At 48.4% G+C, this 50,647-nt stretch carries 29 protein-coding genes; 10 read left to right on the top strand and 19 right to left on the bottom strand.

Features of this window, described 5'->3' with window-relative positions; translation table 11 throughout:
- Positions 1-536: 536 nt before the first annotated feature.
- From Q7V32_RS15755 to Q7V32_RS15725, 7 genes are all read right to left on the bottom strand, one after another.
- Positions 537-1,667 (bottom strand): HD domain-containing phosphohydrolase, encoded by a 1,131-nt coding sequence (locus tag Q7V32_RS15755; protein ID WP_304897932.1) that lies wholly within the window; start codon positions 1,665-1,667, stop codon positions 537-539.
- Positions 1,657-4,476 (bottom strand): PAS domain S-box protein, encoded by a 2,820-nt coding sequence (locus Q7V32_RS15750; RefSeq protein WP_304897931.1) that lies wholly within the window; start codon positions 4,474-4,476, stop codon positions 1,657-1,659. The genes Q7V32_RS15755 and Q7V32_RS15750 overlap by 11 nt, the downstream gene beginning before the upstream one ends.
- Positions 4,440-5,972 (bottom strand): PAS domain S-box protein, encoded by a 1,533-nt coding sequence (locus Q7V32_RS15745; RefSeq protein ID WP_304897930.1) that lies wholly within the window; start codon positions 5,970-5,972, stop codon positions 4,440-4,442. The genes Q7V32_RS15750 and Q7V32_RS15745 overlap by 37 nt, the downstream gene beginning before the upstream one ends.
- Before the next feature lie 19 nt (positions 5,973-5,991).
- On the bottom strand, positions 5,992-11,637 hold the full coding sequence (locus tag Q7V32_RS15740; protein WP_304897929.1) for a PAS domain S-box protein: 5,646 nt from the start codon (positions 11,635-11,637) through the stop codon (positions 5,992-5,994).
- Positions 11,638-11,959: 322 nt separating this feature from the next.
- On the bottom strand, positions 11,960-13,519 hold the full coding sequence (locus Q7V32_RS15735) for an HD domain-containing phosphohydrolase (protein WP_304897928.1): 1,560 nt from the start codon (positions 13,517-13,519) through the stop codon (positions 11,960-11,962).
- Positions 13,491-15,071: a DUF3365 domain-containing protein gene (locus Q7V32_RS15730; RefSeq protein ID WP_304897927.1), complete on the bottom strand. Its 1,581-nt coding sequence runs from the start codon at positions 15,069-15,071 to the stop codon at positions 13,491-13,493. The genes Q7V32_RS15735 and Q7V32_RS15730 overlap by 29 nt, the downstream gene beginning before the upstream one ends.
- Before the next feature lie 50 nt (positions 15,072-15,121).
- Positions 15,122-16,996: a methyl-accepting chemotaxis protein gene (locus Q7V32_RS15725; protein ID WP_304897926.1), complete on the bottom strand. Its 1,875-nt coding sequence runs from the start codon at positions 16,994-16,996 to the stop codon at positions 15,122-15,124.
- 779 nt (positions 16,997-17,775) lie between these two features.
- Between Q7V32_RS15725 and Q7V32_RS15720 the strand changes: the two genes are divergently transcribed.
- The 6 genes from Q7V32_RS15720 to Q7V32_RS15695 all read left to right on the top strand — a co-directional run bounded on the left by Q7V32_RS15720 (position 17,776) and on the right by Q7V32_RS15695 (position 27,717).
- A complete protein-coding gene (locus tag Q7V32_RS15720; protein WP_304897925.1) occupies positions 17,776-19,176 on the top strand; it encodes a CmpA/NrtA family ABC transporter substrate-binding protein in 1,401 nt (466 codons plus the stop codon).
- A gap of 74 nt (positions 19,177-19,250) precedes the next feature.
- Positions 19,251-20,267 carry an ABC transporter permease gene (locus Q7V32_RS15715; RefSeq protein ID WP_304897924.1) on the top strand — a complete coding sequence of 339 codons (1,017 nt, stop codon included), beginning with the start codon at positions 19,251-19,253 and terminating at the stop codon, positions 20,265-20,267.
- Positions 20,268-20,279: 12 nt separating this feature from the next.
- Positions 20,280-22,031 carry an ABC transporter ATP-binding protein gene (locus Q7V32_RS15710; RefSeq protein WP_304897923.1) on the top strand — a complete coding sequence of 584 codons (1,752 nt, stop codon included), beginning with the start codon at positions 20,280-20,282 and terminating at the stop codon, positions 22,029-22,031.
- A gap of 158 nt (positions 22,032-22,189) precedes the next feature.
- Positions 22,190-23,737 carry an alginate export family protein gene (locus Q7V32_RS15705; RefSeq protein ID WP_304897922.1) on the top strand — a complete coding sequence of 516 codons (1,548 nt, stop codon included), beginning with the start codon at positions 22,190-22,192 and terminating at the stop codon, positions 23,735-23,737.
- 56 nt (positions 23,738-23,793) lie between these two features.
- A complete protein-coding gene (locus Q7V32_RS15700; protein WP_304897921.1) occupies positions 23,794-25,017 on the top strand; it encodes an NAD(P)/FAD-dependent oxidoreductase in 1,224 nt (407 codons plus the stop codon).
- A 9-nt stretch (positions 25,018-25,026) separates the two neighbouring features.
- Positions 25,027-27,717, top strand: coding sequence for a nitrate reductase (locus Q7V32_RS15695; protein WP_304897920.1), 2,691 nt, complete (start codon positions 25,027-25,029; stop codon positions 27,715-27,717).
- A 16-nt stretch (positions 27,718-27,733) separates the two neighbouring features.
- On the opposite strand, the gene Q7V32_RS15690 is transcribed toward Q7V32_RS15695, so the two are convergent.
- The 4 genes from Q7V32_RS15690 to Q7V32_RS15675 all read right to left on the bottom strand — a co-directional run bounded on the left by Q7V32_RS15690 (position 27,734) and on the right by Q7V32_RS15675 (position 34,215).
- Positions 27,734-28,273 carry a response regulator gene (locus Q7V32_RS15690; protein WP_304897919.1) on the bottom strand — a complete coding sequence of 180 codons (540 nt, stop codon included), beginning with the start codon at positions 28,271-28,273 and terminating at the stop codon, positions 27,734-27,736.
- 107 nt (positions 28,274-28,380) lie between these two features.
- A complete protein-coding gene (locus Q7V32_RS15685; RefSeq protein WP_304897918.1) occupies positions 28,381-29,376 on the bottom strand; it encodes an ABC transporter substrate-binding protein in 996 nt (331 codons plus the stop codon).
- Between the two features lie 30 nt (positions 29,377-29,406).
- Positions 29,407-31,665 (bottom strand): PhnD/SsuA/transferrin family substrate-binding protein, encoded by a 2,259-nt coding sequence (locus Q7V32_RS15680; RefSeq protein WP_304897917.1) that lies wholly within the window; start codon positions 31,663-31,665, stop codon positions 29,407-29,409.
- Positions 31,666-31,755: 90 nt separating this feature from the next.
- Positions 31,756-34,215 (bottom strand): EAL domain-containing protein, encoded by a 2,460-nt coding sequence (locus tag Q7V32_RS15675; protein WP_304897916.1) that lies wholly within the window; start codon positions 34,213-34,215, stop codon positions 31,756-31,758.
- A gap of 809 nt (positions 34,216-35,024) precedes the next feature.
- Here Q7V32_RS15675 and hemC point away from each other — a divergent pair.
- The 4 genes from hemC to Q7V32_RS15655 are packed head-to-tail and all read left to right on the top strand — an operon-like array spanning position 35,025 to position 39,124.
- Positions 35,025-35,951 (top strand): hydroxymethylbilane synthase, encoded by a 927-nt coding sequence (gene hemC, locus Q7V32_RS15670; protein ID WP_304897915.1) that lies wholly within the window; start codon positions 35,025-35,027, stop codon positions 35,949-35,951.
- The gene (locus Q7V32_RS15665) at positions 35,948-36,727 is read left to right on the top strand and encodes a uroporphyrinogen-III synthase (protein ID WP_304897914.1); all 780 of its coding nucleotides are present in this window, start codon (positions 35,948-35,950) and stop codon (positions 36,725-36,727) included. Before hemC ends, Q7V32_RS15665 begins: the two co-directional genes overlap by 4 nt.
- Positions 36,715-37,884: a uroporphyrinogen-III C-methyltransferase gene (locus tag Q7V32_RS15660; protein ID WP_304897913.1), complete on the top strand. Its 1,170-nt coding sequence runs from the start codon at positions 36,715-36,717 to the stop codon at positions 37,882-37,884. Before Q7V32_RS15665 ends, Q7V32_RS15660 begins: the two co-directional genes overlap by 13 nt.
- Positions 37,885-37,891: 7 nt before the next feature.
- The gene (locus tag Q7V32_RS15655) at positions 37,892-39,124 is read left to right on the top strand and encodes a heme biosynthesis HemY N-terminal domain-containing protein (RefSeq protein WP_304897912.1); all 1,233 of its coding nucleotides are present in this window, start codon (positions 37,892-37,894) and stop codon (positions 39,122-39,124) included.
- 215 nt (positions 39,125-39,339) lie between these two features.
- Here Q7V32_RS15655 and Q7V32_RS15650 read toward each other — a convergent pair whose 3' ends face one another.
- From Q7V32_RS15650 to Q7V32_RS15615, 8 genes are all read right to left on the bottom strand, one after another.
- Positions 39,340-40,251 (bottom strand): diguanylate cyclase, encoded by a 912-nt coding sequence (locus Q7V32_RS15650; protein WP_304897911.1) that lies wholly within the window; start codon positions 40,249-40,251, stop codon positions 39,340-39,342.
- A 187-nt stretch (positions 40,252-40,438) separates the two neighbouring features.
- Positions 40,439-40,828: an Hpt domain-containing protein gene (locus Q7V32_RS15645; RefSeq protein ID WP_304897910.1), complete on the bottom strand. Its 390-nt coding sequence runs from the start codon at positions 40,826-40,828 to the stop codon at positions 40,439-40,441.
- A gap of 82 nt (positions 40,829-40,910) precedes the next feature.
- Complete coding sequence (locus tag Q7V32_RS15640; protein WP_304897909.1) at positions 40,911-41,450, bottom strand: PAS domain-containing protein; 540 nt, start codon at positions 41,448-41,450, stop codon at positions 40,911-40,913.
- Positions 41,437-45,081 (bottom strand): EAL domain-containing protein, encoded by a 3,645-nt coding sequence (locus Q7V32_RS15635; protein ID WP_304897908.1) that lies wholly within the window; start codon positions 45,079-45,081, stop codon positions 41,437-41,439. The genes Q7V32_RS15640 and Q7V32_RS15635 overlap by 14 nt, the downstream gene beginning before the upstream one ends.
- Positions 45,082-45,431: 350 nt before the next feature.
- The gene (gene ubiD / locus Q7V32_RS15630) at positions 45,432-46,892 is read right to left on the bottom strand and encodes a 4-hydroxy-3-polyprenylbenzoate decarboxylase (protein WP_304897907.1); all 1,461 of its coding nucleotides are present in this window, start codon (positions 46,890-46,892) and stop codon (positions 45,432-45,434) included.
- A complete protein-coding gene (gene prlC, locus Q7V32_RS15625; RefSeq protein WP_304897906.1) occupies positions 46,889-48,928 on the bottom strand; it encodes an oligopeptidase A in 2,040 nt (679 codons plus the stop codon). The genes ubiD and prlC overlap by 4 nt, the downstream gene beginning before the upstream one ends.
- A 2-nt stretch (positions 48,929-48,930) precedes the next feature.
- On the bottom strand, positions 48,931-49,260 hold the full coding sequence (locus Q7V32_RS15620; protein WP_304897905.1) for a hypothetical protein: 330 nt from the start codon (positions 49,258-49,260) through the stop codon (positions 48,931-48,933).
- The gene (locus tag Q7V32_RS15615) at positions 49,253-50,485 is read right to left on the bottom strand and encodes a transposase (RefSeq protein WP_304897904.1); all 1,233 of its coding nucleotides are present in this window, start codon (positions 50,483-50,485) and stop codon (positions 49,253-49,255) included. Before Q7V32_RS15615 ends, Q7V32_RS15620 begins: the two co-directional genes overlap by 8 nt.
- Positions 50,486-50,647: the final 162 nt, after the last annotated feature.

Genomic DNA, 50,647 nt, shown 5'->3' with positions numbered 1-50,647 from the left:
TCCAATTTTAGTGGGTGTAGGTGGTTGATTGAAAAGGCTTCTGCAACAGGGATGTTGCAGAGAGCTACAGGGACGTATTGATGCGTCCTTTGAAATCAAGCACCTACACCCTTAATTCAAAGCGGGCGAGTAGTTACATTCCTGGTTTCATTCTTTGTGGGTAACGGTGCATGTCAGTCTGGCAACAGCGCTATTGTTTCTAATGGGCTATCACATCTATATCAGTTATGCCTATCAACAGATAAGATTTAAAATGATCACGATTCAGATATGTAAAAAATGCTGACAAGCTTTAGCTCATCCGATCCGTCCTTGATCCAAAGTGCGAGGAAAAGAAGCTGTAACTGTTCAGGGGATCAACAAAACAAGGGTGATGCATCGTGTGGGTTGCGGTTGATGATGGTCAACCCAACCGACGCCAAAGAATTACAAGAATTTATCATGGGTAATTTATTGACTGCATCCTGTCCGGCGAGTAACCGCAGCCTAAACCAGGTCCTTGCATTTTTCCGGGCCGGTGAGAGTCTTCATGATCGTTAGGTTAGAGTTTTCAGTGTTGCAAATTCATCATGAAATTCTTGGGCAATCTTTTGGAATAAGTCGTCATTTTTCAATAGCGCGTCAACAATATCAGGATCAAAGTGTCTGCCTTGTCCTTCCGAGATAATCGCGATGGCTTGTTCGTGTGAGTAACCCTGTTTATAAACCCGTCTTGAAATTAAAGCATCATAAACATCGGCGACAGCCATAAATCGGGCTGATGCGGGAATTGCATCGCCAGCCAGTCCTTGAGGGTATCCGCTACCGTCCCATTTTTCATGATGGCTGTAAGCGATTTGGCGGGCATAGCGTAGAAAGCTGGCTTCGCTGCCCGAATTCTGTTCCACCTGCGCGATTACATCACGGCCGAATTCCGTATGCTGCTTCATGATGACCCACTCTTCAGCGGTAAGTTTACCCGGTTTGTTGAGGACAGCATCGGGTATCGCCACCTTGCCTACATCGTGCAGAGGAGCTGATTTGTATAATTGCAGGATGACGTCGTCGTTCAGTTCATCGCAAAAACGCGGGTGATTACGCATGAGTTCAGCCAGGATGCGCACATAGTTTTGAGTCCGGCGGATATGGTTGCCGGTTTCATTGTCTCGCGCTTCGGCGAGGGCGCAAAAAGCGATGATGGTGGCATCCTGGGCATTGATGACTTCCTGCTTTTGCCGAATCAGTTCGCGCGTTCTTTCGTTGACAAGGAGTTCCAGATTTTCGTTGCGTAAAGCCAGGTCGCGTCGGGTATTGGCCAGTTGCAGATGCGTATGAATACGGGCCAGCACAACAGGAGCCGAGAACGGTTTATGGATGAAGTCTTCGCCCCCCGCTGAGAAACCCTCGGTCTCGTCGGCAATACTGTCCAGGCTGGTCAGAAAGAGCACGGGGATGTTGCATGTGTGCGGCCATGCCTTGAGCCTGCGGCAGACATCGAAGCCGTTGATGCCGGGCATAATAACGTCGAGCAGGATGATATCGATAGGGGTGCCTGCCGTCACCATGGTGAGTGCCTGTTCGCCGTTCGACGCGGCATGCACGACAAAATCGTCTGTTAGCAAGTCATCAAGGATCAGCTGGTTTTCCGGCTGGTCATCGACCACGAGAATGTTTGGTTTAAGGCCCATCCGGATGTCTCTCGTTTTCAGTCTTAGGTTGATCGATTCTGGCGCGTAGAAGTTTCAGAACTTCATCCAGGTGATCTGCGCATTGCTCCGCAAGTGTTGCGGCATCGCTGGAATTTGCGCGGGCGCTGTCCTGTAGTCGGCGGGCAAGATCATAGAGTAATTTCGCGGCAAAATTACCGGCGGTGCCCTTGAGGCTGTGGCCGATAAAAGCCATGGCTTCCATATCCTGGTTGCTTGCCGCCTTGCGCAACTGCGAAGGAATTTCTTCCTGACTCAACAGTGCAGTCCGCAGCAGTTTTTCGATGAAGTCCTTTCGATTGTTGAAGCGCTTGAAAAGCGAGTCCCAATCTATCAAATCTGCAGCGATAGGGGAGACCACAGGTGTCGGCGCGAAGCGCACTATTATCGCCATCAATTCTTCATGTATCAGCGGTTTCGTGATGGTTTCAACCATTCCTGCGGCACGGTTCATGATCCGTTCTTCGGCCAGCGCATGAGCCGTCTGGCCGATGATCGGCACGTCCGGTGCTATAGCCGTAATTTGGCGTGTAGCTTCGCGTCCGTCCAGTTCCGGCATCTGCACGTCCATCAGAATCACATCGAAGGCTTTGGGAGTCCGCATGACCGCCTTCACTGCAAGCCGGCCGTTACTCACCAAAGTTAGCGCTGCGCCTTCGTTGGTCAGCATGTCCTCCAGCACCAATTGATTCACCTCATTGTCTTCTGCGGCTAGAATTCGCAGTCCTGCCAGACGTTTGCCCTGTGTCGGGAGAGAGCTTCTGGCGGGCATCGAATTTAAGGGTCTATCGGATTCGATATAAGGTAGCCGGAATTCAAATCGGCTGCCTTTTCCGGGCGTACTCTCGACGCAGATTTCGCCCCCCATCAGTTCCGCAAGGTGCTTACTGATCGACAGCCCCAGACCTGTGCCACCATATTGACGCGTTGTGCTTGCGTCAGCCTGTTCGAAGGGAGAAAAAAGCCGTTTATGATCTTCGGGAGCAATGCCGATACCGGTATCGCTCACAGCGAAGCAGAGAGATTTGCCATTCCAGTTAGTTTCCAGAGTAATCTTGCCGTTAATGGTGAATTTTATAGCATTAGATAGGAAATTGAGCAAGATCTGAGAAATTCGAGTTGGATCACCCAGACATACGGCAGGTATGTCAGAGCTGAGATAGGATTCCACCATAAGCCCCTTGGCTTTAGCGCGCTCGGTGGTGACAATGAGAACTTCGTCGGCAATGTGTCCGGGTGAAAAAGGCTGAGCCTCGATAACCAGCTTACCGGCTTCAATCTTGGAGAAATCAAGGATATCGTTGACGATATTGAGCAGTAGATGGCCCGAATCCAGGATGCGGGTAAAGAGCTCCTGCGATTTGCCTCTACCGGCATTTTCGCGATAGCCGGCCTGGGCGAGGCCCAGCACACCGTTTAAGGGCGTTCGAATTTCATGGCTCATGTTGGTCAAAAACTCGCTTTTGATCTTTGCCATCTGCTCTGCAGCCTTTTGTGCTTCTATCAATGCGGCTTCAGTTTTCTTGCGGTCCGTAATGTTCTGAGCCACACCCCGAAGACCGGCAGTAATGCCTTTTCCATCAGTGACGGCCTCTCCGCGCACCCAAATCCAACCCTTGCTACCATCCTTACGAACAGTCTCCAGTTCAAGCTCATAGGGGACTCCCGTTTTTACAGTTTTATCCAGTGCAACGGACAACTTTTCCCAGCTTTCCGGTGTGAATAGCTTGTGGTGTTCGTTATAAGGTGGGGTTGGGTGTGTTGACTCAAAACCAAACATTCTGCTGAGCTCTTCCGACCAAACCACCTGGTTGCTCGTCACGTCCAAATACCAGCAGCCTAAATGAGCAATTCGCTGAGCTTCTTTTAGACTTTCTTCTCTTTCGCGTAAATCTTGTTCGAACTGCTTATGAACCGTGTTGTCCGAGAAGTTGACAACCATGCCCACAATTGCGCCGCCGTGCTGCATCGGATGCGCGGCATAGCTCACCGGTAAGGGCGTTCCGTCGGCTCGCCAGAATACATCGTCGGCAACTCTGATTAGCTCGTTATTGAACAGGCAATTTCGCATCGGACATTCAGTTTTGGAATGCTGGGTTCCATCCGCATGGCTATGGTGAACGGTGTCGTGCATTGAACGGCCCAGCAATTCGCTTGAGGAATAACCGAGCATATGCTCAGCAGCACTGTTGACAAAGGTAATCTCGCCTTTTGTATTGGCACCGAAAATGCCGTCTGCGCTGGATTCAAGAATGAGGTTCAGCTGTTCCTTAGACGCCAGCGCGGCGGAACTTTGTTCGGCCACCTGCTGCTCCAGGTGCTGTTGATGAATTTCCAGGGTTTCACGCGCCTTGATCAACTCGGTAATGTCACGGTCCAGGCCGCGGTATCCCAATAATTCGCCTTCTGAACCGAATATCGGGGTGCCGCTGGTTTCAATATGGCGGAGCGTGCCGTCTTTATGCGTGTTGGTCTTGACAAAATTACGAAAGGGCCGGCGTTGAGCCATTAAGGCGGTTAATTCGGTACTGACGCGGGCGGCCTCATCCGGCAACATGAGATCGAAAGGCCTGCAGCCCAAAATTTCATCCGGCGGGTAACCCAAGATGGCTTCCACGGATTTAGAGATGAAGGTGAAGCGGCATTCGGTATCAACCTCCCAGATCCAGTCGGCTGAAACCTCGACGAAATCCTGGAAGCGTTTTTCACTGGCTCGCAGAGAAGCTTCAGCGGCTTGTCTTTCGGATATATCCCTTACCATTGCGACAAATACCGGTTGCCCGTCTGACACGATTGATCCGAAATGTATTTCGACCGGGAATACACTGGCGTCTTTGCGCCGATGGCGGCCGAGCAGGATATGGGTCTCTCCCGGATTGACATGAATCCATTCAGACTGGGCGCTAGCCAGGTTGAAGTCTTTTTCGAGATCGAGCAGGCCATACCGAGCAGTTCTTCCCTCGTATAACCGACGCTTTCGCATGCCTGCCGGTTGACCTCGACAAAACGCCCCATAAAATCATGGATAAACATCGCGTCAGGCGTTGCCTGGACAATCATGGCCTTATAATTCATTCTGGCTTCCAGGTCTTTGCGCTCTCTGATGTCACCCCAGATGGCGACACTATATCGGCGGCCCCTCAGTTCAATAAATCGCATGCTGACTTGCGCGTCGACCAGCAGACCGTCTTTGCGCCGGTGTTTTGTTTCGAACCGCAGTTCTTTTTCGCTAATTGCATTCCCAGACCGTGTTCGTATCTCTTCCCTGGAAAGTTCAGCCTGGATATCGAAAACCGTAAGCTGGGCGTATTCTTCGCGAGAATAGCCCAGTAATGAGCAGGACGCGTCGTTAAACTCGACGAACCGGAATGTTTCCAGATCAGTCAATTCTATGGCATCGCCTGCTTGGGTAACGATAGCGCTCATGACTTCTTCCCGCTCGCGCAGTGCTATCTCGGCTTGCTTGCGCTCAGTGATGTCCATGACGATACCCAAGTAGCGCAAAGGATGTGCGGGATCAGTTTGAATAGAACGTCCGCTCACATAGAGCCAGCGTTGTTGCCCTGAAACTGTAATGCGGTATTCATCCAGAAAATCCTTACTCTGGTTAACGGCTTCCCGGATCTTTTGGGTAACCCGGAGCCGATCTGCAGTATCGATAATCGCTTCCCATAAGGCAAAACTGGGTGTTTGATTTTCTTTATCCAGCCCAAACAAGTCCCATATTGCCGGCGACCAAAGGTGTTCTTCGGTTTCCGGGAGCCACTCCCAGGTTCCCGAGTGGCTGGTGCTCAGCGCAAGATTGTGCCAGGCCGATTCGCGTCTGAGGGTATCGGCCTCGTGTGCGAAATCAATGGCTTTATTTTCCGCCTGCTTACGGCGGCTGATATCGGCCAGCATGATGAAGATTTCATTCCCGGAAAAACTGGTATGGGCCTCAAACCAGACATAATGGCCATCCTTACAGCACACATGGCCTTCAAAATTGTGGATCTTACCCCCGTGCTCAAGAGCCTTCGCTACATCTGCATTCCATTGCTTACGCCGATTTTCACGATAAACCGGGTCGGGAAAGGCCAGCATCCACCAGGCATCAATATGGGGAATCTCTTTTATGGTGTAGCCAAAGATACGGGTAAAAGAAGGGGTTAATTCTAAAATAGTGCCATCCTTGTCAACAAAAGCGATGGCGGCAGATGACATTTCGAGGAAATCGTTGATTCGTCTGGTCTGATTAAGACAGAGGATTTTAGATTGCCCGGAATTGATAGTTAAAGATGCATTCATTATGGACTTACACGTAAATTTAATGTTTAGTGATGGTATCTTTTGTTGACGTTAACCAGTTTAGCAAAGTCTCATAAAGTGTATCCGGAACCACCGGTTTGCCGATGTGATCGTTCATTCCTGCTTCAAGACATTCGACGCGGTCTTCATTGAAGGCGTTGGCGGTCATTGCCAGGATCGGGGTGTCGGCATAGTCTGGCAGTGTCCGGATCATTCGCGTTGCATCGATGCCGTTCATTTCCGGCATCTGCATGTCCATCAGTATCAAGGCGTAATCACCGTGCTTGGCCATATTCACGGCCATCCTTCCATTTTCGGCCAGATCCACCGTCATGCCCGCTTCTTCCAACAGCCACCGCGAAACCTCCTGATTGACCGGTTCGTCTTCGACTAGAAGAATTCGGCTGCCCAGAAATTGCGTTTTAAGCCGTGCTTCAGCGGTTTCATGTGCAGAGGGAGTCTCGGTTTTCAGGTAGTCAGCCCCCTTGATTAACCTGACGGTGAACCAGAAGGTGCTGCCCTCACCAGGTTTGCTGGTTGCACCTATTTCGCCGCCCATCAATCCTGTCAGACGCTTGCTGATGGCCAAACCCAGGCCGGTGCCGCCGTACTTGCGAGTCATGGATCCGTCTGCCTGTTCGAAGGCGTTAAAGAGCCGTTTCATATCCTCATCGGCGATACCAATGCCGCTATCCTGCACTTCAAAGCGCAGCAATACCGTGTCAGAGTGGTTCTCAGCCAGTCGAACCGAGAGGGTAATGGTTCCAGATTCGGTAAATTTGACCGCATTGCCGGTTATATTTAGCAAAATTTGTCCCAAGCGCAGCGGGTCACCCTTAAACGAAAGTCCGATGATTTCCGGCGCGGTGTCGATTCGCAGCATCAGGCCTTTATCGGCAATTTTTTGTGCGACAAAGCTGGTCACGTTTTTCATAACCTCATCAAGTTGGAAATCGATTTGTTCGAAAGTCATACGCTCGGCCTCTATCTGAGAGATATCTAGAATGTCGTTGATAATAGCCAGCAAGTGCTGTGAAGCCTTATCGATCTTGGTGAGTTGATCCTTCAGTTTCGGATCTTCGGCCTTGCGCAAGGCTAAATGCGTCATGCCCATAATCGCATTCATAGGCGTCCGCAACTCATGACTCATGTTGGCCAGGAAAGTACTCTTTGCCCGGCTGGCCGCCTCGGCAGCTTCCCTGGCTTGGGCCAGCGCTTCGTTGGTGCGGCGCCGCATGACGATGCTCCAAAGGTCGTTGCCTATCAGTTGCAGTTGATTGATGTCTGAGTCATCGTAGTCGCTTGTTTTATTCCCCACCCCCATCAGCATGACCACTTTGTTGTCTTCGATGACGGGTACGCCGAGATGACGAATCAGATAAGCATGGCCTTCCGGGTAGCCTGAACGGCCTTGCATGTCCTGGTAGTTGTTGTGTATCGCCGGCTGTTTAAAACGCACGGTATCAGTCCATATGCCTGCGGCAGAGACTGGATAATGAGAATCATAGGCCGCCGTGCAATAACGCAAGGTATTGGCAGACCAGGTATAAAGCGCAATGGTTTCCTGATCATCGTTGACAAAATGAAGGTAGCCGATGTCACTGCCGGTCAAGCGAACTGCTTCCTCAATCCCCAGTTGTAAGAGCTGGTCTTCATTGAGTTCGTTAATCTTTTGGCTCATGGCGAACATGGCCGATAGGCGTTGATCGCTCATGCTCAATCGGCGGTTGGCATTTTCCAGTTCATTTGTGCGTGCTTGAACCATGTCCTCAAGATGATACCGGTATTGGGCAAGTTCCTGTTCGGCTTGCTTGCGCTTAGTGATGTCCTGGATAGTCCCCGTTAAATAGTCCGGACTGTCATTACCCTTATGTGGGGAGCCACGCAATTCGACCCAAACGTGCTTGCCGTTTTGAGTGAGCAACTCACTTTCTATAGAGAAAGGCTGCTCTGTAATGATGCTGTTTTTGAAGCTTTCAACGACTTTCTCACGCGAATTCGGCTCGAAAAAATCAAGTCCGCTCTTTAGGTCGGGGCGATAATCCGGAGATACTTCAACCAGTCTATAGATGCCCTCGGACCATTCGAGTTCGTTGGCATCGGGGATGGCCCGCCAACCGCCAATTCGTCCTACCCGTTGAGTTTCAGCCAGCATTTTCTGGCTTTTCCTCAGGTCATCATCAATTTTGCGGCGATCATCAATATTGACCAGAAGATTGGCGAACAGGGATAACAGCTGAATTTCATCAGATCCAAAATCACGTTGGCTCTGAACCGCATCAAAGCCAACCCAACCCTGACAGCAATTCTTGATCATCAATGGAATCAACAGCAGGCTTTTTATATCCTGTTGTTCAAGCGAGTCTCTTATGATGCCGGCAGGCATTGCAGAAACGTTCGGAATTAGCGTGATTTCACCCAGACAAATACTGGTCACCCATTCGGAAAAATGTTGCAGCGAAAAATCCTGTAAATTTTCGATTTGGGGGGAAATACCCGGCGCGCACCATTCATAAGTATTCGATGCCGTGTTCTCATCAGCGTTGTAAGAAAAGATAAAGGCGCGGTCAATGCCCACGAACCTCGCCATCTGTTCCAGCGCATCCTGTATGCCCTGATCTATATGATCCAGGGGTAAATTAATGAAAGTGCAAGAGGTTTGATAGAGTAGCTCTTGCATCGCGCTATAACGTTCCATGGCCCATTCGCTTTGCTTGCGAAGACTGATATCGCGCGCAAAGCCAACGGTGCCGATAACGCGTCCGTCCAGGGTAACCGGAGATTTGTAAGTTTCTAACCATCTGGCAAGGATTGGACCTTCGATCAGTTCTTCGAGTGACCTGGGTTGCTTGGAAACCAAAACTTCCCGGTCAACGGAGCGATAGTGTTCAGCCAGTTCTTTAGGCCATAAATCGAAGTCGGTTTTGCCGATAATGTCATCGGGTGATATCCAGCCACAGGCTTCGGTAAAAGGTTGATTAACCGCAAGATAACGGCTTTCCTCGTCTTTAAGCCAGACGAGAAATGGAAAATTATCCAATACTGCCCGCTGGTAGCGATCGCGCTTCTGTAATTCCCGCAGCGCCGAATGCAGCCGGCTCAGGTCTCGCCAGACGACATGCATAATGGGTTTTTTATTAAGCATCACGACTGTCAGCATGACCTCAACCCTAATAGGCCTGCCGTTGGCGGCTATGTGTTCCCATTCAAAAAGATGGTTACCCTGATCAATTGTTTTCGCGATCATCTGAGCGGCTTTTTCGTCTGAGCGCTGTCCATCGGGCTGATATTCGGGAGAAATGTCGCTGGGTCTGACGTTTCTTATCTGATCTCGATTCTCTAATCCAAGCAAATTCTGAGCTGACTTGTTGCAATCGATGAATGTTTCATTCTCCATCAATAGTATTGGATCGGCTGATTCTTCAAAAAGCACGCGCAAACGTTCTTCACTTTCTCGTAATTGAGTCTGAGCACGGATTTGCTCGCTGACATCGTGCATGACGGTCAAAACATGCGATTTGCCGTCGTGAGTGGTAACCGATGAAGTGAAGATCTGAACGGTACGCCTCTCTCCGTTCTTGCGAGTGATGGTCCATTCCTCACCCTTTAGATTTTCACCCTGGCGCATGCGGTTCATGCGCAGTTGAGCAAGCTCCTGTGTTTGCACATCGGCATACATCGTCTGATACCAGCCCAGTCGGTTGATTTCCTCAATACTGTAACCGGTCAATTCTTCCATGGCCTGATTCCAGACTGTGAAACGAATAAAGGGCAATGTTTCGATTTCACAGCAAGCTGAAACGCCATCATTTTGGGCATTGATGAGTGACTCGGTAAAAGTAATTTGGTGGGCCAGAGCTTTTTCAACTCGCTTGCGTTCAGTCAAATCCACATGAGTGCCAACCAGGCGGCGTGGAGTGATGAGCTGACCGTCTCGGTCGCAAGCCCATTTTGCGCGGGACAGAATATCCAGCCAGTGGCCTTGCTTATGTCGCAGCCTAAATTCTATTTCATAGCGCTGTATGCGTCCTTCAATATAATCAGCCACTGTAGCCAGAGACCGGGCTTTATCATCGGGATGCACCAGCAATTCCCATGTCTCAAAGTTTTGCTTCAGTTCACCTTCAGCGTAACCCACCATTTCCAGCCAGCGTGGCGAAAAGTAGACTTCGTTACTTTCCAGATTCCAATCCCAAAGGCCATCATTTGAGCCCTTCAAGGCGAACGACAACCGCTCTTGATTGATCACTAAAGCGTCAATCAGCTTGCACGTTCCGGTAATATCCTGAACTGTGCCGATACCGGTCAAGGGCGTGCCGTCAGCATCGAAGTCTATGCTTGCCCGTTCTCGTATCCAGCGGGTTTCACCTGCGACTAGCACACGGTGTTCTATATCGAAAACACCACCACTGAGGGCCGCATTCCAGGCTGTTAAAAGTTTATTGACATCGTCAGGATGCAGGCAGGCTAGAAATCTTTCGAAAGTGATGATGGTTCCGGGTTCGATTCCGAAAATGCGGTAAACCTCATCCGACCAATCGAGCGTGCCACTGCCAATGTCCAGTGACCAGCTGCCTATATGAGCAACTGCCTGGGCGCGCTTGAAGTTGGCTTCGCTGCGCAACAGCGTTTGCTGGATCTGTTTGCGGTCCGTGATGTCGCGTGATGAATTAAACAATACAGGTTTGCCGTCTATCTGCATTGGAACGGCGCTGACCTCTACGTCAAGTATGCTGCCGTCTTTACGGCGATGCAGGGTTTCGAACTGCGAACGTTCCTGGTTTTCGAACTTTTGTCGAATAAGATCCATCAGTTTGTCGTCTTCGAAATGAGCATCCCAATTTGAAACATTCAAACCTATCATTTCTTCCCGCGAGTATCCCAGCATGGCACAGAAAAAATCACTGGCCTCGATAAGGTTGCCATTCAAATCGAGTATATGAATGCCATCGCTGGCATTGCGAAGAATGGTCTGGTTTTTTTCGCTCTCCAGGCGCAATGTTTTTTCCTGCTCATGGAAGGCTGTGATATCTTGCAATCTTTGTATCGGCCGAACAAACCTCTGCCCCAGCACCAGAGCAACTCCGGCTGTCACGGACATTACGAAGAAAAACAGCGTCAAGACCGTCCAGCCTGTCGACTTTAGCTGCCGGTCAAGTTCGTCGGTTGAAATGCTGGCACCAAAAACATAGGTGCGTCCCTGTTTGTCTTGAAAGGGGACAAGCAGCATGCGCCCTTTTCCCCGTTTATTGTTGAAACTGGCATACGTCGGCACGCCGCTTTGATGAGCCAGACGAATGGTTTCCGGGTCGCTATAGGAATCGAAAAAACCGGCATGATCACCTTTGCCGGTATTCTTGCTGTGTGAGGTTGTTGTGACGACAACACGGCCATCCGGCAGAAACAGATAACTCCACAGAGACTGAAAGCCAGTATTTCCGGCAATTTCGTTATATTTTTCGACGATTGTCCGATAATCAGCAGGTGATACCGAACCGGCATTCGTGATCTGATCGTGAAAGTCCGCGCCAACCAGATGGCGCACCATTTGGACACCGGTTAACAATCTGGCATCGACGACTTCAAGGTAATCGCGTTGTTGACTATCGAACAAGCTATACGAAAAAAATGCAGAGACAAAGGTAACAACCAAACAGGTGGTCATTACAAATCTCCATTTAAGACTAAGTATGAACATAAGTCACTTTGATAAGGCTAGGGGAATGCACAAAAAAACAAGGTAAGCGAAGTGACATAGCAAGATCAGTCCGGTTAGAGACTCAGAATAGTATCAATAAAAGCGTATGGGTTGTGTTCAAATACGGCAATCGTCCGATCTCAATACTGTTTAATTTGTAGGAATGGGCCATGCCCGTGATTGAACCACCTTAAATCGCAGGCATGGCCTGCTCCTACAATTCTGCCTATCGATTGATTGGGATGGCCTTAACTTAACGGTTTGATGAACGTTAGGATGAATGGTCGTCTCACTCGATGGTTTTGACGGCATTCTCAATCGTTTGATCGAATCCTCCATTATCCAATACGTTTAAAAAGGCGGCGACTACATCGGGGTCAAATTGTGTTCCGGCTCCAGTGGCGATACTTTCTCTTGCATCCTGGGTGCTCCAGGGTTGTTTGTAGGGCCGCCAGCTTATCATTGCGTCAAATACATCAGCGACTGAAACAATTCTGGCAGCGAGCGGTAATTCCGAAGACCGCAGGCCTTGCGGGTAACCTCCGCCATCCCAGCGCTCATGGTGAAACAAGGCAATTTGCCGCGCCAGTTCAAAGGCCCGATCGTGACCTAGAATATTGGCCCCCAGTGTAGTATGGGTTTTGATGATTTCAAATTCTTCCGTCGTCAACTTGCCGGGTTTGGACAGAATATAATCAGGAATGCCGATCTTGCCCACATCGTGCAAACGGCTTGCTTTGCCGAAGCAACACGCCTCATTTTTATCAACATTCATGGCTAGCGCGATCGCATGCGTGTAATGATCCAGCCGATTGACATGCCCGCCGGTCGCTTTGTCTTTGTATTCGGCTACTTCAGCGAGCATGTCAATGGCGCTTTCAAATGAATTGATGATAGTGCTGTGTAGTTCGAAATTTTCCAGGGCTTGCGAGCATTGGCGGGCAAAGATAGTGATCAGGCTCCGATCAATTTGGGATAAAGCCTCGATAGGCTCAACATAGATATAGCCGACCGGCTTGTCGGCTATCTTTAACGGCAGGACTTCCGCTTTGTCGCGTAATTGAGAAATCGGTTGATCGTAAAGAATACTGTTGACGCATTGCTGATGAATTTCGTCAAAGCGCGGATTATCGACAAAATGATCGGTGTAGGCTCTGATCTTGATTTCATCATTATTGATGGTGGTGATGACGCCTTCCAATGAACCCATGTAAGTGGTGGGCGAGAGTCGGCACAGTCCGATTACTTGGGTCAACATGCCGTTAAAAAAATTGGATAACCGGCTATGATCCAGATTATAGATGGCCGGTGTAGCTTTTAATACGCACTCTAAACCCAGACGATTGGTGTTGATGGTTTGCAGGTCACGAAAGGCTTTTAGCGCTGAACGAACCGTTGTGTAAAGCCGGGAAGCCGTCAGTTCGGTTTTGTCTTTGTAATCGTCTATGTCGTAATGATCTATGACATAGCGTTCCGGGGCCATTCCGGGCTGGCCGGTACGAATGACGATACGTAACATGTCGTTATTAAGCTGATAACGGATATGATCAACCAGTTTCAGTCCGGCATCATCGGTCTCCATTACTACATCAACCAATGCCACGGCGATATCATTATGTTTTGCCAGTTGGTCCATCGCCTCTTGTGCCGATCCGGCTTCGATAAATTCGAGATAGCGGCTGGCAAACGTAAAGTCACGCAGACTGATACGCGTCAGCGTGCGCACATCCTCTTCGTCATCGACAATTAGAATCTTCCAGAAATACCCCCCCGTTTCGCTGTCGGGAGGCAGGTTATGACCGCTGTTATCTTCGCTTCGGTCAGGGTTTGAGCGACGGATTAGCTTCATAACGGTTTCCTTGATTAGGCGGGTTTTCAATCGGACATTCAATGTGGATATGAGACCCTAGGCCGGGTCTTGCTTTAATATGAATTGCACCGGCCATTTGATGAGTAACGATAGTATAGATGACATAAAGTCCCAAGCCGGACCCCCCGCAGTCCCGTCGGGTCGTGAAAAAAGGTTCGAAAGCCTGACGGCAAACCTCATCGTTCATGCCTGCGCCATCATCCTGGTAGTCAATGACGAGCTTCCCGTCACTGTTTTTAAAGGTTTTGATCAGAATGCGTCCGGTGCGTCGACCTTCATCGAAACCGTGAGTGACACTGTTGGTAATCAGGTTGGTGAGTATCTGCTCCAGTAAACCGGGCGCACCGTATAATTTGAGCAGGGGATCGCAGTCGACAACAACCTTGATGGCGGTTTTTTTCAAGACATTGCGTAGCGTGGTCAATACATCCTGTATCAGTTCAGCCAGCTGAAACTCGCGTTTATGCTCAGAACCCCGGTCGATTGATGTGCGTTTAAAACGCTGAACCAAATCTGCGGCGCGGCGTAAATTGGCCAAAGCCAAATCGTGACTTTCGCTCAGATAATCGATCTGGGTAGAAAACTCTATTTCGCTGACTTCATCTAGGGTCAACAACTGTTTCAGGGTTTTGATGGTCTCGTCGCTGTGACTGATTGCGCCGACGGCCACACCGACCGGTGTGTTCAATTCATGGGCGAAACCAGCGACCAAACGTCCCAGTGATGCCATTTTTTCGGTGGCAATCAATTCAGTACGGGTGGCTTCCAGCGACATAATCGTGTCATCCAGACTGCGCCATCGACGAGCCAGTAATTCGATCAGGACCCAGCTGATTGTGACCAGCAGAACGTAAAAAAAGCCGTGATTGATCACGGTAGCCATAATTTCGTTTTGCGTTGCCTGCTCAATGGCCTGATAAGGCATGCTCACGCTGATGCCACCCCGCACGTCACCTAGTTTATAGCCTTGTTTGGCGTGACATGCCAGGCATGGTTGCTTGACGGCTAAAGGGGCCATATAACGCAGGTAACTTTGATCATTGATGTTTTCGATGCTGAACTTTTCAGATTTACCCTCCTCGAATTCTTTCAGCGCCAAAGCTTCCCAATCGTCCGGTCCGTTTTCAGGTCTGATGGGCTTTAAGCTGGTGATATGCAGATGCAGGTTGAGATGTTCATCGCTCATGGCCAGATCTGCAATTTGCCGGGTCATATAGGCCGGATTGATCATGGTCAACCGGCGTTTGTCAGCCAGTTCCAAATCCCGGTCAGGATGTTCCAGATAGGGATTAGGTTGCGTGTCAGCGCTTACTAAAGCATAGACTCCCTGGTGTTCTGCATTCCATTGCCGGGTCAGGACAATTATCTGAAAAATATTGCGCGCCCCGACGGTCGTTACTTCCAGATTATGATGACGAACCGAGCTGATGCGAAAATATAACGATGCCGCCAGAATCATCGTGATCATCAGTAGCAGCAGAGGGAGGTGCACTCTGCGAAGCTGGGCATCGATGGCTGTTTTTTCTTTCATGAGCAGGGTTTGCGGTATAAATAGAAGAGGGGATTCATGTTTTGGGTAACTTACTGCAGTTTGAAAAATCCAATTTGACCCATCAATAACTGGCTTTGATCATTCAGTTCTTCTGATGTAGCGGCTAATTGTTCGGATGCGGCGGCATTTTGTTGAATGACGTTATCCAGTTGCACGATTGCCTGACTGATTTGCCGGACACCCGTGGCTTGTGTGTCAGATGCAGAGGCTATTTCCTGCACCAAGCTGGCGGTTTTCTGAATGTTAGGCAGCACTTCATTCAATAGATTTCCAGCTTTCTTCGCGATGGCCAAGCCATTTTTGGCGAGCGTGCTGATTTCGTTGGCGGTTTCCTGACTGCGCGTGGACAGTTTACGAACTTCAGTAGCCACCACGCTGAAACTGGCGCCATGTTCACCGGCTTTAGCCGCGACAATCGAGGCATTCAAAGATAGCAAATTGGTTTGATAAGCTATTTCTTCAATTAAACTGATTTTGTAGGCAATTTTTTCCATGGCTGCGACCGTATCATTGACTGCTTGCCCGCCATCGACAGCAGTGGCTGCTGCGGTGATCGCAATCTTTTCGGTGATTTGCGCGTTTTCGTGATTGTTTTCAACCGTGCCGGTCAGTTGCTCAAGCGCGGCGCTGGTTTGTTCGATGCTGGCCGCTTGTTCGCAGGTGCTTTGGCTCAAAGTTTGAGCCGCATTGTTGACTTCCTGGGATGCCTGGGCAATTTGCTCCGAACAAGTACTGATGGTGCCGATGACATCGGCTAAGCGTTTTTGCATGGTCAGCATCGCTGCAAAAATGCCGACATGACGAGACGAGTGAGCCTCTGTGCGTCGGTCCAGTTGGCCGGCAGCGATTTTTGCCGTCATGGCACTGACTACTTGAGGTTCTCCGCCCAGTTGATGGGCAATGTCTTTACTGATAATCCAGAACAGCATGAATGATAATCCGCCGATTATGGCAATGAAAATGCCGTTAAAAATTAATTGGCGGGTGGCTTCCTGCCGGATGCCGGTTGAAGTCGCCATAGCATCATTCGCGATGAAGTTTTCTACCTCTTTCAGTAAATCAATTTTGCCGGTTTGCATCGCAAACCAGTGGCTCGCATCGACGCCAAATCCGCCTTTTTCAGCTTTGTCCAAGGCTTTGCGCCGCATCCTGGCGGTCTCTTCTATCGTTTTGCCGGACAAAGTGTGCTTGAAAAAATCTTTATATTCGGTGGGTGCTACAGTGGTAAACAAGTCTAAATAAGTATCCTGGAAGGCAATCAAGCTGACCAGTTTTTCGTACATGCCGGGGCCAAAAACGTCTCTTGTAAACGTATTGGTTAAAACTGCACGCTCTATGCCGGCTTGTTCCTTGCCTTTAAGAAAATTGGCGTAAGCATCCAGTTTATGGTTAATGTGAACATTGGTGCTGAACTGGGGCAGTTGGGCGATGATATCCAGATAAGCGGCATTCAGGTTGGAATAATAAGCGAGGGTAGTTTCTCCGCTAGCCGTTAACGCGCTGACACCCCGGCGGGTTGAGATGAGCCCGGCCATTTGCCTGTCTGCGCTGTCCATGCTTTCGGCAATTTCGCGACTGAGTTCCTTATCGAATTCGCTGAGAAATTGATTCAACTTTTTGAGACGGGCATCGGTGGTTTCGCGCTGCCGGACCAATTCGGTTTTAAATTTTTGCCCACGGCTGCCCAAATGGCCAGCCGACATCCCTCGTTCCTTCTGTAATTCATGGACCAGATCACTGACATGCACGGATAAATTTGCCAGCGAAATAATTCTCTCGGCCGATTGCATTTCATCCACTTGATGGATAACTATAAAAGACGATATCAACAGCAAACCCGAAAGGGGTAATAAGGCGATTAAGGCAATCTTAAAGTTGAATTTCAACTTATGTAGGCTAAACATCGAGTTCCCTCATTAAGTCTCGTGCAGTAATATTTTCGATTGAAGCAAGGACGTTGAGGTCATACCGGGGGATGAAGGTCTTGTCATTCCTGCTCGGTGGATTTGATCAGGCATCTGTCAATCAGGAAATCGCTGATCTTCGCTACGAAAATGTGGTTTTTAGTATAGAGCATTGACTTGATTTGTTAATGGGAGGCAACGGTTAAACCCTTAGGGTTGGTCAATTTCTTTGTGGTTGTAAAAGTTGAGAATAAGGTCTCTAGGACCCGCTGGATTAAATCCCAATGCCATTAACTTAAATGTATACCCATCGTAGATCGAAATTAGGCACTGCCGAAATTTGAAGTGCGAAAGGTATATTTTGTAGGAGCGGGCCATGCACGCGATTGATCTACCTTTGACTGCGAGCATGGTCAGTTCCTACGATACTGACTATCCAGGCATTACGATTAAACCCCGCGTGCGCAATATTGGTGCTTGTTTTAGCTTTAATGTGCAATTTATGCACTAACTTGAGGCCGTTAAAGCCGTCTTCACTTTTCTGCCGGCTGTTTTTACAATCGTCTTAACTCTATGTTCTATAAAGTTAAAAAATTTTATATCGGTGTTTTAATGAAAATTGGCAATAGTTTTGCATTGTAATTTGTAAATCCCCCAGTGCTGGGGTCTTAATCAAGCTCACTGTCGAGCAAACAAGACAAAGGCGTCTATCGTGCGAGGTTTCCCACCTCTCTCGCATGTAGACGCCTTTTTTTATGCCACATTTTCGGAAATTTCTTATGAAACAGTTTAACAATCACCTTTCAAAGCGATGGCTTACCGTTCTCTCCGCTTCACTGTCTTTTTCGGTATTGACCTTTTCACCGGTAACTCAGGCTGTTGAAGGCATTGAAAAAGAAGACCTCAAATTCGGTTTTATCAAGCTGACCGATATGGCACCACTGGCCATTGCCTATGAAAAAGGCTTTTTTGAAGAAGAAGGGCTTTTTGTTCAGATCGAAGCACAAGCCAACTGGAAAGTACTTTTAGACCGGGTTATCAACGGCGAACTGGATGGTGCTCACATGCTTGCCGGTCAGCCTTTGGGAGCCACCATCGGTTTTGGTACGAAAGCCGAAGTCGTTACGGCTTTTAGTATGGATCTAAATGGCAACGCGGTGACTGTCTCAAACGATGTCTGGCAGCAAATGAAACCCCATGTTCCCATGGCGGATGGCAAACCTGTTCACCCGATTAAAGCCGATGCATTGAAGCCCGTTATCGATAAATATAAAGCTGAAGGCAAGGCTTTTAATATGGGTATGGTCTTTCCGGTATCGACGCATAACTATGAATTAAGGTACTGGTTGGCCGCAGGCGGCATTAAACCGGGCTTCTATGCGCCACCTCAAGATACCAACGGTCAAATTAATGCGGATGCTTTGTTGTCGGTCACACCCCCACCGCAAATGCCCTCGACGCTGGAAGCCGGAACTATTTCCGGTTATTGCGTCGGCGAACCCTGGAATCAGCAAGCTGTATTCAAAGGTATAGGTGTGCCGGTTGTAACTGATTATGAAATCTGGAAAAACAATCCTGAAAAAGTATTCGGCGTCAGTAAAACCTGGGCCGATAAATACCCGAACACCCATTTGGCGGTGGTCAAGGCTTTGATCAGAGCGGCAATGTGGCTTGATGCGGAGAACAATAAAAACCGTCCGGAAGCCGTTAAGATTCTGTCGGACAGTAAGTATGTCGGAGCCGATTACAATGTGATTGCTAATAGCATGACCGGTACTTTCGAGTATGAAAAAGGCGATAAACGCTCCTTGCCGGATTTCAATGTGTTTTTTCGTTATAACGCAACCTATCCGTATTACAGCGATGCAGTTTGGTATCTGACTCAAATGCGCCGCTGGGGTCAAATCAACGAATATAAATCTGACGATTGGTATATGGAAATTGCCAAACAGGTTTATCGCCCTGACATTTACATGGCTGCGGCTAAAGAATTAATCGCTGAAGGAAAGGCCAGTGCCAGCGATTTTCCCTCTGGAAGTGAAACCGGTTTCAAATCGCCACAAACAGAATTTATCGACGGAATTGTTTATGACGGGACCAAACCTAATGAATACCTGACGAAATTCCCGATCGGCTTGAAAGCCAAACAAAAAGTGGTCGATGGAAAAATTATTGAGTAATTACACACAACCCGGGTTAGAGGCAATAACGGTTTTGAACTTGGGTTTAGATGTCGCTTCAAGAGGTAGGAACAATGAGCAATAAGTTAATCAAGTTTTTTACGATAACAGGGCTGACCTGGTTTGTCCCTTTTGTAAAATTATGCTCCGGAGAAAATCCTGCCCATCAATTCAGGCAGATTTTGCAGATGATAGGGGTGCCATTACTTGCTTTCATCTTTTTTCTGGGGCTTTGGAGCGTAACGGCAGCACGCATTCATACCAGCTTGGGCGCCATTCCAGGTCCGAGTGCGGTTTGGCATGAAGCAGGAATACTTTTGCAGGATCATTACACTGAAAGAGAGAAAGCCACCCGTTTTTATGAACGCCAACGTTTAAGCAATGAACAGAAACGGGCCAGTAATCCTGATGCCGAAACCAGAGTGCGCAATTACACGGGAAAACCGACTTACCTCGATCAGATTTTTACCAGTCTTTATACTGTTTTTGTCGGTTTTTCAATTGCCACTATTGTTGCTGTTCCGGTCGGTATTCTATGCGGCATGAACCCAATAGTCAGAACCGGATTGAACCCGTTGATACAAATTTTTAAGCCGGTTTCGCCATTGGCCTGGTTGCCGATTGTGACGCTCGTAGTCAGTGCCCTTTATGTCAGTAATGACGACTCCTGGTTCGAAAAGGCATTTTTAACATCAGCGATTACTGTGACTTTATGTTCACTATGGCCGACTTTGATCAATACGACAGTGGGTGTCTCATCGATTGACAGTGACCTGGTCAATGTCGGAAAAGTGTTAAAGCTGAACTGGGGCACGCAAATCAGAAAAATCATTCTGCCTTCCGCGCTGCCCTACATCTTTACCGGTATGCGCTTATCGCTGGGCGTGGGTTGGATGGTGTTAATTGCTGCGGAAATGCTGGCTCAAAATCCGGGGCTGGGCAAATTTGTCTGGGACGAGTTTCAAAACGGTAGTTCCAATTCTTTAGGCCGCATCATGGTGGCGGTATTTACGATAGGCATCATCGGCTTCATTCTGGATCGCGTCATGCAGTCGCTGCAAAACGCTTTTTCGTTCGGTCGCCAAATTTAAGAGGGAGCCGTCATGTCAGCAGTTTTACGCAGTGTCGAAGTCGAGGGCCGGTTGGCAGTGGTTAAACCGGTGATCAGTCAACAGATTCAACCGGCCATTCAGTTAAAACAAATTGCCAAATCCTATGGTGAAGGGCATAACAAAACCTCAGTTTTAAAAGATATCAATCTCAGTATCGAGGATGGCGAGTTTATCGCTATTGTCGGTTTTTCCGGCAGCGGTAAAACGACGCTGATTTCGTTGATCGCAGGATTGATTCATCCTGACCAGGGACAAATCCTGAAGTCAGGCTTACCGGTCACTTCACCGGGACCTGATCGCGGCGTGGTGTTTCAGAATTACTCGCTGATGCCTTGGCTGTCGGTATTCGACAACGTCGCATTGGCGGTTGATCAGGTTTACAAGCATTGGCCTGCCGCGCAACGCAAAGCGCAGACTGAAAAGTATATTCGTATGGTTAATCTTGGGGCGGCGATGGACAAAAAGCCTGCCGAATTGTCCGGCGGCATGCGTCAACGGGTTAATGTCGCCCGGGCTTTGGCTGCTAATCCGGAAATTTTGTTGCTGGACGAGCCGCTGAGCGCATTAGACGCTTTGACGCGAGGTAAGCTTCAGGACGAAATTCTGAAGATTTGGGAGCAGGAGAAAAAAACCGTCATTTTAATTACCAACGATGTCGATGAAGCGATTTATATGGCTGATCGGGTTATCCCATTGAATCCCGGTCCCGGCGCTACTTTCGGCCCCGAGTTTAGGGTCGGTCTTGAACGTCCCAGGGACAGAACCGAGCTGAATCACAATCCTGAATTTAAAAAATTGCGCGCCGAAATCACCCGTTATCTGATGCAGATCGGCATCGCTCAGACACAAGATACCGGGCAGGATAAAGTCGTTCTTCCCGATGTCAGGCCCAATACCAGTAATGATTGGAAACTGGATCATTCGGCGCTCAAGCCCAAGCTGGACGAAAAGGAAAAGCCGCGCTATCTGGAGTTTTCCAAATTGTCCAAAGTGTACCCGACTCCGAATGGTAACAGTTCGGTCATGGTGGTTGACGGCTTCGATCTGATGATGAAAAAAGGTGAATTTATTTCGATCATCGGGCATTCGGGTTGCGGAAAATCCACCGTATTGTCGATGACGGCAGGACTCACCGGCATTTCTGAAGGCGGTATTGTTCTGGATAATAAGGAAATTGACGGAGCAGGACCCGACCGGGGTGTGGTCTTTCAGGCACCCAGTTTGTTTCCCTGGTTGACCGCGTTTGAAAACGTCAGTCTGGGGGTCGATAAGGTCTATCCGCATGCATCGCAAAGCGAGCGTGATGACATCGTTGAATATTACCTGACCCGCGTTGGATTAGCGGGATCCCTGCATAAAAAAGCGGCCGAAATGTCCAATGGAATGCGGCAGCGGGTCGGTATTGCCAGAGCATTTGCACTTTCCCCCAAATTATTGTTACTGGACGAGCCGTTCGGCATGCTGGACTCGTTGACCCGTTGGGAGTTACAGGAAGTGTTGATGGAAGTGTGGGAAAGAACCCATGTGACCGCGATCGTAGTAACTCATGATGTAGATGAGGCCATTCTGCTAGCCGATCGGGTTGTGATGATGACTAACGGTCCTCATGCCAAAATCGGCAAGATTGAAACCATCGATTTACCCAGGCCGCGTACGAGAAAAGCGTTGCTTGACCATCCGGATTATTACAAGTACCGGGAAAGCTTACTTACCTTTCTGAACGAGTGCGAACATAAGCATTGATTTTAGATGATTCATCGAACACTGATTCATTCAAACGATCATGAAAAAACGGAGCGGCATTGCGTTTTTAACAAGAAAGCCACAATCAACCAGAACACAGCCACTTACTCAAGGGTAAGGCCGTAAACGAATTTTTGCTTATTATAAGGGGAATAGCCATGTTGTCAGTTAAAGCGTTATCGCTGCAAAAACACACGTGCCGAACACGTAACCGCGCCGCATTATTATTTTGCTCACTAGCCATATCTGCAATCAACAACGAATCGTTGGCCGCGGAAAATCAAAAGCCCCTCGGGCAAATCGTGCCGGGATTGACGATGACGGGCGAATTGCGTGGCCGTTATGAAGCGTGGAATTTTTTCGAACCCGGTCTCCCATCCGTCACGACGCCAACCGATCACGAATATGATTTTTGGGCAACCCGTACTCGCTTAGGTTTAAAGTTAGAAACCGATTGGGTCGATGGTCTGGTTCAAACGCAACATGTCGGACTCTATGACTTGCCGGCTAATGCATTCGCTCCCGCCGTCGGACCGCTGGGACTGGGCGGTGCTTACTACAGAGATAATGAAAGCCGTTCGAAAAGTCTGTCCGATTTGCATTTGCAGGAGCTTTGGCTGAATTTCAAAATGGGCTGGCTGGGCGCTCCCGGTTTAAATCTTAAACTGGGTCGTTTTGGTGTCAATGAAGGCTTGGAATATAAGACCGGTGACAAGAGTTTCGACTTCTTGAAAACCAGCCGTGTTTCGCAACGCTTGATCGGCAATTTCGATTTCACTCATGCGGGACGAAGATTCGATGGATTTTCCGTCGTTTACGACAAGCCTGACTACAACTTTACCGCAACCGGCGTGCGTCCGACTCAAGGCGGATTTAATATCGATGTACAAAGTCAGATCAGCGCGTTAGATGTGTTTTATACCGCATTGACCAGCAAACGCAATGCTTTGCTGCCGGGTACCGAAGCGCGATTGTTCTATCTCTATTACAACGATGCTCGAAACATTCGGGTTGTTGATAACCGACCGTTAGCACAACGCTCCTTCGCCAAAGATGACAATGTGCGCGTCCATACCATAGGCACTCACTCTTTGACTCTTTTACCGATTGGTCCTGGTCAATTCGATGCGTTGGTTTGGGGCGCTTACCAATTCGGCGACTGGACCGACCAAGAGCATCGTGCATGGGCTGGAACTGCCGAGCTGGGTTATCAATTTTCGCAACTGCCGTTAAAACCTTGGTTTAGAGGTGGCTATACCCGGTCTTCCGGAGACGATGATCGTAACGACGGCACCCACAAAACCTTTTTCCAAGTCTTGCCGACCGTTCGACTCCAAGCGCTTTTCCCCTTCTATAACTTGATGAATATCGAAGACACCTATGCTCAATTTATCGTATCGCCGTTGGACAACGTCCAGGTTCAGATGAATTATCATCATCTTGCTCTCTCATCCACGGATGATTTGTTTTATGCCGGCGCCGGCGCAACCAGTCGGACTGGGTCCTTCGGTTATTTCGGACGAAACGGCGGTGGTTCAAGGGATGTGGGGCAGCTCATAGATGTTTCGTTAAGCCACAAATTAAATGATCACGTCAGCTGGAATATGTACTACGGACACGTTTTCGGCGGAACGGCCATGAGCAATGCCTACACGAACAACAAAAATGCCGATTACGGGTTTGTCGAAGTCCAATTCAATTTCTGATTCTGCTGAAAATATTCGTTTAGCCATCGTTCTGGATTATTTTAAGGATAATGATCATGAAACTAAAATTAGTCGTGATTGGTAACGGCATGGCAGGCATGCGCACCGTTGAATCCTTGATCGAATCGGCACCCGACTTATATGACATCACCGTATTCGGCGCCGAACCTTACGGTAATTACAATCGCATTTTGTTGACTCCGGTCTTGTACGGCGAAAAACGGGTCGATGACATCATGATTCACGACTTCGCCTGGTATCACAAACACGGTATCACGCTGTATTGCGGTCCTGATAAAACGGTTGTCGATGTCGATAGGGAAAAACAGATCGTCATTGCCAGGGATGGAACGCAGGCTTATTACGATAAATTGTTGATTGCAACTGGCTCTGTGCCGCTGATTTTGCCCATTCCGGGACGTGATGCCGACGGCGTCATGAGTTTCCGGGAAATTGCCGATGTCGAGGCCATGATTGAAAAATCCGAAACCAGGCAGCATGCCGTGGTTTTGGGTGGCGGTTTATTGGGTATTGAAGCGGCCAACGGCTTACAGCAACGCGGTATGAATGTTACCGTCGTCAATCGCGCCGGGCATTTATTGAATCGGCAGCTTGATGATCAGGCAGGCGCCATGCTGAAGAAACAACTGGAAAGCAAGGGGCTTAGCTTTAAATTAGGCTGCACCATCAATAACATTATTGCCGTTGAAGGTCATATCAGTCAGGTTGAACTCAGCGACGGATCCGTGCTGCAAGCTGATCTGTTGATCATGGCAACCGGCATTCTGCCCAATATGATGCTTGCTCGGCGCATCGGTCTGGACTGTGAACAAGGCATTGTGGTCGATGACAGTTTGCGTACCAGTGATCCTGCCATTTACTCAGTAGGCGAGTGCGTGCAGCATCGCGGAGAACTTTTCGGGCTGGTTGCGCCGGTTTATGAGCAAGCCAAAGTGTGCGCGCAGCATTTGGCGCATAAAAAAGCGCCGGTGTATCAAAGCCTGCAGCCTGCGACGCGTCTTAAAGTCACGGGTATCGATTTGTTTTCGGCGGGCGATTTTGCCGGTGAAGCCGGTGCCGAACAGATTGTTTTTATTGACCCGGCCTTAAACATTTACAAAAAATTAATCATAAAAAACAGCTTGATTGCCGGTGTGTTGTTGTACGGCGATACGGCTGACTCGGCCTGGTATCTGGATTTACTGAAGAATAAGATTGATATTTCACCCTTGCGTGATGGCCTGATTTTTGGGCAAACGCCCTTATCCGTCGCTGCATAAGCTGTTGTCATGATAAAAACTCAGATTAAAACAACGTGTCCCTACTGTGGGGTCGGCTGCGGCATCATCGCAACAGTCGATGACCCCGCCGGTCATCAGGTGAGCATTCAAGGTGATCCGGAACATCCGGCCAACTTCGGGAAACTGTGCTCAAAAGGCGCGGCATTAAGCGATACCGTTTCGCTGGAAAACCGGCTGCTGTATCCAGAAGTTAGCGGAAAGCGCTGTGACTGGGATACGGCGCTGGATGCGGTAGCCGATGGATTGACTCGTATTATTCGTGATTATGGCCCTGATGCTGTGGCTTTTTATGTCTCCGGTCAGTTGTTGACCGAAGATTATTATGTCGCCAATAAATTGATGAAAGGCTTTATCGGTTCGGCGAATATCGATACCAATTCCAGGCTTTGCATGTCTTCAGCCGTTGCCGGCTATAAGCGGGCTTTTGGGGCCGATGCGGTTCCTGGTAATTATGAAGATCTGGAATTGGCCGACTTAATCGTATTGACCGGATCGAATACCGCCTGGTGCCATCCGGTTATATTCCAGCGTATCCGAAAAGCGAGGGAAAAAAATCCGTCCTTAAAAATAGTGGTCATCGATCCGCGCAGAACGGCTACGTGCGACAGCGCAGATCTGCATTTGGCGGTTAAGCCGGGCATGGACGGACTGTTGTTTAACGGCTTGCTGAGCTTTCTGGCACAAACCGGTGCATTGGATAAAGTCTATATAGACGCTCACACCGAAGGTTTTGACTCGGCGTTGGTTTCGGCAATGGCCAGTGCCGGAACTATTGCTGACGTGGCTGAGGGTTGCGGCTTGACGGCAGCGGATGTTGAACAGTTTTTCAACTGGTTTGCCGGGACTCGCAACGTTGTGACGGTTTACTCTCAAGGCATCAATCAATCCGGTTCCGGTTCGGACAAATGCAATGCGATTATCAACTGCCATCTGGCGACGGGGAAAATAGGCCAGCCAGGCATGGGGCCTTTTTCATTTACCGGTCAGCCCAATGCAATGGGGGGCAGGGAAGTGGGTGGTCTAGCCAATACCCTGGCCGCGCACATGGAGCTGGATAATCCTGAACAGGTTGACCTGGTTGGCCGCTTTTGGGGATCCGATCGTGTTGCGGCGCGACCAGGGTTGAAAGCGGTGGAACTGTTCGATGCTATTTATGACGGCAGCGTTAAAGCGGTCTGGATTATTGCGACCAATCCGGTTGTGACCTTGCCGAATGCCGATAAAATCAAAGCCGCATTGAAACAATGCGAGCTGGTGATTGTTTCCGATTGTATCGAAGCCACGGATACAATGGATTTGGCGCATATCAAATTGCCGGCCTTGGGCTGGAGTGAAAAAGACGGCACAGTCACCAATATGGAGCGCCGTATTTCCAGGCAGCGGCCTTTGTTTCAGGCCTCCGGCATGGCCAAACCCGATTGGTGGATTATCTGTCAGGTCGCGACGCGAATGGGTTACCGGGAAGCGTTCAATTACCGGACCAGTGCTGATATTTTTCGTGAACATGCGGCCTTGTCGGGTTTTGAAAATGATGATTCAGGGCTTGTGCGCGATTTTAATATTTCCTCGTTCGCCGGGATTAAACAGGAACAATTTGACCAATTGCAGCCCGTGCAATGGCCTGTTACAGACAATGCCCCCGACGGAACGGCGCGGCTCTTTGGCGATGGTCAGTTTTATACGGTTTCAAAAAAAGCACAGTTTATCGCTATTCAACCGCGTCCGCCGGTCAATGCGCCAAACCGGCAATACCCGTTTACGTTGAATACCGGACGACTGCGTGATCAGTGGCATACGATGACCCGCACCGGCTTGTCGGCCAGACTGAATGCACACAAACCAGAGCCCTTTGTTGAAATTCATCCTGCCGATGCGGCCGAATATAAGCTTAAAACACAGGATCTGGCCGTTTTGGAAAGCCGGTGGGGCAGTATGATTGCCCGGGTTGTAACGACCGATAGTCAGCAGCCCGGCAGCGTGTTTGTACCTATGCACTGGACAGCTCAACTCAGCAGCCGGGGCAGAATCGGAGCCTTGGTCAATCCGGTTGTCGATCCTTGCTCAGGGCAGCCGGAAAGCAAGCAAACGCCGGTTGCAATCGCCCGTTATCCCGCGAAGTGGTACGGGATGATTTTGTCGCGCTCACCGTTAATGATCACTGGTATTGAATATGTCGTCAAAATCAAGGGCAATGGCTTTAGTCGTTATGAATTGGCGGATAGCACGCAGCCGCATCATTGGCGGCAATGGCTAGAGACAATACGGTCAAAACCGGTTGAAAATAATGACTGGCTGGAATACAGCGATCCTGAGTTAGGTGCGTACCGGAGCGCTTTAGTCATTGATAACCGGTTGGACTGCTGTTTATTTGTCTCGTCCACGCCGGTGTTGCCGGAACCGGCCTGGTTGGCAACGTTGTTTTCACAAGAGACGCTAAGCCGGGCCGAACGTTTACGTTTGCTTAGCGGACTGCCGCCAATGGGTGGCGAGGATTGCGGACGTATTGTTTGTTCGTGTTTCAATGTGGGGGAGAAGTCGATTGCCAAAGCGGTCAAAACATTCGGATTGAATAATGTTGAAGAGATTGGCCAGCGATTAAGTGCAGGTACCGGCTGCGGTTCGTGTATTCCTGAGTTAAAAAAATATTTAAGTCAAAATGCCGCCGCTGACCGGGCTTAAATAGCGTAAGCCGCCTTTATTCAATCGAAACAAAATCTGAATAAGGCTTGTTGGGTAAGCGGGTAAGTTTGAACCAATAGGCGTCGATTATTCTGAACGTATCGATAAAAGCGGCCATGTCGGTTGGTTTGATAATATGACTGGCTGCGCCCAGTTGGTAGGACGTGGAAATTTCGCTTTCCGAATCGGCTGAAGAAAAGACAATCACCGGAATATATGACAGGTTGATATCCGATTTGATTTCAGTCAAAAATTCCTGGCCGTTCATTCGGGGCATATTGACATCCAGCAGAATGATATCGGGGCTCTGAAATTCGGCATTTTCACTATTGCCGTTCCTAAGAAATTCCAGCGCTTCCAGTCCGTCTGTCACATGGTGAAGTTGGCACTGAATCTTATTTTCTCTGAGCGCCATCTTGACCAGATTTGCCTCGGCAGGTTCATCCTCAATCAGCAATATTCTAAAATTAACCGCATTGTAACCGGTCATGATGGACGGCTTATTGAAGCTGGCAATTGAAATTTTTGTTTGCTGTTTTTCATACGGGGTTGTCACTCTTAATGCATTGTTTGGCGATTGGCTTATTCGAATTAGAAATCTTAACTTCAAGTGCTTTTTTGTGGCAGAGGTTGCCTGTTTTCTTGATAAGTTTCACTGGAATTTTAGAGTATTGTGGGCAGAAAGCTAGAATCAATCAGGTTATTCAGCGTATCGCTACGATTGATTTTTCCGATTTGAAGCAACACCTTGTTCAGATGGGTGGCGCTTTCAAGCAGGACGGGCTTATTGCCGGATAATAAGCGGTGATTGTTTATCAGATCGGGTAATACTAGGCCTTTGTAAGCATTGAGTACATTTTTGGGTGGCAGATTCAAATGTTTGGCCATGCGGTAAGAAGCATCTTGTGGATTGGTGTTGAGATGATAAAGGCCTTTAAAATGAGCTTCGATAAGATGCATGATTGCCTGTCTATAGCTCACTTTCAGCCGGTCAGTTCTTACCGCCAAAGCATCTACAATCAAATTAGGTGTTGACCGGCTATCAAAAAGCTTTACCGCGCCATCGGCCAACAACTGGCTGGCTACCGGCTCGTAAGTCACTAGGGCATCAACCTGCTGGTTTTTCCAGGCATCAAGGTGGTCTGCGATAGTCAACGGTACTTTGATGATATCGGTTGATGACAAATCGGCTGCTTCCAATGCTTTGTGGAGAATCAGGCTGGAAACCGAACCTTCTTCTACCCCGATTCGTTTGCCTTTGATATCGGTAAGGAGGTTGATGCCGGGAAAGGCCAGCAGCATGTCGGCACCGGCAGATATATTAAAAATGGATACAATCGAAAGGGCCACTCCTTCGGATCTGGCTGTCAATATTTCATCCATCGTCAATGCTGCGCCATCGGCTTGTCCTGCTTTCAGCTTTTGTAAAGAGTCCGTTGCGGAACGCGTTTCAATGAGAGCCACCTGGTTTTTATCCAGCCAGTTTTCCCGCATCGCTAAAAACATAAACTCGTATCCGGGCCACGCGTGAGCAGCTATGGATAGAGGTTTGCTGAATATTGCTTCACATCCTGAAAACAGCGGCAATAAACCCAATGCGCTTAGCTGAGTGATGAATTGCCGGCGGGTAAGGCGGGTTTTTTCTGGGTTTAATACCATGCTAAGGCTCTCCGGTTCAGGATAAAACGGCTATGCGGTCTCACTGGCTTTTACCGGTATTTCAAAAATAAACCGGCTGCCTTTGCCTTCACCTTCCGACTCGGCCCAAATCCGGCCTTCGTGGTGTTCGACGATTTTCCGGCATAATGCGAGACCCATTCCGGTTCCCTCAAATTTGGCTCGGGATTGCAATCGGCTGAAAAATTGAAATAAACGGTGGATCTGGCTGGGAATAATGCCAACCCCGTTATCGCTGATATCAACTCGCCAGATATTATTTTCAACATGACCGTGGATGAGAATGATGGGAGGACGATCCTCGATGCGATATTTGATGGCATTACCGGCCAAATTAAGAAACAAGCGCGTCATCTCATCCTGGCTGGCGACAATTTCAGGCCATTCTCCGCTAATCCTTATTGCCGCATGGGCCTCCTGACGAGCCGGCTCCAGAAAAAACAAGGCATTATCCAGTGCGGTGCGGCTGGATTGCTTGCTTTTGGGGGCGGATTTGCGGCCGACCCGCGAATACTCGAGCAAGGACACAATCATCGCATCCATTCTCTTTGCGCCCTGCAACGCAAAGTTCATGTTTTCCCTGTCGTCATCATCGAGAACGGCATCCAGATGTTTTTCAACTAATTGCAGGTGACCGGTTACCATTCTTAGCGGTTGCCGCAAATCATGCGATACGCTGTAAGCAAACTGTTCAAGATCGGCATTAGATTTTTGCAGAGCAAATTCCGCCTGTTTTCGTTCATTAATATCAGTGTGCGTGCCAATCATTCGTAAGGGTTCGTTGGATTCAGAATGACTTACAACCATGCCGCGCGCAAGAAGCCAATGCCATTCGCCGCTTTTGCTGCGCATGCGTAATTCTGTCGTGTAAAGAGGCAGATTCTTTTCAAAATAAAGGTGAACGGTGGAAAGGACTCTGTCTCTATCGTCAGGGTGTAAATGATCTTTCCAGAAGTCAAACGTGTTTTCAAATTCGTCTTCGGCATAACCGATCATTGCTTTCCATTGCTTTGAAAAAAAGACCTGTCCTGTTGGGATATTCCAGTCCCAGACGCCATCTCCCGCACCTTCAAGTGCGAATTTCCAGAGAGCTTCGCTTTCCTGCAGTTTTATGGTTTGTTGTTGGACGTTCTTGCGTTCAACAAGCAGCCTTCGGTTGACAAGTATCAACGCAATACCCAGCGCGATAACACAGGCGGTGGTAAATAGGATGGCCAGGATTTGTGAGGTGTAGCGGCGCCATACATCGTTTAAGGTAAAGCCGGGTAAATTTTCGTAGGGCGGTGCTCGAAGTTCTCTAAGTAACTCATTCGTGGACAGATAATCGGCGGGGATGGAAAACCCTTGAATTCCGATCAGTTGGCTAACATCCGGGTGATCACTAAGCATCAATAAATTAGCGGTGACTCGTCTCGCCAGTTTTTCGTCTATTTGAGGGAGCGATGCAAAAGGCCACTCGGGAAACAGACGTGTCGAAATAAAGAGAGGGAAGTCGGGTAAATCCTGGCTATTGATAATGCTGATTTCGTTAAGGTCCAGTTTGCCTTGTTGAGCCAGCGCTTCCAGTACACCGGTCTGAACAAAACCGGCATCGGCTTTGCCGCTCATAACGGCCTCGACGACTTTGTCGTGCGGAGTGCCGGTAGTCCGGATTTTATAATTTTTGCCCGCTTTTAAGCCAGTTTTTTGCAGTTCATGAATTTGTAAGTGATAACCGCCCAAAGATTCCTGACCTACCGCAGCGACGTTTTTTCCGCGAATATCGGTTAAACGACGCATGTCCTTCCGGTCTTTTAACGAGAAAATAACCCCGCCAAAAGCCGCAAGTCCTTTAGAGTCCTGTTTTTTAATGAGTGTTGCCAGTGGCGAAGATAAGCCGATATGATGAGCGATCTGTATGTAGTGGGCCGGATTTGTCAGAATGAAGTCAATCTGCCGGGAAAAGACAGCCATCTCCAGTTCATTGTAAGAGAGCGCTTCAATGATAAAGTCATGCTCGGGAATGGCGCTTTTGAGTATTTTGGTCAGCGGCTGCCATTGCTGCTGCATGTCCTGTTTAGGGCGAAAAGCCAGTATGCCGATCTTTATAGGCTCGGCTTGAACGGAACAGCTGGCTGCCAAGACAAGGCCGCTATAAAGCATCAACAGGTTATAGCCGGATTTGAACTTCCGTTTTTTAGGCGTGGAAGATGATAAGGATAAATCAGTATTATCCGGGAGTAACCCGCTTTTTTTGCTTAGCCGGCGCTCAGCAAAAAATAGCAGCCGCATATAAAAACTGCTTTTTCAGGGGAAGTATTTCGCTTTTTAACATAAGTGATTCAGGAAAATGGACGCTTACCATGGTACAGATTGTCCTGACTAATTAAAGTTTTCCAACCAGTTTTCAACCGGTTCTGGGCGTCCGAAGAAATAACCTTGGTGGACAACACTTCCCAGCGTATTGAGAAAATCAGCCTGATCTTTGGTTTCCACTCCTTCGGCGACTATACGCAAATTAAGATGCTTGGCTACCGCAATAATGGTTTCAACCAGAGCCGCATCGCTGGCGTTGGTCAGAATGTCCTGAATAAAGCTTTTATCTATTTTGATTTCTTGAATGGGTAAACGTTTAAGATAAGAAAGGCTTGAATAGCCGGTACCGAAATCATCCATTGAAAAGTGAACACCCAGCGCTGTCAATGAGCTCATTTTTTCAGCCACTTCATTGATATCATTGATGACCAGGCTCTCGGTGACTTCAAGAGCCAGATGAGCCGGATTGGCTCCTGTTGTCTTCATGATCTGGATGACCTTTTCAACAAAATCAGCCTGGTCAAAATGGCGGGGGCTGATATTAACCGAGATCCGAAGTCCCCGGTTACCTTGTTCAAGTTTTGCCAGCAGTTGACACACTTCGGACAGCATCCACCGGTCAAGAGCGATAATCAGGTTGGATGCTTCTGCCAAAGGAATAAACAGATTCGGAAATACCATGCCACGTTTTTCATGAGGCCAACGTACCAGTGCTTCAGCGCCAACTTGTTGCCCTGCCGCGTTAACTTGCGGTTGAAGGTAAACTTTCAATTGATTAAGGCTTATTGCCAAGCGTAATTCATTTTCCAGCTGGAAGCGTTCAATGATGGCTTCGCTGAGTGCTGATTCAAAAATGACAGTCTGGCCTTCGCCTTTTGCTTTGGCCTGATTTAAAGCGATATCGGCTTCACGAAGAACATCAATTGCGGTTTCCGTGGATGATTTTGGAAATAAATTGATGCCAATGCAGATATCCAGGTAAAAGGTTTCGCCGTTTAAGATGATGCCTTCCCTCAATGTTGCGCGCATTCTTTCCGAAGTGGCTGCCGCTTCACGCATGGCATTCTTAATATCTGAGGAGGTATTTTTTTGGAGAATGGCAAATTCGTCTGAATCGAGTCTAGCCAATAGATCATTGGGCTTCATGCATTGCTCTAGCCTCATGGCGACTGATTTGAGCAGGTCATCGCCCATATCCATTCCTCTAACTTCGTTAATACTTTTGAACCGGTCGATGTCAATCAGAAGAACATTCGCAAAGTGACCGTCCCGGTAAGCCTGTTCCAGCGTTTGTTCCATTTGTTTGAGAAACAGTGCCCGGTTTGCCAGATTCGTCAATGGGTCGGACCATGAGAGTCGGTCTGCGGTATGCTGCGCGCGCTTAATGTCGCTTAAGTCCGAAAAGATAGCCGTGTAATGGGTGATATTGCCGAGTTCATCCTTGATCGTGCTGATTGTTTGTATAACAGGGAATACCTCACCGTTACGGCGGCTGCAGAACATTTCGCCGTTCCATAAGCCTTTGGTCATCAGGCAGGTTAAAACGCTTCTCAGAAAATCTTTGGAATGCAGACCAAAGCAAAATTTAAGCGGGTCTTTATCAAGTACCTCATCTTCCTTAAAACCGGTGATACTCAGAAATGCAGGGTTTACGGCGACTATTTTCGGAGTCGCATCCGATACCACAATGGCTTCCCCGGTGGTTTCAAATACACGTGTGGCCAGTCTTTGGCGTTCTGCTGCCTTTCTGATTTCTGTAATATCCCTGCCGACCACCACCAGGCCTTTGCGCCTGCCATCGTCATGAAATAGCGGAACTTTTACAATGTCGAATATTAATGGGCTATTGTCGGGACGAGGAATGGTTTCCTCTCTTCTCAGCATGGCGCCGGATTGCCATGTCGCTTCATCACTGGCTTCGCAGGCAAGAAAGGCATCTTTATAAAAAGTTTGGTATTCAGCTAATTCGGAATCTTTTTTGCCGCGATAATCGACGTTTTCCAGTTGAAATAATTTCAGATCAAATGTGTTGGCTTCCAGCCAGCGTCCTTCAGCGTCTTTAAAACAGACAATGTCGGGCATGGCATTAATCAGCGTGCGTAATTGGGAGCCGGTTTCCGCGAGTCGTTGTTCCAACTGGTTACGGCTGATGGCATAGCTGATGGAGCGGATCAACGCTTCACTATCATAGTTACCCTTAACCAGATAATCCTGAACCCCTAAGGTGAGCGCTTGCAGTGCCAACTCGTTATTTTCGTGGCCGGTTAGCACGATAATAGGAATGGAATGCGCTTCCTTTAATAAGTCTTCTACTGTTTTGATGCTGCTGGAGTCAGGCAGGGAAAGATCCAGCAACAAAACCTGGGGGAGCTGTTTTTCCAGTTTTATCTTGGCTTCTGCCAGATGAGTTACCCAGATTACGTCAAATATAATATCCCGACTCATTCTTAACGCGGAACTTATCAGGTGAGCATCACCTGGGTCATCTTCGACCAGCATGATTTGGCAAGCGTTAGAAGGGATCATCGGAGAAAATTAAAACCCATTGTTTTTTATCGGTGGTGGCTGGCGGCTCGTTTCATTTAGAATAAATGGATCAGAGGCCATTATAGTTAAGTAAAGCTATTTTAGTTGACGGTTCTGACTTGAAACTTTGGGGCTTATTGGATACCTTCTTGCAGCTGCCTGATTTAACAGCATTGTTTGTCGGTTCTCAAGACGAACTCACCCGGCATTGTTAAGTCAATCTTAAGATATCATGTAAACAGTTTATTCTGGCTATCCCGATACTTTTTCCTTAAATAAAATTTAAACCGAATAAGTTTTAAATCAGTTAAAAAGGGTACAATGAGCCGATTTAAGAATAGCATTTGTTTGATGAACATCTGTAAATTTACTACGGTGTTTGTTTGTGACCTAAAAAAACGGTAACTACTCGCCCGCTTGGAATAGAGGGTTTAGGTGATTGAAAAGGCTTCTGTAACAGGCATGGTTTCATGTAGCAATTCTCAAATTGAAGGAAAAAAGGGTTGGGAGAAGCTTTTCGAGGATGTCGGCAGTAGGGATGCTACCGTGAAGCCCCCAAGGAGGGGTTTACGGCATACCTCGAAAGGCTTTTCCCAGCCCAAAGTGACGCTGAAAATATCAAACTGGTAATTGCTGGGTTTCATGCGTCCTTTCAAATCAAGCGCCTACACCCAAATAAAATGGGAGGGGGTGCAAAAAAATCAGTCGCGGAAATTATAAAGTTCCCGTCTTTAACGCCGATAATGGCTGATTCTTCCGGGCAGATGCACTTTCATTTGATTTAAATTTATAACAGATAAGGTATTGTTTTGATACAAAAGGTTATTCGCATAGCGACCCGTAAAAGCCCTTTGGCATTATGGCAGGCAGAGCATGTCGCCGATCGCTTGAAAACAGCATTTCCCGGTTTACAGACCGAGCTTGTAAAAATGACTACCAAGGGCGATAAATTGCTGGATGCGCCTCTGGCCAAAGTCGGAGGGAAGGGGCTTTTTGTCAAGGAGTTGGAGCAGGGCATGCTGGAGGGGATAGCGGATATTGCTGTTCACTCCATGAAGGATGTGCCGGTGGAATTTCCTGAGGGGCTTCATCTGGCGGCAATTTTGACGAGGGAAGACCCTACCGATGCGTTTGTGTCCAATCACTTCCGTTCTTTGGATGACTTGCCTGTAAACGCAAAAATTGGTACATCCAGTTTGCGCCGCCAGTGCCAGATTAAAGAAAAATTTCCGGATTCGGAGATTTTATCGTTGCGGGGTAATGTTAATACCCGGCTGGCTAAACTGGATACCGGTGAATTTGATGCCATTATTCTGGCTTCAGCCGGTCTCAAACGTTTGGGCATGGGGCATCGCATCACCGCCTGTCTTGACCCTGCGCAGAGTTTACCCGCTATCGGGCAAGGCGCAATTGGCATAGAGTGCAGAATTGATGATGCGGAACTCAACAGTTTGCTGCAGGCGCTGCATGATCCGGATACCTCCATTTGCGTTCGTGCCGAGCGAGCCATGAACAAGCGCCTGAATGGCGGCTGTCAGGTGCCGATAGCCGGATTTGCAGAATTGACGGATAACCATCTGATAATGAGAGGCTTGGTCGGTAGTCCGGATGGCACGGTTTTATACAGGGCAGAACGTTCCGGTTCTGCCGAAGAGGCCGAGGCAATAGGTAAGGCTATTGCTGAAGACTTGCTGGCATGCGGTGCTGATGAGATTTTAAGGGAATTGCTGGCTTGAACCACTCACAGGGCATTCTGATAACACGTCCGGTTCATCAGGCTGAAAAACTGTGCGGATTGCTATCTGAAGCGGGTTTTTTGCCCATCCGGTTTCCTGTTCTGGAGATAGTGCCTACACAAAAGACCGATCAGGCAAGGCAAATTCTGGCTAGTATTGATGACTATGACCGGTTGATTTTTATCAGTGTAAACGCCGTAAATTTTGCACTGTTACTGAATGATGGCAAAATAGCAGCTTTTACTAAACGGCCAATAGCGGCAGTTGGGGCGTCTACTGCCGATGCATTGGTGAAGCAAGGCCTGGTGGTTGATACGGTGCCAGAAAGCGGTTTTAACACTGAAGCGCTTTTAGCTATGCCTCAGTTGCAGGCAGTTAAGGGGCAGCGTATTTTAATCATTCGTGGTGAAGGCGGGCGTGAAGCCTTGGCTGATGAATTACGCAGACGCGGGGCTGCTGTTGATTATCTTGAGGTCTATCAAAGAGCCTGCCCGGATTTGGACAATAAGCCATTGATAAAGATGTTGCAGGAAGAGCAATTGGCTGTGATTACAGTAACGAGTTCCGAAGGACTTAATAATTTGGTCCGGATGATGGGTGATGAGCTTAAATCAGCGCTGTTAATTTTGCCCTTAGTTGTTGTTAGCGAGAGAATGGCGCAAGATGCGCAGGCGAGAGGTTTTTTTCACGTGGTTGTGGCAAAAAATCCTTCTGATGCCGCTATTTTAGAAGAAATAAAAAAGATCATAAATGGGGAATACCAGTGGCTGAGTTAAGTGAAAAACAAGACCAGAATACCGATAAAGTTTTGTTGAAAAGCAAATCCAAAAGCGGGCTTTGGTTCGGATTCTTAATTTTACTGATCATTCTCAGCATCGGGGGGATTGGTTATTATTTTTTCATGCAGTTGCGTGCCCAACAGGAAAATTTGGGTGGCGAGCTTGATAAGGGTGACATGCAGGTCATTGAGCTCAGCAAGCAGCTGAGCGGCTATCAAACACAATTGTCGGCATTGCAATCACAATTGGCCACACTGGTCGCCGATGTTAAAAACAAGGACGGGCAGTTTAACAAAACATTGTCTGACTTCTCTCAACTTCATACCGAAAAACTCGATAACGCCAGAACTGACCTGGGTAATCAGATCCGTCAGGTCCAGCGTCAACTGGGTAAAACCCGCGGCGATTGGTTGATTGCCGATGCTGAATATCTGCTGAGTGTGGCAAATCAGCGTTTGCAACTGATGGGCGATTTGGTCACGACTAGCGAAGCGCTGGAAGCGGCTGACCAACGTTTGCGCGAGAGCGGCGATGCGGCGGTTTTCAAGGTCAGAGAGCAAATTTCAAAAGATATTGCCGCGTTGAAAACCATTGTCGAATCGGATGTGGTCGGGATTTATTCTGCGCTGCAGACCTTACAAGGCAAAGCTGGGCAATTGCCCTTGATCATGCCTTATGCCGGCAAGCCGTTTACGCCTGCATCAGAGGTTCACAGTCATGATGATTCTGGGGAAGATGAGCATAATATACTGTCTTTCGCGATGAAAAAACTCGAAGGCGTAGTCACCATTCGCCATACTGACAAGGAAATCAAGGCTATTCTTGAGCCTGAGGAAGCCTTGTTTATTCAGCAACAATTGAGAGTCAAGCTGGAAATGATCAAGCTTGCGCTGGTTCAGCAAAATGAAGCCTTGTATAAAGCAGCCATTGCCGATGCAATCGCATGGCTCAAGGAAAACTTCACTATGAACGACGAAACAAAGTCGGTTGTGGGAGAACTGGAACGCATGAATATTATTCGATTAAAAAGTGAATTTCCGGATATCAGCCGGTCGCTTAAGATGCTGCGCGATATTACTAAATTAAGAATTGAGACAGATAAAGCGTTGGCTGAACCCGAAGTAACAGAACAGCCACCTCAAAATAATCAATGAGTGAACTATGAAAAATGTCATCTATTTTCTGGGTTCGCTCTTTATTGCAGTCGCAACCGCTTTTATAGTTCATAGCTGGTTAAGCCAATACGATGACTCGGGCTATGTATTAATTGGTATGGGGCGGTGGTCATTAGAAACTTCGCTGGTGTTTTTTGGCGTGGCTCTGGTGATCGTTTTTTTTATCACTTATATGTTTTTTCGCCTGGTAGGCTGGTTAATGCGGCTGCCCGGCAAGATGAAAGATCGCGGAAAGAATGTTAAATTCAACCGTTCCCAAGAAGCACTGATCGCCGGCTTAGTCGATTCTGCCGAAGGTAATTGGGAAAAAGCCGAAAAAATATTGATCAAGCATGCCTCGCACAGCGGCGCGCCTTTGATTCATTATTTGACGGCGGCAAGGGCCGCTCAATCGCGAGGCGCAGTTGAAAAACGCGATGAATATCTGAAAAAAGCGGCCGATTATGCGCCGGGTTCTGATATTGCAGTCGGCCTGGTTCAGGCAGAGCTCCATTTGTCGGGAAATCAGTTTGAAGAGGCGATGCAAACGCTGACCAAATTACACTCCATCAATCCGGGCCATGCGGCTGTTCTCAAACTTCTTCATCAAACGTACCGGCATATAGGCGATTGGGATGCTATCAGGAAGCTGATTCCCTCACTGAACAAGAACAAAGTGTTGATGGAAGCCGAAGTCAAGCTATTGGAAGCTGACGCTTACAGTAATCTCCTCAGACAGGCAGCACAAAAAGGTGACTTCACCGAAATTCAAGAACTTTGGCAAGAAATCCCCGACTACATAAAAACCGTGTCAGGAATTCCTGCCATTTATTTTGCAGCGATGATTGATGTGGGTGCCGGTGCCAAGATCGAAGATGAACTGGCTAAAATAATCTCTGCGAACTGGGATCATACTTTGCTTGTGCTGTTCGGTAGCGTTCAGTCAAATGATCGGGCCAGACAGCTTAGAACAGCGGAAAGCTGGCTAACCGTTTATCCTGATGATCCTGTCTTGCTAAGAATCTTGGGTAAATTAAGTATTTTGACCAAGGATATGGATAAAGCGGAACTTTATCTGGAAAAGAGTATTGCTGTTGAGCCTTCGGTTTCAGCCTATCAGTTATTGGGTAATATACTTTTTGGCAAAGATGATAAAAATAATGCCATTGAATGCTACAAAATGGGTCTGGAATTAGCTTCAAACGAAGTCATCAGCCAAGTTGAAAACTTTACGGGCTGACCGGATAATGCCAGCGTTTTCTCTACCCGCTGTTTCCATCAGGAATAACACAGCAATTCCCGGAGTGAACTGTTAGCCTGGCCTTGACAGCAGCATCATTGCTGCCGATATTTCTCAACAAGCGTCCCCCTTCAAATTGAGAACTACTGGTGGGTTTGACGGGGGGGTAAAAAAGCCTGCGAGAAGCTCTGTAATCTCTTTAAAGGTTTATTGCCTTAACAGCAGACCCGGTTACGGCCTGTTTGCTTGGCTAAATACAATTGTTTATCGGCTGCTTCCAATAAGGTATCGGCCTTATTTAACAGGTCATTTTCGTCCAGAGATGCTGCGCCAATGCTCACCGTGACATAAGCCTCAGTACTTGAAAATTGGTGCGGGACGTTTAATTGAGACACTTTGGTTTTCAGACGCTCCGCTACATGGCAAGCATCCTCCTTTCCTGAGTTTGGCAGAATGGCAATGAACTCCTCTCCACCGTAGCGTCCAACCATATCGCCAGCCCGGGTCAGTCCTTCCGCCAGGGCTGACGCAACTGCTTGTAAACAAATATCTCCTTGCCCATGGCCGTAATGGTCGTTGTATTCTTTGAAGTGGTCTATATCGATCATTAACAAGGCCAAAAAAGAATGATCCCGATCTGCGCGTTTAAGTTCGCACTGCAGAACTTCATTGATACGCCGCCGGTTGGGTAAATGGGTGAGCGGGTCAATTTGTGCGAGGTTTTCAAGCATATCCGCATGATTTTTAAGCTTGATATGATTACGAATCCGGGCCGCAACAACAGGGATATGAAAGGGTTTGATAATGTAATCCACTGCTCCGAGATTGAGTCCGTGTTCTTCATCGCTCAGGTTGTCTTTGGCGGTTATGAAAATAATGGGTATCGACTGCGTTTTAGGGTTGGATTTAAGTAACCGGCATACCTCAAAGCCATCCATAACGGGCATCATGATATCCAGTAATATCAGATCGGGTTGTGGGTCGGCCATCGCCAGCAATAAGGCTTCCTCGCCATTATTCGAGACTTTGATACGGTATTTCGATTTTAGACTTTCAACCAGAATTTGAATATTGGTTAGCATATCGTCAACAATCAAAATAATCGGTGTATTTGTGCAGGGTTTCATCGTTTGTTTCCATACTCTTGAATTAATGCATGCATCGTATTTTGAGCCCGTTCATAGTCAAGGTTGTTAAGTTGATTTGTCAGTGTTTCCATGGCTGGACCCGCTTCACTGGGCAGCCTTTCTTCTATTTCTCGCAGGCTTGTTTTGGATACCCATTCATGTCCATCCAATAGTTCATCTAACTCAGTTAACCGTTTTTGTAAATCATTATTATAATTAAGGGGAACTTTAGCAGCTGGGTGGGGGTTAAGTAATCAATACATGCTGACAAAACCTCGTTCAGCGTTGCGGAGAAGTCAATCAAGGTAGCCGGTTTGATGATCCCCACTTTAATATCCGTTTCCAATTTGACACACGCTTTTTGTAAGGCATACGCACCTAAATTGCCGGCGGCTCCTTTTAATTTATAGGTTTCTATTCCGGCCTGAGCATAGTGTCCGTCTTGTAGCCTTTTTTTGATTCTGTTTTCACTGCCGCTAAAGTCAATGATAAATTTCTCGAACAGTTCCAGAATAAAATTAGGATTGTCTGCTGCCAGTAAAATGAGCCGGTTCACGTCAAACACCGGTGCAATCAATAGGGATTATCCTGGTTGAATGGCTTCGGATAAATTTACACAGCGTTTCAACAATGACGTTGATAGGTTTCAATATAGTAATCTAAGTCATCTGGATGCATGCCTTGCGTCCAACCATGCCGTACTCATCTTCCACGTTACGGCCGGTAAAATCCAGCCATACTTTATTAAACCAGCAGTACAACTTGTCCAGACCCGAAATCCAGATTAATACCGGCGCTGCATTTGCCATGGTACGAAAGCGCTGTTCGGTTTTCCTGCGTTGAGTGATATCGTTAATCATGACCAGCATGCCGAAAATGAGGCCTGATTTATCGTATAGAGCACTTACGCCGTTTTCTCCCCACAACGTTTGCCCGTTTTTATGACGGAATGGCTGATCAAAATAAAGGTGGGATGTTTGACCGGCAATCAGTTTTACGAATGGTTGATGATTTCCATCATTAATGCCGGACAAGCCTATATCAGGCGGGGATGACTGCAATAACTCGTCCATATCATTGCCCAGCCATTCACAAGCATGTTGATTGGCCTTGAGTAATTGAAGATCCAGGCTAAGCGCCAGCGTTTGTAACAAGATTTCTGCTTCCTGAGAAAGCGCAGAAGATTTAGGGCCATGCATCATATGTTTTAGAGCTGTCAGAGAGCGAATTCATTATGGGTACTTCGTCATTAACCAGGAATGTTTGTTGGTTCCAGGCAGCCCAGGACGGGTCAGGACGCCAAGTTTTGATCCAGGGTTGCAGTGCGGACGCTGTCATGGGTTTGGCAATGCCATAGCCTTGCGCTAACTCACAACCCAGAGACAGCAGCAAATTGCCATGGGCTATCGTCTCTACGCCTTCGGCTATGACTTCACGCCCGAAAGCGTTGGCCAGGACCAACACCCCTCCAACTATGGCAAGATCGTCCTGATCTTCCAGCATATCTCTGACGAAGCTCTGGTCAATTTTTAGGGTGCTGGCGGGTAGACGTCTAAGATAGGTCAGAGAAGAATAACCGGTGCCGAAATCATCCAATGCAAACCGGACGCCGAGGCTGATACACGCATTCATGACACCGCATACATAGGCAATATCTTCGAGAGCACTGGATTCAATGACTTCCAGTTCCAGCTGACAAGGCTCAACTTCAGGATGCGCGGTCAGGAGTTCAAACAAGCGTTCTTCGAAACGGGTTTGTTGTAATTGTAATGCGCTAATGTTCACACTGACCGAAATATCCAAGCCCTCTGCACGCCATGCGGCAAGTTGGCTTAATGCGGTCTCAATGACCCAGTTGCCTAATTCCAGGCTGATAGGGTGCTTGTCGATAAGGGGTAGAAAGGCAGCGGGGAGCAGAAAACCGCGTTCAGGGTGCTGCCAGCGAATAAGCGCCTCTGCGCCGACTATTTCGCCCGTTTTCATATTCACTTTAGGCTGATAATAAAGGACGAATTCACCGTAATCAATGGCGCGCCGGATGCTCTCCAAAGTCTCTCGCTGTGTTGCTGCTTCGGCATTTCCAGCGATATCGAATAGCTGATAACTGTTTTTGCCTTGTTGTTTGGCCTGATACATGGCTTGGTCGGCATGCCTCATCAGTTGATCTGCATCGGCATTGTCAAGCGGATACAGTGTGACGCCGATACTGGCCGATACACTCAGCTGTTCTTCGTTGATTGCCACTGGTTCGGCGGCTGCGATAAGCAGGCGATTAAGAATCGGCTCCCAGTCTTCGTTTTGCTCAAGGTCAATAAGTATCGCAACAAATTCGTCGCCACCGATACGTCCCAGGGTGTCGCCTTCACGTAACGCCGACTTCATGCGTTGTGCAACTATGATCAATAGTTCATCGCCCGCAGGGTGTCCATAATGATCGTTGACCGATTTGAAGCCATCCAGATCCAGGTAGAGAAGTGCCAAAGACCGGCCGTTGCGTTCACTATTGACCATGGCTTGCCTTAGTCGGTCGGCCAGCAGCAAGCGGTTAGGCAGTTGGGTGAGTGTGTCAAAATGAGCAATATGCTCCAGTTGGTTTTGTTGTTCCTTGATCTGGGTAATATCCGTAAACAAAGCCACGTAACTTTTCGTCCTGCCATAGGTGTCTTTGACGGCACTGATAGTCAGTAATTCCGCATAGACTTCGCCATTCTTGCGCCGGTTCCATACCTCTCCGCACCAATGGCCCTGGTCGATAAGCTGTTGCCACATAGCCGAATAAAATGCCGCGGGTTGCCGTCCGGAATTTAAGATTCGAGGATTTTGACCGAGGATTTCGGCACGGCTGTAACCGGTGATCAGAGAAAATGTCTTATTGACTTCTATGATGTTGGCGTCGGCATCGGTAATCAGTATGCCTTCCCTGGCATGAGTGAAGACGCTTGCAGCGAGCATCAACTCGTTTTCCGCTTGTTTACGGTCGGTAATGTCTTGATGTGTTCCCGACATGCGCAAAGGCATGTCATCGGCCGACCATTCGACGATCCGGCCTTGATCCAGCACCCAGATCCAATGACCCTGCTTGTGCCGCATACGCACTTCGCAACTGTAAGAAGCTGTTTCGCGTGAAAAGCATTTTTCCAGCCTGTCCTTCGATAGCTTGATATCTTCCGGATGGACTAGCGCTAGCCATGTTTCAATAGTATGGGGACTCAGTTCCGAAAGGGTATGGCCGGTAATCTCGGCCCATCGGTCGTTGAAAATCGTTTCACCGCTCCTGATATTCCATTCCCAGGTGCCGATATTGGTAGCCCAGATGATTTCTTCCTGGCGGCGACTCAGCTCACGAAATTTTCGCTCGCTCTCAAATAACTTGGCTTCGGTTTGTTTACGTTGAGTGACATCATGCCAGGAGCAGAGCACGACCTTTTTTCCGTTTAAAATTACCGGATCCAGGCTAACATTGGCTATTAATTTGCTGCCGTCAAATTTTTTATGGATCCATTCGAAGCGTTGCGGCTCACCGTTTTCGACTAACTGCAATATACGCTCTGCTTTACTTTGTGAACTTTCACCATCCGGTTGGCGTTCCGGCGAAATGTCGGCCGGGCGGGCATTCAGCAGTTTGGTCCGGTTTTTGTAGCCCAGTATTCGCACGGCTGCCATGTTGCAGTCAATAAAGCGCCCGTCGGCAATAATCCAGGTAGGTTCCGGGGCCAGTTCAAACAATGTGGCAAAACGTTGTTCACTTTGGCGTAATCGCCGGTTCTGGATCAACGAGAGCAAGCCTGAAGCTATTAAAAGCAGCGTCAAGATGCCTATGGAGGAGATCCAGATCCGGTATTTTTTCCACAGGTCGGTCAGGGTGAAATCAGGGGTTACGTCATAGGGCGGCAAACGCAGTTTTCTAAGTACCTCATGCGCGCCTTCATAATTGGCGGGAGGAATAAATCCAATAATGCCTGCTGAATGGGCAGCCGGGCTATCGGGAGGCAGGTTAAGCAAGGCAATGATCAGTTTGCGAGTGAGTTGTTCATCAACCTGGGGCATCACCGATACCGGCCATTCAGGATACAGACGGGTGGAGCTGATAAAGGGATATGCAGGCAGCTGTTGTTTGTTGATAATCTTGATTTGATCCAGGTCAAGCTTGCCTTCGTGCTGCAGTTCTTCGAGGACACCGCTGCGCACAAAACCTGCATCGGCCTGACCGGTCATGACGGCTTCGACAACAAGGTCGTGAGGCATGCCTGTTCTTATCAGCTTTTGCTTTTTGGGTAACGGGACTCCGGCAGACAGCAACTCAAAGGCTTGCATCTGATAACCACCGGCAGAATTTATAAGGGTGACTGCAATACGCTTTTCACTCAGGTCAGCCAGGGAGTTAATCGATAACGCATCATGGCGCGTAAAAATAACGCCTCCGAATGCTGAAAGCTTATATGCATCGGCTTGAGTCACCTGCGTCACCAGGGGTGCCGACAAATTGTGTTGAAGTTGAAGCTGGATAGCGTGTCCCGGATTGGTCAGCACAATATCTACTTCATTTCCGGATACTGCGGCGTCCAGTTCGGAATAGTCGTAGACACTGAGTTCGACGCGTTGGCCCAGAGCGGAAGAAAGATAAGTGGCCAAGGGTTCCCACTGGGTCATGGCCTGTGCTTTTGGCCGAAAAGCAAGAACTGCAAATTTTAACGGAGTTTGGAGGTCTGAACAAAACGCTGCTTCGGAAAAGCCGAACCCTGCAAGTGTCAAAACAAGCATTAATGTTTTCATCGGGCTATTTTGCTGAGCCGATAAGTCGGTCATTGATGCTCCGGTTGGATGTTTCATATCCAATCCAGTGATGAATTACGGCAGTCAATGGCTGTGCTGGGGGGCAGGCGAAAAGCCAAGATGCAATTGCCGGTAATGAAGCTAAGCGGATAAGAAAAGTGTGTCGATTCATGCTAAAGAATTTTAGACACACATTACACAAGATTCATTTTTTATTTCATTTTTGCAACCTTCAGGAAGCCTTATCAGGCGTAGCTTTTGCTAATAGTCATTGATTCATTGATAGCGGTTTTAAACTCTGCCTATGCGGCCGTCATTTCGGCAATTCATGCGCAAATGACGGCTCTGGTGATGAATTAAGAATGGGCTAAACTCACTCTCGCTAATCCGGATAATTTAAAAAGCCATCAAAACAACTCATCCCAAATTCTGTCTACCTGCTGGATGATCTCTTTTGACATGACGATAGGGCGTCCCCATTCTCGGTTGGTTTCGCCGGGCCATTTATTGGTGGCATCGAAGCCCGCTTTCGAGCCTAGACCTGATACCGGTGAGGCGAAGTCGAGATAATCAATAGGGGTATTATCGAGCAGCGTGATATCACGGGTTGGATCCATGCGCGTGGTCATGGCCCAGATGACCTCTTTCCATTCGCGCGGACTGATGTCCTCATCGACGACGATAACGAATTTGGTGTACATGAACTGGCGTAAAAAAGACCACAAACCTAGCATGACCCTTTTTGCGTGGCCTGGGTATTGTTTTTTTATGCTGATTACGGCCAGGCGATACGAGCAGCCTTCGGGTGGTAGATAGAAATCAACGATTTCCGGAAATTGTTTTTGCAGGATTGGCACAAACACTTCATTCAATGCCACACCCAAAACAGCGGGCTCATCGGGCGGTTTGCCGGTGTAGGTGCTGTGGTAAATCGGATCGTGGCGCTGGGTGATTTTTTCGATGGTAAACACCGGAAAATCATCGACTTCATTATAATAGCCGGTATGGTCGCCGTAGGGGCCTTCCGGTGCGGTTTCTCCGGGATAAATGAAGCCTTCCAAAACGATTTCAGCGCTGGCCGGCACTTGCAGGTTATTGCACAAACAATTGGCCAGCTCGGTTTTACTGCCGCGCAATAAACCGGCGAAGGCATATTCAGACAGGCTGTCAGGAATCGGTGTAACCGCACCGAGTATCGTCGCGGGATCTGCTCCCAGCGCAACGGTAACCGGAAAAGGCTGGCCGGGATGGGCTTCCTGCCATTCCTTGAAATCCAGCGCGCCACCGCGATGGGCGAGCCAGCGCATGATGACTTTATTTTTCGCGATGACTTGTTGGCGGTAAATACCCAGGTTCTGCCGTTCCTTGTAAGGACCTTTGGTAATGACCAGCGCCCAGGTGATGAGCGGCGCGGCATCCTCGGGCCAGCAGGTTTGAATGGGATAATTGGCCAAATCGATTTCGTCGCCTTCCAGAACGACTTCCTGGCAAGGCGGTGATTTGACAATTTTAGGCGCCATGTTCAGCACTTGTTTGAAGACCGGGATTTTGTCCAGCGCATCCCGAAAGCCTTTCGGCGGCTCGGGTTCTTTCAGATAGGCCAGTAATTTCCCGATTTCACGCAGGGCTTCGACCGAATCTGCGCCCATGCCCATGGCGACGCGGTGCGGCGTTCCGAACAAGTTTCCTAGCAGCGGTATTGTATGACCTTTCGGGTTTTCGAATAACAGCGCCGGGCCCTGCTGCTCCAGGGTGCGGCTGCAGATTTCAGTTATTTCAAGGACCGGGTCGGCCGGATACTGGATTCGTTTCAGTTCACCTTGTTTTTCCAGTTGCCTTATGAAGTCGCGTAAATCGTGGTACTTCATGCAGCAATTCCGTTATGTCTGAGCAAGGCATCGATTTTGGGTTCACGGCCTCGGAATGCAATAAACAAGGACATCGCGTCTTCGCTGCCGCCTTGCTCAAGAATATTGGTTAAAAATGCATGGCCGGTTGTAACGTCAAAAATGCCTTTTTCTTCAAACAGCGAGAAGGCATCACTGGATAAGACTTCGGCCCATTTGTAGCTGTAGTAACCGGCGCCATAGCCTCCGGCAAAAATATGGGAAAATCCGTGCGCGAAGCGGTTGAACGCGGGTGGCTGAACGACGGAGACCTGCCTTCTGACGCGATTAAGAATGTCATAAATACGGCCGCCTTTTTTGGGGTCATATTCAAGGTGGATTCTAAAATCAAACAAGCTGAATTCCAGTTGTCTGACCATTTGCATGCCGGCCTGAAAGTTTTTGGCCGCCATCATCTTATCAAACAGACTGTCGGGTAATATTTCGCCGGTTTGATAATGACCTGAGATTAATCCCAGTGCCTCTTTTTCCCAGCACCAGTTTTCCATAAACTGACTGGGCAACTCGACCGCATCCCATTCGACGCCGTTGATGCCTGAAACGCCCAAGTGATCGACTTGAGTCAACATGTGGTGCAGGCCATGGCCAAATTCATGAAAAAGCGTCGTGACTTCGTCATGGGTCAGTAACGCAGGATCGCTGCCTGCCGGCGGGGTAAAGTTGCAGGTCAGATAAGCAACAGGGGTTTGAATGCTATCGCCCGTTTTTTTGCGGGTAGTGCAAACATCCATCCAGGCACCGCCACGTTTTTTAGGACGTGCGTATAAGTCGGTATAAAACTCGCCGCGTAATTGACCGCTTTGATCAAGGATTTGATAAAACCGGACGTCAGGGTGCCAGGTGTCAACCTTATCGATTTCTGAAATTTGCAAGCCGTACAGTTTTTCGACGATCGCAAATAAGCCCTTTAATACCCGGTTGTCCGGGAAATAAGCTTTAACTTCTTCCTGAGATAACTGATAGAAATGTTGCCGCATTTTTTCGGAAAAATAGCTCATATCCCAGGGTTGCAAATCCTTGATGCCGTAATATTTTCCGGCAAATTCGCGCAATTCGGCCAGATCCTTGCGTGCCTGACGCCAGGACCTGTCGCCGAGGTCTTCAAGAAAATCGATGACTTGATCCGTACTTTCGGCCATTTTGGTGGAAAGGGATAATTCGGCGTAATTGGCAAAGCCCAGCAATTGCGCTTTCTCATGGCGCAAGTCAAGAATCTGCTCCATGATCTGACTGTTATCCCAGTGACCTGCATAGGGACCGCAGTCAGAAGCACGGGTTACAAAGGCTTCATAATGTTCTCTGCGTAGCTGCCGATTGTCGGCATACGTCATGACCGCCAGATAGGAAGGAAATTGCAGCGTGATCATCCAGCCTTGCAGATTTTCACTCTGCGCGGTTTGTTGAGCTTGCTGTAATGCGGATTCGGGTAATCCGGCCAATTCTTCACGGTCGGTAATATGTTTGGACCAGGCATTGGTGGCATCCATCACGTTTTCTTCAAACTGACTGGTCAATTTGGACAACGCCTGACTGATTTCCTTGTAACGTTGTTTTTGTTTTTCCGGCAGATCGATACCGGATAAGCGAAAATCTCTGAGCGCGTTATCAATGATTTTTTGTTGTGCTTTATCCAGATGAGCGAAATCATTGCTTTGCGCGATCATTTTATACGCGTGGTAAAGCGGCTCATTTTGTCCCATCTCAGTCGAATATTCGCTGAGTTTAGGCAAACAGGCATTGTAGGCTTCACGCAAGGCTTCGCTATTGATCACCGAGTTCATGTGACTGACTGGAGACCAGGCTTTGTTGAGTTTGTCTTCTACATTATCGATAGGCTCTATCAGATTTTCCCAGGTATAGTTTTGGGTTGATGCCAAGCAGGCAGAGACTACCGAGCGCGCTTCTGCGAGTAACGCATCGATGGCGGGTTCAATATGGTCGGTCTTGATTTCAGAGAAATGGGGTAATGCGCTGTCTATCAGTAATGGATTTTTCATAGTTACCAGGAAAGAATGTTCATGGCTGCTTGAATACGTTGTTGAGCATTTCGCAGCACTTGTAGGGAAAGGTCAGGGTTAAGTTTACCGTCGTTCAATTTGGTATAGGCCGGAATGGAGCAAATGGCGGGCAGCGTTTTGCTCCGCTCACTGCCGATAAAGCTGTGTAATTTCGCCAATATGACAATGTCAATGAGCCCCAGTTGGTCATTATTGTCAAAATACCAGTCTTCGGCATGATAGGGAATATGGGTGAGTTCTTCACTGAAACCCAGTGTATGCAAAACCAGTCTGCCAACCGGTCCTCGCAGCAAGCATAAGTATCTACACATCTTTTCCTAAAAATTGTTGAGCGGTTGCCTTCAATCTATCCAGTTCTTCTTGAGAGTAGGCATCCATGATTTCAAGCATGGAGAGGAAGACCCACAGCCCCGACAATAGTGCTGGATTCGTAAACTCCTTTTTGTGGCGCATTTGCCTGCCGCTGAGCTTGATCAGAAAGAGTCTTAATTCAGCCGCTTCCTTGCTTTTGTCGGCGGCTATGGCCCAAACCGTAACACAGGCCATGCTAGCCACCAAGAGGCGTTTGGCGATGGCCATGGCTGATTCTTGTTGCCACGATTCGAGGTGGTGGCCTGCCGACTTGACCAGTTTGAAAAAACACTCGATTTGCCAGCGCCAGTAGTACCATAGCGCAATAGTCGAAGCATCGACATCTTTTACATTGGTCAATAGCAGCCATTCCGCCAACACCTCACCTTCGTCGGACAAGACGCGACTGACCACCAGCCTTGCCGCTACAGGAATGCCAGGCACCGCCGGCTTTTTGCTTTTCTTCTGACTGGGTTTGGCGGGACGGGTTAGCGTCACTTCAGTCTCCGCCACCCACTGCCAATAGGCCTTGCCATGATAACTGACAGACCGGGTTTTAATGAACTCCAGCTCTTGCGCAACGGCTTTACAGGCCATGGGCTTAGCTTGGTAGTCCACTTTGGGATTATCTTTGACCCGTACCAGCCAGTGGCTACCCGTCGCTTCCCAGCGGCGGATATGGGCGATGGAATCGCCTTCTCGATCAATCAGGTGGACTAATGGCTTGGCAAAACCTTGCTGCTCCAAAAACTGAATGCAGTCGCTGACTTCATCCAAATGATTTTGGACGATGGGTTGAGGGTTGGCTTCCTGATAGGTCGCGAAACTCCCTTCGCGGCTAACCAGTCGCTGCGCTACCGGCGCCAAGGGCTGTCCGGTTTGGTCGCTAATAATGAGGCTGGTTTGCAGATCGTAGCCGATGTCGGTGTCATGGGTGATCGCGTAAGTGTCCGGTTTGTTGGCATGTTTGTAACTCAAGCGCGACCAGTCATGGACGCATAAAGCGAAGTTCATGCAAAGAGCCAAGATGCCTTGGTGCGCGGCGACCGTGAGCGGTTCTTGGAGCTTCGATAGACTGACCGATTCGTTTTGGTAGAAGCGCCACGCCGCTTGAGTGCTGGCAAAGCTGCTGATTTTGTCAGGCAACGCTTTTAATCCAGCACTCAGGCGTTCACTTGAATTCATGTGTTCACTCACCAGGCGCTGGTAGCGGTCGTTTAGGCGTGAGTCCACGCCGGATAGGCTTTTTTAAAATCATGCGACATCATGCCAAAATTTACGAAAAGTTGTGTAGATACTTATGCGCAGCAAGGGGATCGTTTCTTCAAGCAACGTAAAGTCGATGTC

This window comes from Methylicorpusculum sp., assembly GCF_030651835.1.
In the GTDB taxonomy this organism is placed as follows: domain Bacteria; phylum Pseudomonadota; class Gammaproteobacteria; order Methylococcales; family Methylomonadaceae; genus Methylicorpusculum.
The sequence above is the reverse complement of the archived record's forward strand: the minus strand, read 5'-3'. Positions and strand labels throughout refer to the sequence as shown.

Excerpts from the sequence above, each read along its gene's own strand:
- Q7V32_RS15740 (WP_304897929.1), bottom strand. The coding sequence starts at position 11,637 with ATGACCACCTGTTTGGTTGTTACCTTTGTCTCTGCATTTTTTTCGTAT.
- Q7V32_RS15745 (WP_304897930.1), bottom strand. The coding sequence starts at position 5,972 with ATGAATGCATCTTTAACTATCAATTCCGGGCAATCTAAAATCCTCTGT.
- Q7V32_RS15620 (WP_304897905.1), bottom strand. The coding sequence starts at position 49,260 with ATGTGTAGATACTTATGCTTGCTGCGAGGACCGGTTGGCAGACTGGTT.
- Q7V32_RS15730 (WP_304897927.1), bottom strand. The coding sequence starts at position 15,071 with ATGAAAGAAAAAACAGCCATCGATGCCCAGCTTCGCAGAGTGCACCTC.
- Q7V32_RS15700 (WP_304897921.1), top strand. The coding sequence starts at position 23,794 with ATGAAACTAAAATTAGTCGTGATTGGTAACGGCATGGCAGGCATGCGC.
- Q7V32_RS15675 (WP_304897916.1), bottom strand. The coding sequence starts at position 34,215 with ATGATCCCTTCTAACGCTTGCCAAATCATGCTGGTCGAAGATGACCCA.
- Q7V32_RS15725 (WP_304897926.1), bottom strand. The coding sequence starts at position 16,996 with ATGTTTAGCCTACATAAGTTGAAATTCAACTTTAAGATTGCCTTAATC.
- Q7V32_RS15755 (WP_304897932.1), bottom strand. The coding sequence starts at position 1,667 with ATGGGCCTTAAACCAAACATTCTCGTGGTCGATGACCAGCCGGAAAAC.
- ubiD (WP_304897907.1), bottom strand. The coding sequence starts at position 46,892 with ATGAAGTACCACGATTTACGCGACTTCATAAGGCAACTGGAAAAACAA.
- Q7V32_RS15650 (WP_304897911.1), bottom strand. The coding sequence starts at position 40,251 with ATGAAACCCTGCACAAATACACCGATTATTTTGATTGTTGACGATATG.
- Q7V32_RS15695 (WP_304897920.1), top strand. The coding sequence starts at position 25,027 with ATGATAAAAACTCAGATTAAAACAACGTGTCCCTACTGTGGGGTCGGC.
- Q7V32_RS15715 (WP_304897924.1), top strand. The coding sequence starts at position 19,251 with ATGAGCAATAAGTTAATCAAGTTTTTTACGATAACAGGGCTGACCTGG.
- prlC (WP_304897906.1), bottom strand. The coding sequence starts at position 48,928 with ATGAAAAATCCATTACTGATAGACAGCGCATTACCCCATTTCTCTGAA.
- Q7V32_RS15640 (WP_304897909.1), bottom strand. The coding sequence starts at position 41,450 with ATGCATGGCCCTAAATCTTCTGCGCTTTCTCAGGAAGCAGAAATCTTG.
- Q7V32_RS15685 (WP_304897918.1), bottom strand. The coding sequence starts at position 29,376 with ATGGTATTAAACCCAGAAAAAACCCGCCTTACCCGCCGGCAATTCATC.
- Q7V32_RS15680 (WP_304897917.1), bottom strand. The coding sequence starts at position 31,665 with ATGCGGCTGCTATTTTTTGCTGAGCGCCGGCTAAGCAAAAAAAGCGGG.
- Q7V32_RS15635 (WP_304897908.1), bottom strand. The coding sequence starts at position 45,081 with ATGAAACATCCAACCGGAGCATCAATGACCGACTTATCGGCTCAGCAA.
- Q7V32_RS15735 (WP_304897928.1), bottom strand. The coding sequence starts at position 13,519 with ATGAAGCTAATCCGTCGCTCAAACCCTGACCGAAGCGAAGATAACAGC.
- Q7V32_RS15710 (WP_304897923.1), top strand. The coding sequence starts at position 20,280 with ATGTCAGCAGTTTTACGCAGTGTCGAAGTCGAGGGCCGGTTGGCAGTG.
- Q7V32_RS15655 (WP_304897912.1), top strand. The coding sequence starts at position 37,892 with ATGAAAAATGTCATCTATTTTCTGGGTTCGCTCTTTATTGCAGTCGCA.
- Q7V32_RS15720 (WP_304897925.1), top strand. The coding sequence starts at position 17,776 with ATGAAACAGTTTAACAATCACCTTTCAAAGCGATGGCTTACCGTTCTC.
- Q7V32_RS15615 (WP_304897904.1), bottom strand. The coding sequence starts at position 50,485 with ATGAATTCAAGTGAACGCCTGAGTGCTGGATTAAAAGCGTTGCCTGAC.
- Q7V32_RS15705 (WP_304897922.1), top strand. The coding sequence starts at position 22,190 with ATGTTGTCAGTTAAAGCGTTATCGCTGCAAAAACACACGTGCCGAACA.